Source organism: Pseudomonas baltica (assembly GCF_014235765.1).
Lineage (GTDB): Bacteria > Pseudomonadota > Gammaproteobacteria > Pseudomonadales > Pseudomonadaceae > Aquipseudomonas > Aquipseudomonas baltica.
Genome location: NZ_JACMYH010000003.1, coordinates 1 through 57671, shown reverse-complemented (window position 1 = coordinate 57671; position 57671 = coordinate 1). Strand labels below are relative to the sequence as shown.

Annotated in this window: 53 protein-coding genes (1 of these 53 running past the window's edge); 26 read left to right on the top strand and 27 right to left on the bottom strand. The window is 62.1% G+C overall.

Translation table 11 applies throughout. The features are described from left to right. The 3 genes in view from H7993_RS12635 to H7993_RS12625 are tightly spaced (at most 11 nt apart) and all read left to right on the top strand, a layout consistent with a single transcriptional unit that may run on beyond the window. On the top strand, positions 1-428 hold the 3' portion of the coding sequence (locus H7993_RS12635) for a gluconate 2-dehydrogenase subunit 3 family protein (protein WP_185794598.1). The gene continues 310 nt to the left of window position 1, outside the view; the window shows 428 of its 738 coding nt (coding positions 311-738); its start codon lies beyond the left edge, outside the window; its stop codon occupies positions 426-428. A 1-nt stretch (position 429) separates the two neighbouring features. After that, positions 430-2214 (top strand): GMC family oxidoreductase, encoded by a 1785-nt coding sequence (locus H7993_RS12630; RefSeq protein WP_185794597.1) that lies wholly within the window; start codon positions 430-432, stop codon positions 2212-2214. An 11-nt stretch (positions 2215-2225) separates the two neighbouring features. Then, positions 2226-3539, top strand: a complete 1314-nt coding sequence (locus H7993_RS12625) for a c-type cytochrome (RefSeq protein WP_185794596.1) — start codon at positions 2226-2228, stop codon at positions 3537-3539. 145 nt (positions 3540-3684) lie between these two features. Here the strand turns inward: H7993_RS12625 and H7993_RS12620 are convergent, their stop codons facing one another. Further along, a complete protein-coding gene (locus tag H7993_RS12620; protein WP_185794595.1) occupies positions 3685-4371 on the bottom strand; it encodes a FadR/GntR family transcriptional regulator in 687 nt (228 codons plus the stop codon). Positions 4372-4638: 267 nt separating this feature from the next. Between H7993_RS12620 and H7993_RS12615 the strand changes: the two genes are divergently transcribed. The 4 genes from H7993_RS12615 to H7993_RS12600 all read left to right on the top strand — a co-directional run bounded on the left by H7993_RS12615 (position 4639) and on the right by H7993_RS12600 (position 10244). Further along, entirely contained in the window at positions 4639-5985 is a 1347-nt protein-coding gene (locus tag H7993_RS12615) for an MFS transporter (RefSeq protein WP_425312016.1), read from the top strand. 93 nt (positions 5986-6078) lie between these two features. Further along, entirely contained in the window at positions 6079-7413 is a 1335-nt protein-coding gene (gudD, locus tag H7993_RS12610) for a glucarate dehydratase (RefSeq protein ID WP_244647050.1), read from the top strand. A 407-nt stretch (positions 7414-7820) separates the two neighbouring features. After that, complete coding sequence (locus tag H7993_RS12605; protein WP_043191935.1) at positions 7821-8528, top strand: carbonic anhydrase; 708 nt, start codon at positions 7821-7823, stop codon at positions 8526-8528. A gap of 186 nt (positions 8529-8714) precedes the next feature. After that, entirely contained in the window at positions 8715-10244 is a 1530-nt protein-coding gene (locus H7993_RS12600; RefSeq protein WP_122480085.1) for a SulP family inorganic anion transporter, read from the top strand. A gap of 65 nt (positions 10245-10309) precedes the next feature. Here the strand turns inward: H7993_RS12600 and H7993_RS12595 are convergent, their stop codons facing one another. Further along, positions 10310-10957, bottom strand: a complete 648-nt coding sequence (locus H7993_RS12595; RefSeq protein WP_185794592.1) for a hypothetical protein — start codon at positions 10955-10957, stop codon at positions 10310-10312. 174 nt (positions 10958-11131) lie between these two features. Here H7993_RS12595 and H7993_RS12590 point away from each other — a divergent pair, with 174 nt between their 5' ends. Beyond that, the gene (locus tag H7993_RS12590) at positions 11132-11764 is read left to right on the top strand and encodes an SCO family protein (protein ID WP_185794591.1); all 633 of its coding nucleotides are present in this window, start codon (positions 11132-11134) and stop codon (positions 11762-11764) included. 28 nt (positions 11765-11792) lie between these two features. On the opposite strand, the gene H7993_RS12585 is transcribed toward H7993_RS12590, so the two are convergent. The 3 genes from H7993_RS12585 to H7993_RS12575 form a co-directional block, all read right to left on the bottom strand. Further along, positions 11793-12566: a MetQ/NlpA family ABC transporter substrate-binding protein gene (locus H7993_RS12585; protein WP_122480088.1), complete on the bottom strand. Its 774-nt coding sequence runs from the start codon at positions 12564-12566 to the stop codon at positions 11793-11795. A gap of 76 nt (positions 12567-12642) precedes the next feature. Beyond that, positions 12643-13314, bottom strand: a complete 672-nt coding sequence (locus H7993_RS12580) for a methionine ABC transporter permease (RefSeq protein ID WP_122480089.1) — start codon at positions 13312-13314, stop codon at positions 12643-12645. Beyond that, entirely contained in the window at positions 13314-14321 is a 1008-nt protein-coding gene (locus tag H7993_RS12575) for an ATP-binding cassette domain-containing protein (protein WP_122480090.1), read from the bottom strand. The genes H7993_RS12580 and H7993_RS12575 overlap by 1 nt, the downstream gene beginning before the upstream one ends. Positions 14322-14604: 283 nt before the next feature. Here H7993_RS12575 and katE point away from each other — a divergent pair, with 283 nt between their 5' ends. Then, positions 14605-16743, top strand: a complete 2139-nt coding sequence (gene katE, locus H7993_RS12570; RefSeq protein WP_185794590.1) for a catalase HPII — start codon at positions 14605-14607, stop codon at positions 16741-16743. Here the strand turns inward: katE and H7993_RS12565 are convergent. Next, positions 16740-17447: a PA5502 family lipoprotein gene (locus tag H7993_RS12565; RefSeq protein ID WP_185794589.1), complete on the bottom strand. Its 708-nt coding sequence runs from the start codon at positions 17445-17447 to the stop codon at positions 16740-16742. The genes katE and H7993_RS12565 overlap by 4 nt on opposite strands. Before the next feature lie 182 nt (positions 17448-17629). Here H7993_RS12565 and relB point away from each other — a divergent pair, with 182 nt between their 5' ends. Both relB and H7993_RS12555 read left to right on the top strand, forming a co-directional pair. Beyond that, positions 17630-17857 (top strand): type II toxin-antitoxin system RelB family antitoxin, encoded by a 228-nt coding sequence (relB, locus tag H7993_RS12560; protein WP_185794588.1) that lies wholly within the window; start codon positions 17630-17632, stop codon positions 17855-17857. Beyond that, positions 17841-18107: a type II toxin-antitoxin system RelE family toxin gene (locus H7993_RS12555; protein ID WP_185794587.1), complete on the top strand. Its 267-nt coding sequence runs from the start codon at positions 17841-17843 to the stop codon at positions 18105-18107. The genes relB and H7993_RS12555 overlap by 17 nt, the downstream gene beginning before the upstream one ends. A gap of 24 nt (positions 18108-18131) precedes the next feature. Here the strand turns inward: H7993_RS12555 and znuB are convergent, their stop codons facing one another. Genes znuB through H7993_RS12540 form a run of 3 tightly spaced genes read right to left on the bottom strand, consistent with a single transcriptional unit; the run spans position 18132 to position 20159 of the window. Continuing rightward, entirely contained in the window at positions 18132-18914 is a 783-nt protein-coding gene (gene znuB / locus H7993_RS12550) for a zinc ABC transporter permease subunit ZnuB (protein ID WP_185794586.1), read from the bottom strand. Next, positions 18907-19677: a zinc ABC transporter ATP-binding protein ZnuC gene (gene znuC / locus H7993_RS12545; RefSeq protein WP_122480094.1), complete on the bottom strand. Its 771-nt coding sequence runs from the start codon at positions 19675-19677 to the stop codon at positions 18907-18909. Before znuC ends, znuB begins: the two co-directional genes overlap by 8 nt. After that, positions 19677-20159, bottom strand: a complete 483-nt coding sequence (locus tag H7993_RS12540) for a Fur family transcriptional regulator (RefSeq protein WP_122480095.1) — start codon at positions 20157-20159, stop codon at positions 19677-19679. The genes znuC and H7993_RS12540 overlap by 1 nt, the downstream gene beginning before the upstream one ends. A 57-nt stretch (positions 20160-20216) precedes the next feature. On the opposite strand from H7993_RS12540, the gene H7993_RS12535 reads away from it, so the two are divergent. Beyond that, positions 20217-21146, top strand: coding sequence for a zinc ABC transporter substrate-binding protein (locus tag H7993_RS12535; protein ID WP_425312012.1), 930 nt, complete (start codon positions 20217-20219; stop codon positions 21144-21146). 110 nt (positions 21147-21256) lie between these two features. On the opposite strand, the gene H7993_RS12530 is transcribed toward H7993_RS12535, so the two are convergent. Both H7993_RS12530 and H7993_RS12525 read right to left on the bottom strand, forming a co-directional pair. Then, positions 21257-22207, bottom strand: a complete 951-nt coding sequence (locus tag H7993_RS12530) for a homoserine kinase (protein ID WP_185794585.1) — start codon at positions 22205-22207, stop codon at positions 21257-21259. A gap of 64 nt (positions 22208-22271) precedes the next feature. Next, positions 22272-22559: a DUF2782 domain-containing protein gene (locus H7993_RS12525; protein ID WP_122480096.1), complete on the bottom strand. Its 288-nt coding sequence runs from the start codon at positions 22557-22559 to the stop codon at positions 22272-22274. Between the two features lie 89 nt (positions 22560-22648). On the opposite strand from H7993_RS12525, the gene polA reads away from it, so the two are divergent. Beyond that, on the top strand, positions 22649-25414 hold the full coding sequence (gene polA / locus H7993_RS12520) for a DNA polymerase I (RefSeq protein WP_185794584.1): 2766 nt from the start codon (positions 22649-22651) through the stop codon (positions 25412-25414). Between the two features lie 536 nt (positions 25415-25950). Here the strand turns inward: polA and yihA are convergent. Then, on the bottom strand, positions 25951-26589 hold the full coding sequence (gene yihA, locus H7993_RS12515; protein WP_122480098.1) for a ribosome biogenesis GTP-binding protein YihA/YsxC: 639 nt from the start codon (positions 26587-26589) through the stop codon (positions 25951-25953). Positions 26590-26767: 178 nt separating this feature from the next. Between yihA and H7993_RS12510 the strand changes: the two genes are divergently transcribed. The 5 genes from H7993_RS12510 (at position 26768) to H7993_RS12490 (ending at position 32867) form a co-directional block, all read left to right on the top strand. Continuing rightward, on the top strand, positions 26768-27373 hold the full coding sequence (locus H7993_RS12510) for a c-type cytochrome (protein WP_185794583.1): 606 nt from the start codon (positions 26768-26770) through the stop codon (positions 27371-27373). A 212-nt stretch (positions 27374-27585) separates the two neighbouring features. Beyond that, complete coding sequence (locus tag H7993_RS12505; protein ID WP_122480100.1) at positions 27586-28221, top strand: thiol:disulfide interchange protein DsbA/DsbL; 636 nt, start codon at positions 27586-27588, stop codon at positions 28219-28221. 83 nt (positions 28222-28304) lie between these two features. Beyond that, the gene (locus H7993_RS12500) at positions 28305-30254 is read left to right on the top strand and encodes a GGDEF domain-containing protein (protein ID WP_185794582.1); all 1950 of its coding nucleotides are present in this window, start codon (positions 28305-28307) and stop codon (positions 30252-30254) included. A gap of 131 nt (positions 30255-30385) precedes the next feature. Beyond that, positions 30386-31159 (top strand): N-acetylmuramoyl-L-alanine amidase, encoded by a 774-nt coding sequence (locus H7993_RS12495; RefSeq protein ID WP_122480102.1) that lies wholly within the window; start codon positions 30386-30388, stop codon positions 31157-31159. Between the two features lie 88 nt (positions 31160-31247). Beyond that, entirely contained in the window at positions 31248-32867 is a 1620-nt protein-coding gene (locus tag H7993_RS12490) for an EAL domain-containing protein (RefSeq protein WP_122480103.1), read from the top strand. Positions 32868-32893: 26 nt separating this feature from the next. Here H7993_RS12490 and H7993_RS12485 read toward each other — a convergent pair whose 3' ends face one another. Beyond that, positions 32894-34681 carry a KinB sensor domain-containing domain gene (locus H7993_RS12485; RefSeq protein WP_185794581.1) on the bottom strand — a complete coding sequence of 596 codons (1788 nt, stop codon included), beginning with the start codon at positions 34679-34681 and terminating at the stop codon, positions 32894-32896. Next, positions 34678-36024, bottom strand: coding sequence for a sigma-54-dependent response regulator transcription factor AlgB (gene algB, locus H7993_RS12480; RefSeq protein WP_049860524.1), 1347 nt, complete (start codon positions 36022-36024; stop codon positions 34678-34680). Before algB ends, H7993_RS12485 begins: the two co-directional genes overlap by 4 nt. 210 nt (positions 36025-36234) lie before the next feature. Here algB and H7993_RS12475 point away from each other — a divergent pair, with 210 nt between their 5' ends. From H7993_RS12475 to H7993_RS12450, 6 genes are all read left to right on the top strand, one after another. After that, positions 36235-37110: a BON domain-containing protein gene (locus tag H7993_RS12475; RefSeq protein ID WP_185794580.1), complete on the top strand. Its 876-nt coding sequence runs from the start codon at positions 36235-36237 to the stop codon at positions 37108-37110. 182 nt (positions 37111-37292) lie between these two features. Further along, on the top strand, positions 37293-37577 hold the full coding sequence (locus H7993_RS12470) for a hypothetical protein (RefSeq protein ID WP_185794579.1): 285 nt from the start codon (positions 37293-37295) through the stop codon (positions 37575-37577). Between the two features lie 60 nt (positions 37578-37637). Next, complete coding sequence (locus H7993_RS12465; protein ID WP_043191899.1) at positions 37638-37802, top strand: DUF1328 domain-containing protein; 165 nt, start codon at positions 37638-37640, stop codon at positions 37800-37802. A gap of 2 nt (positions 37803-37804) precedes the next feature. Next, complete coding sequence (locus H7993_RS12460; protein ID WP_185794578.1) at positions 37805-38275, top strand: inhibitor of vertebrate lysozyme family protein; 471 nt, start codon at positions 37805-37807, stop codon at positions 38273-38275. 620 nt (positions 38276-38895) lie between these two features. Next, positions 38896-40209 (top strand): glutamate/aspartate:proton symporter GltP, encoded by a 1314-nt coding sequence (gltP, locus tag H7993_RS12455; RefSeq protein WP_185794577.1) that lies wholly within the window; start codon positions 38896-38898, stop codon positions 40207-40209. A 215-nt stretch (positions 40210-40424) separates the two neighbouring features. Beyond that, entirely contained in the window at positions 40425-41666 is a 1242-nt protein-coding gene (locus tag H7993_RS12450; RefSeq protein ID WP_122480109.1) for a nucleoside recognition domain-containing protein, read from the top strand. Here the strand turns inward: H7993_RS12450 and H7993_RS12445 are convergent. The 13 genes from H7993_RS12445 to H7993_RS12385 all read right to left on the bottom strand — a co-directional run bounded on the left by H7993_RS12445 (position 41636) and on the right by H7993_RS12385 (position 54964). Further along, on the bottom strand, positions 41636-42676 hold the full coding sequence (locus tag H7993_RS12445; protein WP_185794576.1) for a DUF5924 family protein: 1041 nt from the start codon (positions 42674-42676) through the stop codon (positions 41636-41638). The genes H7993_RS12450 and H7993_RS12445 overlap by 31 nt on opposite strands. A 57-nt stretch (positions 42677-42733) precedes the next feature. After that, positions 42734-44167 carry a M16 family metallopeptidase gene (locus H7993_RS12440; protein ID WP_185794575.1) on the bottom strand — a complete coding sequence of 478 codons (1434 nt, stop codon included), beginning with the start codon at positions 44165-44167 and terminating at the stop codon, positions 42734-42736. Between the two features lie 119 nt (positions 44168-44286). Further along, positions 44287-45030: a TerC family protein gene (locus H7993_RS12435; RefSeq protein ID WP_122480112.1), complete on the bottom strand. Its 744-nt coding sequence runs from the start codon at positions 45028-45030 to the stop codon at positions 44287-44289. Between the two features lie 107 nt (positions 45031-45137). Continuing rightward, positions 45138-46445: a CitMHS family transporter gene (locus H7993_RS12430; protein WP_122480113.1), complete on the bottom strand. Its 1308-nt coding sequence runs from the start codon at positions 46443-46445 to the stop codon at positions 45138-45140. A 302-nt stretch (positions 46446-46747) separates the two neighbouring features. Then, the gene (locus H7993_RS12425) at positions 46748-48709 is read right to left on the bottom strand and encodes a DUF7844 domain-containing protein (RefSeq protein ID WP_342345045.1); all 1962 of its coding nucleotides are present in this window, start codon (positions 48707-48709) and stop codon (positions 46748-46750) included. After that, a complete protein-coding gene (locus tag H7993_RS12420) occupies positions 48706-49026 on the bottom strand; it encodes a DUF2388 domain-containing protein (RefSeq protein ID WP_122480114.1) in 321 nt (106 codons plus the stop codon). Before H7993_RS12420 ends, H7993_RS12425 begins: the two co-directional genes overlap by 4 nt. 25 nt (positions 49027-49051) lie before the next feature. Beyond that, on the bottom strand, positions 49052-49339 hold the full coding sequence (locus H7993_RS12415; RefSeq protein ID WP_185794574.1) for a DUF2388 domain-containing protein: 288 nt from the start codon (positions 49337-49339) through the stop codon (positions 49052-49054). A 127-nt stretch (positions 49340-49466) separates the two neighbouring features. After that, the gene (locus tag H7993_RS12410; RefSeq protein WP_185794573.1) at positions 49467-49784 is read right to left on the bottom strand and encodes a DUF2388 domain-containing protein; all 318 of its coding nucleotides are present in this window, start codon (positions 49782-49784) and stop codon (positions 49467-49469) included. Between the two features lie 253 nt (positions 49785-50037). Next, entirely contained in the window at positions 50038-50250 is a 213-nt protein-coding gene (locus tag H7993_RS12405) for a DUF1127 domain-containing protein (protein ID WP_122714881.1), read from the bottom strand. A 497-nt stretch (positions 50251-50747) separates the two neighbouring features. Then, positions 50748-52181 carry an NAD(P)(+) transhydrogenase (Re/Si-specific) subunit beta gene (locus H7993_RS12400; RefSeq protein ID WP_122714882.1) on the bottom strand — a complete coding sequence of 478 codons (1434 nt, stop codon included), beginning with the start codon at positions 52179-52181 and terminating at the stop codon, positions 50748-50750. After that, positions 52178-52504 (bottom strand): NAD(P) transhydrogenase subunit alpha part 2, encoded by a 327-nt coding sequence (locus H7993_RS12395; protein WP_043191874.1) that lies wholly within the window; start codon positions 52502-52504, stop codon positions 52178-52180. The genes H7993_RS12400 and H7993_RS12395 overlap by 4 nt, the downstream gene beginning before the upstream one ends. 11 nt (positions 52505-52515) lie before the next feature. Continuing rightward, entirely contained in the window at positions 52516-53637 is a 1122-nt protein-coding gene (locus H7993_RS12390; RefSeq protein WP_122480118.1) for a Re/Si-specific NAD(P)(+) transhydrogenase subunit alpha, read from the bottom strand. A 394-nt stretch (positions 53638-54031) separates the two neighbouring features. Next, positions 54032-54964 (bottom strand): LysR family transcriptional regulator, encoded by a 933-nt coding sequence (locus tag H7993_RS12385; protein ID WP_185794572.1) that lies wholly within the window; start codon positions 54962-54964, stop codon positions 54032-54034. A gap of 149 nt (positions 54965-55113) precedes the next feature. On the opposite strand from H7993_RS12385, the gene H7993_RS12380 reads away from it, so the two are divergent. Further along, positions 55114-56286 (top strand): acyl-CoA dehydrogenase, encoded by a 1173-nt coding sequence (locus tag H7993_RS12380; RefSeq protein WP_185794571.1) that lies wholly within the window; start codon positions 55114-55116, stop codon positions 56284-56286. A gap of 12 nt (positions 56287-56298) precedes the next feature. Next, entirely contained in the window at positions 56299-57519 is a 1221-nt protein-coding gene (locus H7993_RS12375; protein ID WP_185794570.1) for a CaiB/BaiF CoA transferase family protein, read from the top strand. Positions 57520-57671: the final 152 nt, after the last annotated feature.

Below are 57671 nucleotides of genomic sequence, written 5' to 3'. Positions count from 1 at the left end.
CCACCGGCGCGCTGTGGTACATGCAGGGTCCGTTTGTCACCGACGCCGCGCCGCAAATGGGCTATCAGCTGCAGTTGGTGCCGCAGCAGATCTATCGCTTGGGCATCGCTGCCACGGACACCTGGTGCAAGGCTCAATCAGGCAAAACCTTTGCTGAGCAAGACAGCGCTACCCAGGAACGTATTCTCAGCAAGATCGAAGCAGGCGAGCTGGTTTTCGAGGAATTGCCGGCTACGGCATTTTTCAGTCTGATGCTGCAGAACACCCGCGAAGGCTTCTTCTGCGACCCGGTGCATGGCGGCAACAAAGGCATGGTCGGCTGGACGCAGATCGGTTTTCCCGGCGCACGCGCCGATTTCATGGATTGGGTGGAACGCAACGAGCAATACCCTTTCCCGGCAGTATCGATTCGCGGCGAGAGGGCCTGACATGGCAACGGTAATGAAGAAGGTCGACGCGGTCATCGTCGGGTTCGGCTGGACCGGCGCGATCATGGCCAAGGAACTCACCGAGGCGGGCCTCAACGTGGTCGCGCTGGAGCGCGGCCCGATGCAGGACACTTACCCCGACGGCAGTTATCCACAGGTGATCGACGAGCTGACCTACAGCGTGCGCAAGAAGCTGTTCCAGGACATCTCCAAGGAAACCGTGACCATCCGTCACAGCGTCAACGACGTCGCCCTGCCCAACCGTCAGTTGGGTGCGTTTCTGCCAGGCAAAGGCGTCGGCGGTGCCGGCCTGCATTGGTCAGGCGTGCATTTCCGGGTCGATCCCATCGAGCTGCGCATGCGCAGCCACTACGAAGAGCGCTACGGCAAGCAGTTCATTCCCAAGGACATGACCATCCAGGATTTCGGCGTCAGCTATGAAGAGCTGGAACCGTTCTTCGATTTTGCCGAAAAAGTCTTCGGCACCTCGGGTCAGGCCTGGACGGTGAACGGCGTGCGCGTCGGCGAAGGCAAGGGTGGCAACCCGTATGCGCCGGACCGTTCCAACCCGTTCCCGCTGGCCTCGCAGAAGAACACCGTGTCGGCGCAGCTGTTCCAGAAGGCTGCCGCCGAGGCCGGTTACAAGCCGTACAACCTGCCCTCGGCCAATACCTCGGGGCCGTATACCAACCCCTATGGTGCGCAGATGGGCCCCTGCAACTTCTGCGGCTTCTGCAGCGGCTATGTCTGCTACATGTATTCCAAGGCGTCACCGAACGTGAACATTCTGCCGGCATTGCGTCAGGTCGACACCTTCGAGCTGCGCACCAATGCCCACGTGCTGCGGGTCAACCTGGACAGCAGCAAGCGCAAGGCAACCGGCGTGACCTACGTCGACGCCCAGGGCCGTGAGGTCGAGCAGCCCGCAGACCTGGTGATTCTTGCGGCATTCCAGTTCAACAACGTGCGCCTGATGCTGCTCTCCGGCATCGGCCAGCCGTACGACCCCAAGACTGGCGAAGGCGTGGTCGGCAAGAACTTCGCCTATCAGAACATGGCCACCATCAAGGCTTTCTTCGACAAGAACACCCACACCAACAACTTCATCGGTGCCGGTGGCAACGGCGTGGCGTTCGACGATTTCAACGCCGACAACTTCGACCATGGCCCCCATGGCTTCGTCGGCGGCTCGCCGATGTGGGTCAACCAGGCCGGCAGCCGGCCCATCGCCGGCACGGCCAATCCACCCGGCACACCTGCCTGGGGCAGCGCCTGGAAGAAGGCCACTGCCGACTATTACACCCATCAGGTGTCGATGGATGCCCACGGCGCCCATCAGTCCTATCGCGGCAACTACCTTGACCTGGACCCGGTGTATCGCGATGCCTATGGCCTGCCGTTGCTGCGCATGACCTTCGACTGGCAGGAAAACGACATCAAGATGAACCGCTTCATGGTCGAGAAAATGAGCAAGGTCGCCCAGGCCATGAACCCCAAGGCCATTGCCCTGCTCGGCAAGAAGGTCGGCGAGCATTTCAACACTGCCTCCTACCAGACCACCCACCTCAATGGCGGCGCGATCATGGGCACCGACCCCAAGACCAGCGCGATCAACCGTTATCTGCAGTGCTGGGATGTGCCTAACGTGTTCGTTCCAGGCGCCTCGGCCTTTCCTCAGGGCCTTGGCTACAACCCCACTGGCCTGGTGGCGGCATTGACCTACTGGTCGGCGCGGGCCATTCGCGAGCAGTACCTGAAGAACCCCGGCCCGCTGGTGCAGGCATAAGGAGCGCAGAGATGAACGTTATCCAGATCGCTGCGTTGACCTTGCTGGCCTGCCTGTCGACCAGTCTGCCGGCCTGGGCCGCCGAGCCCGACGACGCCCTGATCGAGCAGGGTCGCTACCTGGCCCGTGCCGGTGATTGCGTGGCTTGCCATACCGCCAAGGGCGGTGCGCCATTCGCGGGTGGGCTGGGCATGGAAACCCCGATCGGCACGGTCTACTCGACCAATATCACGCCGCACGGCGACGGCATCGGCAATTACAGTTTCGACGACTTCGACAAGGCCGTGCGCCACGGTATCGGCAAGAACGGCAGCAGCCTGTACCCGGCCATGCCCTACCCGTCGTATGCGCGGGTCAGCGATGCCGACATGCAGGCCCTGTATGCCTACTTCATGAAGGGCGTGGCGCCGGTGGCCGAGCCGAACAAGGCCACCGACATTCCCTGGCCGTTGAGCATGCGCTGGCCTTTGGCGATCTGGCGCGGTCTGTTCGCGCCCAAGGTCAGTGCCTATCAGCCACCGCCGGGCTCGGATCCGGTGATCAGCCGCGGCGCCTATCTGGTCGAAGGGCTCGGGCACTGCGGCGCCTGCCATACGCCGCGGGCGATCACCATGCAGGAGAAGGCCCTGAGCGCCGCCGACAGCGCCGACTTCCTTGCTGGCAGCGCACCGCTCGAAGGCTGGATCGCCAAGAGCCTGCGCGGCGATCACAAGGACGGCCTGGGCAGCTGGAGCGAAGAGCAACTGGTGCAGTTTCTCAAGACCGGCCGCAGCGACCGCAGCGCGGTGTTCGGCGGCATGAGCGACGTGGTCGAGCACAGCATGCAGTACATGAGCCATGAAGACCTGACCGCAATTGCCCGCTACCTGAAGACGCTTCCGGCAGTGGACCGGGCCGACAAGCCGCATGAATACGATGCGCGCGTGGCCGATGCGCTGTGGAAGGGCGACGACAGCAAGGTCGGCGCCGGGGTGTACATCGACAACTGCGCGGCCTGTCATCGGACCGATGGCCAGGGCTATACCCGGGTGTTCCCGGCCTTGGCCGGCAACCCGGTGCTGCAGACCGAGGATGCCAGTTCGTTGATCCATATCGTACTGGCCGGGGGCACGTTGCCAGCGACGCACACGGCGCCGTCGACGTTCACCATGCCTGCCTTCGCCTGGCGCCTGTCCGACCAGGAAGTGGCCGACGTGGTGAACTTCATCCGCACCAGCTGGGGCAACCAGGGCTCGGCGGTGTCGGCCAGCGACGTCAAGCAGATGCGCGGTGACGACATGAAACACACTTCCGGCGATGACCTGGGGCAGTCCACCAGCCATTGATCGAGGCAGCCGGCCTCTTCCTGGGCAGAGGGCTCGCCGCCCGCCCCGCTCCCACAGGTATGTGAATGGGTGACCATCCTTGTGGGAGCGGGTCTCTGCCCGCGAAGAGGCCCCCACTGAAACCCTTCAGTAAAAGGCCTCCCCCTCAATCGGCATTGAAACGATCACGGCTGTTGCTCAAATGCAGCCACATCGCCGCCCGCGCCGCGTCGGCATCCTGCTTGCGAATGGCCTGGTAGATCGCTTCATGCTCGAGGTTCGCCAACTGCCCCAGCTGGGACAGATCGGCGTCACCTTTCTCCAGCGCATTCAGACGAGTGCGCGGGATCATCGCATCACCCAGGTGCTGCATGATGTCGGTGAAATACGTATTGCCGGTCGCCTCGGCAATCAGCAGGTGAAAGCGTTTGTCTTCCTCCACGCAACTGTCGTTGTTGGCCAGCGAGCGTTGATAGTCATCCAGCGCCTTGCGCATGCGTTCCAGTTGAGCGTCGCTGCGACGCTTGGCCGCCAAAGCCGCCGCCTGGGTTTCCAAGCCAAGGCGCAGCTCCAGGATGCCGCGCACGCTGAGCGCCGTATCGACGTTCAAGCGCAGGCCATGGGCCGGCTCGCGCTGCAACACGAAGGTGCCGACGCCATGCCGGGCCTCCACCAGCCCGGACGCCTGCAAGCGTGACAAGGCTTCGCGCACCACGGTCCTGCTGACCCCGTGCTCGGCCACGATGGCGCCCTCCGACGGCAGTTTGGCCCCTGGCGCCAAGGTGCCCAGGCGGATCTGCTGGCTCAAGGCCTCGACCAGCACATGGGCCAGGCTGTTGGGTCGCTTGGACATCGATGAGCCCCCCTCGAGGAAAAATCCGATCATACCTTGGGTGTATCACTCAGGCATTGCACCGGGCCCGGTACGGGTTTCCCGGAATGACCATCGACATCGCCACCTGCCCGCCCAAGATGTATGACAACGACGGATGGCATGCTTAAATCCTGCATAAGCGTTGAGTTTTAATGATGCTGAGTTGTATGATGTCTGCCGACCGAGCACACAGCTGCCGCTCGATCCACACACTACCCGCATAAAAACAATCAGTGGGAGATTTGAATTGTGAGCAATTCAAACGTTGCAACCGGCGATGCTGTCCTGGCCCGCGCCGTCTCGAAAGTGAAGCGTCACGTACTCCCGCTGTTCGTCATCATGTTCATCGTCAACTACATCGATCGGGTCAACATCGGCTTCGTGCGCACGCACCTGGAGCATGACCTGGGCATCGGTGCGGCGGCCTATGGATTCGGCGCCGGATTGTTCTTCATCGGCTATGCCCTGTTCGAAGTGCCGTCCAACATGCTGTTGCAGAAAGTCGGCGCACGGGTCTGGCTGACGCGGATCATGTTCACCTGGGGCATCGTCGCGACGATGATGGCGTTCATTCAGAACGAAACCCATTTCTACATCCTGCGCTTTCTGCTGGGGATCGCCGAAGCCGGTTTCTTCCCGGGAGTGATCTACTACTTCACCCGCTGGTTGCCTGGGGTCGAGCGTGGCAAGGCGATTGCCATCTTCCTCAGCGGTTCGGCCCTGGCCTCGCTGATTTCCGGGCCACTGGCCGGTGCCCTGTTGCAGATCGAAGGGCTGGGCATGCACGGCTGGCAGTGGATGTTCCTGATCGAAGGCCTGGCCTCGGTGCTGTTGTGCTTCTTTGTCTGGTTCTGGCTGGATTCCAGGGTTCACGACGCCAAATGGCTGACCCAGGAAGAGAAAGATACGCTGGTGGGCGAGATTGACCGCGAACAGCGCGAACGTGATGCCATGCACACCGTCAAGCCTACCTTGGGCACCCTGCTCAGGGATCGCCAGATCCTGCTGTTCTGCCTGATCTACTTCTGCATCCAGCTGACCATCTATGCGGCGACCTTCTGGCTGCCCAGCATCATCAAGAAAATGGGCGGCCTGGACGACCTGCAGGTGGGCTTCCTCAACTCCATACCCTGGCTGATCTCGATCATTGCCATGTACGGCTTCGCGGCCCTGTCCGGCAAGTTCAAATTCCAGCAGGCGTGGGTGGCCACGGCCTTGCTGATCGCCGCCGCTGGGATGTTCATGTCGACCACCGGTGGGCCGGTGTTCGCCTTCGTCGCCGTGTGTTTCGCCGCGATCGGTTTCAAGTCGGCCTCGTCGCTGTTCTGGCCGATTCCCCAGGCGTACCTAGATGCACGCATCGCTGCGGCGGTGATCGCCCTGGTCAACTCGGTGGGCAACCTGGGTGGCTTCGTCGCACCGGCCACCTTCGGCTTTCTGGAGCAGAGCACGGGCTCCATTCAGGGCGGGCTGTACGGCCTGGCCGGTACCTCGGTGCTGGCCGCGATCGTGGTGTTCTTCGCGCGCACCCAGCCCAAGCCCGGCAAGCCTGCCAACGGCCTGGCCGAACCCGCGCAGGCCCGGTCGCTCTGACGGGCACGCCGGCCTGCACTGTTTTCGCCAGGCCCATGCGGCGCCTGGCGTGGATTCAATGACAAGGACAACAACATGGAGAAGGAAAACAACATGACCGCACACAACGCTCCTGTCGTCACCAGCCTGCAGGTCATCCCGGTTGCCGGGCACGACAGCATGCTGCTCAATCTCAGCGGTGCCCATGGCCCGTTCTTCACCCGCAACATCGTGATTCTCAAGGACAGCGCCGGCAACACCGGGGTTGGCGAGGTGCCTGGGGGCGAGCGCATTCGCGAAACCCTGGAAGACGCCCGCAGCCTGGTGGTGGGCCAGCCGATCGGCCAGTACCAGCAGATCCTCAATCGCATGCGCACCACCTTCGCCGCCCGTGACAGCGCCGGCCGCGGCCTGCAGACCTTCGACCTGCGCATCACCATCCATGCCGTGACGGCCATGGAAGCCGCCCTGCTCGACCTGCTTGGGCAGTTTCTCGAGGTGCCGGTGGCGGCGCTGCTGGGTGAAGGCCAGCAGCGCGACGCCGTGAAGATGCTGGGCTACCTGTTCTACGTCGGTGATCGTGGCCAGACCGACCTGGCCTACCGCAGCGAGCCGGACGCCGGCGACGACTGGAGCCGCCTGCGCCATGAAAAGGCAATGACCCCCGAGGCGGTAGTGCGATTGGCCGAAGCGGCCAAGGCCAAGTACGGCTTCAATGACTTCAAGCTCAAAGGTGGCGTGCTGCGCGGTGCCGAAGAAATCGAGGCGGTGACCGCACTGGCCGAGCGCTTCCCCGAGGCGCGCATCACCCTGGACCCCAACGGTGCCTGGTCATTGAAGGAGGCGATCGGCCTGTGCCGTGACCAGCACCATGTGCTGGCCTACGCCGAGGACCCATGCGGCGCGGAGAACGGCTACTCGGGGCGTGAAGTCATGGCCGAGTTCCGCCGTGCCACCGGCCTGCCCACCGCCACCAACATGATTGCCACCGATTGGCGCGAGATGGGCCATGCCATCCAGCTGCAGTCGGTAGACATCCCGCTGGCCGACCCACATTTCTGGACCATGCAGGGGTCGGTGCGGGTGGCGCAGATGTGCAACGACTGGGGGCTGACCTGGGGCTCGCACTCCAACAACCACTTCGACATTTCCCTGGCCATGTTCACCCAGGTAGCGGCGGCGGCGCCGGGTGAGATCACCGCGATCGACACGCACTGGATCTGGCAGGACGGCCAGCGTCTGACCAAGGAGCCGTTGCAGATCGTCGATGGCTTCGTCAAGGTGCCGGCCAAACCGGGCCTGGGCGTGGACATCGACATGGACGAAGTGGCCAAGGCCCACGAGCTGTACAAGGCCAAGGGCCTCGGCGCGCGCGATGACGGCATCGCCATGCAATACCTGATCTCGGGTTGGCAGTTCGACAACAAGCGTCCCTGCCTGGTGCGTTGAACCGCCAGCTGCACCGTATGCCCTCATGACGCGGCTTGCGCCGCTGCTACAGCCGACACCGGAGCGGCTTGCACCGTGGTTGCGGATCGCATGATCCCTGTAGCAGCGGCGCGAGCCGCGTCGGCGGTCCATGTGGTGCATCTGGGAGAGCGCGGTGACGCCTGCCCTGGCTCGCGCCGCTGCTACAGGGACCGCGTGCCCCTGTAACACCGTTCATCGTCTCGACAACCCTCATCCCCGCGCAATAGACGCCTCGATTCAGGTTCAGTTAAGTTTTCACCGGTAGGGTTAGTGACAAATGACTCACGAGTCATAATCCTGTGTGAATCGTCTCATCCAGCCATGAGCTGTGGGAATTTTTACCCGGTAAACTGGGAACCATCTCAAATCCAGCAAGAGGATGAATCATGAGCGACAAGGATCCTACACCGAGCCATGCCGATACGGCTGAAGCCTCCCTGAAGCAGATCGTCGACGGCTTCCTGCATTTCCATCATGACGTCTTCCCCCAGCAACAGGAATTGTTCAAGAAGCTTGCCACTGCGCAAGCGCCACGGGCCATGTTCATCACCTGTGCAGACTCGCGAATCGTCCCTGAACTGATCACCCAAAGCTCCCCCGGCGACCTGTTCGTCACCCGCAACGTCGGTAACGTCGTACCGCCCTACGGGCAAATGAACGGCGGCGTTTCCACAGCGCTGGAATACGCCATCCTGGCGCTGGGCGTGCAGCATGTCATCGTCTGCGGCCACTCCGACTGCGGCGCCATGCGTGCCGTGCTCAACCCGGCTTCGCTGGAAAAGATGCCAACGGTCAAGGCCTGGCTGCGCCATTCGGAAGTGGCCCGCACGGTCGTCGAAGACAACTGCAACTGCGCCAACGAAGCCGAAAGCATGAAAGTGCTGACCGAAGAAAACGTCATCTCCCAGCTGCAGCACCTGCGCACGCACCCATCGGTAGCCTCGCGCATGGCCAGCGGCCAGTTGTTCATCCACGGTTGGATCTACAACATCGAAACCAGCGAGATCAAGGCCTACGACGCCGAACAGGACTGCTTCCGTCCCCTCGACAGAATGACCACGACCCCGAGCGCGACGCCCAAGGGCCGGTTCTAGGTAGCCGCGTCATTCGTATGACAGGGCCCGCCTGGCCGTAATCTGTCGACAGCACACCTCATCGTTCGCTTGCCGAATCCACTTGTACCCAGCCGCGTTGGTTGGGCCGCAGGGGATTGGGCAGGCACGCTGCTGCCTGTCGAAAAGTGCGGCCCGGCTCGCCTGAATGCTTGCAGGAGATTGAACGTGAATATTGCACAGATGAAAGCAGTGTTGCCGCGCGAGTTGCTCGCCTCGGTCGTGGTGTTTCTGGTTGCGCTGCCGTTGTGCATGGGTATCGCCATCGCCTCGGGAATGCCGCCTTCCAAAGGCCTGATCACCGGCATCATCGGCGGTATCGTGGTCGGATTCCTGGCCGGGTCGCCGTTGCAGGTCAGTGGTCCCGCCGCCGGCCTGGCGGTGTTGGTCTTCGAGCTGGTTCGCCAGCATGGCATGGCCATGCTCGGGCCGATCCTGCTGCTGGCCGGCCTGCTGCAACTGTTGGCCGGGCGCTTCAAGCTCGGCTGCTGGTTCCGCGTCACCGCACCGGCAGTGGTCTACGGCATGCTCGCCGGCATCGGCGTACTGATCGTGCTGTCCCAGGTGCATGTAATGCTCGACCGGGCGCCGCAACCCTCGGGCTTGAGTAACCTGATCGAATTTCCCGCCGTGGTCGGCCAGGCCATCCCCAGCATCGGTGGCGGGCTGGGCTGGCAGGCTGGCTTGCTGGGCCTGCTGACCATTGCCGTGATGTATGCGTGGGAAAAGCTGCGCCCGCAAAAACTACGCTTCGTGCCCGGTGCCTTGCTCGGTGTGGGCCTGGCGACGGGCCTCAGCCTGTTCTTCGCGATGCCGGTCAAGCGTGTCGAAGTGCCGGCGAACCTGGCGGAAGCCATCGACTGGCTGCGCCCGGCAGACCTGCTCAACCTGGCCGATCCTGCCCTGCTCATCGCCGCGATCGCCGTGGCCTTCATCGCCAGTGCCGAAACCCTGCTCTCGGCAGCGGCGGTCGACCGGATGCATAACGGCCAGCGTTCGGATTTCGACCGCGAGCTGTCGGCACAAGGTGTAGGCAACATGCTCTGCGGCATTCTGGGCGCGCTGCCCATGACCGGCGTGATCGTGCGCAGCTCGGCCAATGTCCAGGCCGGCGCACAGACACGCATGTCGGCGATCCTGCACGGTGTCTGGTTGCTGGGGTTCGTGGTTCTGCTGTCCAGCCTGCTGCAAAGCATCCCGGTCGCAAGCCTGGCGGGCGTGCTGGTCTTCACCGGCGTCAAGCTGGTCGACTTCAAGGCCTTCAAGGGCCTGGGCCGCTACGGCCGGATGCCGATGTTCACCTACGCGGCCACGGCGCTGGCAATCGTCTTCACCGACCTGCTTACCGGTGTGCTGCTGGGTTTCGCCCTGACCTTGCTGAAGCTGGCATTCAAGGCGGCACGTCTGAAGATCACCCTGATCGACCAGGCACCGGGTGAAGTGGAACTGCGCATGGTAGGGTCGGCGACCTTTCTCAAGGTACCGGCCCTGACCAAGGCCCTGGCGAGCATTCCGGAGGGTACGACCGTGCATGTGCCACTGGCCGGGTTGAACTACATCGACCACTCGTGCCTGGAACTGCTGGAAGACTGGGGTCGGGCCAACCAGAGCAAGGGCTCGCGGATGGTCATCGAAAGCCGCGGGCTGAAGCGGCGTATCGAGGGTCGGCTACGCACCACGGCAGGCTTCGGCAGCTAGCACGACCGCGCAGACCGCTTGCACGGAGCCTGGCGACGACCGCTCGCCAGGCTCCGTGCAGGCCCTCAGGAACTGGCCGAGTTCAGGTCCAGGCCAATACCCAGGCGCCGTGACATGCATGGCCATTGCTGCCACGCCGCGCCGGTTTCAGGGCTGATCAGCTTGTCGCGATAGGCCAGCACCGACGGCAGCTCGAAGCGCTCGTCACAGAGCATCTGAGCCATCGAGTGATGCACGACTTCATCCAGCTGGTTGGCGAACGTTTCACCGATCAACTGGTGAGCGATCAGGTTGGCCACGGTCATGTCCAGCGGTATCAGTGGCTGGCCCAGGTGGCGGATGTACAGGTCGTTGACTTCCTCGACCAGGCGATGCGCCAGGTAGGCTTCGTCGAGCAGGCCATCCAGCCCCTCCTGGCCGGCCACAATTCCGGGCGGACGCAGAAAATACTCCTCGGCTATCTTCAATACCGGTTTGATCTGCGACTCGATTCCGGCCTTGCCGGCGACTTCGCTGGCCGCATCGAGCAACTGCGGGACTTCCTCGATGTAGGCGCTGACGAAGCGCCACAAAGCGACACCGCCGCCCTCGGCCAGGTCGATGGCCGAATGCAATTGCGGCAACTGTTTTTCCAGGCGTTGATGCAGGTGGCCGGTAGCGGCCTCGTGTTCGGTTGCACGTTGAATCTGCTCGCGCAATGCGGCGGTGTTCATGAAGGCTCCAGGCGAGTGTCACGCAAGTGAAGTGGGAACGATAGCTGGCCCATCGGGAAGGCTAAGACGCATTTGTCATAATCAGGACACATTTCATAACGGCGCTTGACCACTACCCTCGCTGCGGCTCGCCTGATAACGTCGCCTCTTCCAACGTCTCTCGATCCCAGGCTCATGACCCGAACGCAGAAAATCGTGTTTACCCTTGCCGGCGCCCTTGCCCTGCTGATCGGGCTGAGCGTTCATCACCTGCTCAATGGACAGCGTCAACCCGACCGCGCCGGGCTGGTCGATGCGGGCATCATCCTGTTGGCGCAAAGCCGGGCGATGCCTGCCCTGCACATGACCGACGAGAACGGATCGGTGGTCGACCTGACCCGGCTGCAGGGTAAATGGTCGCTGCTGTTCTTCGGCTACACGTTCTGCCCGGATATCTGCCCCACCACGCTGGCCAACCTGCGCGATGTGCAGAACCAGCTACCGAGCGCTACACGCGAGCGCCTGCAAGTGGTGCTGATCAGCGTCGACCCGCACCGCGACACGCCCGAGCGGCTCAAGCAATACCTGGGTTATTTCAAGGCGGGATTCCAGGGGTGGGTGGCGCCGGTCGACACTCTGCAGACACTGGCCAGGGCCATCAGCATTCCATTCATCGCGGCCGACACGCGCAAGCCCAATTACCTGGTGGAGCACAGCGCCAACCTGGCGTTGATCGGGCCGGATGGGCGCCAACGTGGGTTCATCCGCGGGCCGATCGACAATGCCAAGATGATCGCCCAGCTTCCAGGGCTGGTCGCGGGCGATTGAGGGACGCGCGAGTCAAGCCGTCACGGGCTTAGAAGGCCGGCAATACTGCACCCTTGTACTTCTCGGTGATGAACTGCTTGAGCTCGGGGCTGTGCAGCGCGGCTGCGAGCTTCTGCATGGCCGGCGCATCCTTGTTGTCGGGGCGTGCCACCAGGATGTTCACGTACGGCGAATCGCTGCCTTCGATGAACAGCGCGTCCTTGGACGGATCCAGCTTGGCTTCCAGGGCATAGTTGGTGTTGATCAGGGCCAGGTCGACCTGAGTCAGCACGCGCGGGATGGTCGCTGCCTCCAGCTCGCGGATCTTCAAGCCCTTGGGGTTCTCGACGATGTCCTTGGTGGTCGCCAGGATGTTGCTCTGGTCCTTGAGGCGGATCAGCCCGTACTTCTGCAACAGCAGCAGCGCGCGGCCGCCGTTGGTGGCGTCGTTGGGCACCACTACGTTGGCGCCGTTGCCCAGCTCGTCGAGGGTCTTGATCTTGCTGGAATAGGCGCCCAGCGGCTCCAGATGGACGCCGGTCACGGCGACCAGGTCGGTACCCTTGCCCTTGTTGAACTCATCCAGGTAAGGCTGGTGCTGGAAGAAATTCGCGTCCATGGCTTTCTGCGCCACCTGGACGTTGGGCTGGATGTAGTCGGTGAACACCTTGATGTTGAGGTCCACGCCCTGTTCGGCCAGCTGCGGCTTGACGAACTCGAGAATCTCCGCGTGAGGCACTGCAGTGGCTGCCACGCTCAGGGTTTCGTTGGCTTGGACGGACAGTGCAGCGACGGCGGCCATGGCGGCCAGTAGTCTTTTCATCTTCGGTTTCCTTGTCGGCCCCTGCGGGCCTGACTGTGAACTATTTACCAGGCATGAATGAGGTGCGAGGCATGAATCATTTGCGCGAGAAATGCACGACCAGACGGTCGCCGAGCATCTGCAGCAATTGGACCATCAGAATCAGAATGATCACCGTGACGTACATCACGTTGTCCTGAAAGCGCTGGTAGCCGTAGCGAATCGCCAGGTCGCCCAGGCCTCCGGCGCCCACCACACCGGCCATCGCGGTGTACGACACCAAAGTGATGGTCGTCACGGTGATGGCCGCGATGATCCCCGGCATGGCCTCGGGCACCAGCGCCCGGGTGATGATCTGCCGCGTCGTGGCGCCCATGGCCTGGGTCGCCTCGATGATGCCGCGGTCGACCTCGCGCAGGGCGGTTTCCACCAGGCGGGCAAAGAATGGCACGGTGCCGATGACCAGTGGCGGAATTGCACCGGCCACCCCCAGCGAGGTGCCTACCAACACCACCGTGGCCGGGATGAGCAGGATGATCAGAATGATGAACGGCAGCGAGCGGACCACGTTGACGATGAACGATAGCACCGCGTACAAGCGTGGCTTTTCGAACATCTGCCGTGGGCTGGTGAGGAACAGCACGACACCCAGCGGCAGCCCCAGCAGGATGGTGAACAGCAGCGAGGTGCCGAGCATCACCAGCGTATCCAGGGTGGCCTGCCAGATTTCGCTCCAGTCGACACTGGCGAAGAAGTTGATCAGGTCCATCAGCGCAGCACCTCCATGTGAACGTCGGCTGCGGTGAAGCGAGCGAAGGCCGCTTCCATGTCGCCGCCGGTGATAGCCAGGGTCAACTGGCCATAGGGGGTGTCCTTGATGCGGTCGATACGACCGGCCAGGATGCTGTAGTCGACACCGGTCTCGCGTGCCACCGTACCCAGCAGCGGCGCATAGGTGGCCTCGCCCTGGAACGTCAGGCGCACGATCCGCCCCGCCACATGGGCGAAGTCGCTGCGCTGCTCGTTCTCGTCGACCTGCTCGTCTTCCTGGACGAAGCGACGCGTGGTTGGATGTTGCGGGTGCAGGAACACGTCGGCCACAGAGCCTTGCTCGACGATGCGCCCGGCGTCCATCACCGCAACCTGGTCGCAGACCCGGCGAATCACGTCCATTTCATGGGTGATCAGCACGATGGTCAATTGCAGTTCGCGGTTGATCTCGGCCAGCAACTGCAATACCGAGGCCGTGGTCTGCGGGTCCAGCGCGCTGGTGGCCTCGTCGCAGAGCAGGATCTTCGGGTTGGTCGACAGTGCGCGGGCGATGCCGACGCGCTGCTTCTGTCCGCCCGACAGCTGCGCCGGGTATTTGCGTGCGTGGTCGGACAAGCCCACCCGCTCGAGCAACTGGGCCACGCGCTGGTCGATTTCCTTGCGCGACAGACGGCCGGCCAGGTTCAGCGGCATCGCCACGTTGTCGGCGACGGTCTTGGACGCCAGCAGATTGAAATGCTGGAAGATCATGCCGACCTGTTGCCGGAAACCGCGCAGGGCGTCGGCGTCGAAGGCAGTGACGTCTTCACCGTCGACGATGATGGTGCCGCCGCTGGGGTTCTCCAGGCGGTTGATCAGGCGCAGCAGCGTGCTTTTGCCCGCGCCCGAGTGGCCGATGAGGCCGAACACCTGGCCTGCCGGCACCGTGAGCCGGGTGGGGTGCAGCGCGGGAATTTCCCTACCGGCCACGCGGTAGGTCTTGTGGACATCTTGGAACTCGATCACGTAGCGAACCTTGTGGGGCGCATGAATGGGGGCAGCGGGTAGCCGGGCGCGCATTTTAGCCCAGGCATCCCGTGGCATTTAGCATTTATTTTCGCGGCGACCTGCGATTTGGCAATAACGCGACTAAAGGCTCGCCCACCCACCGTTCGCGAAAAAAAAGGAACGTCCACGCAATTCGTCCGGTCACTTGCTGAGTATCCCTGGCCCATGCCTGCCGTGATCAGGTGAGGGTACTTATCAGAGTCCGTCCACGGACTGCCGTGAACCAAGGAGTTAAGGCCCGATGAGCAACAAGACCCCCCCTACCGGCAAGAGCGAAGCCGCTGGCACCGATACCCTGGATCGCCAGAACACCAACGCCAAGCTCGAATCGCTCGAGCAGTTCCGTGCCGATGGCACCGGACAGGCGCTGCGCACCAACCATGGCGTGAAAATCAGCGACAACCAGAACACCCTCAAGGCTGGCCCGCGCGGCCCGTCGCTGCTCGAAGACTTCATCATGCGTGAGAAAATCACGCACTTCGACCACGAACGCATCCCGGAGCGTATCGTCCACGCCCGCGGCACCGCGGCCCACGGTTTTTTCGAAACCTACGAAGACCACTCGGCGCTGACCAAGGCCGGCTTCCTGCGCGACCCGTCGAAAAAGACCCCGGTCTTCGTGCGCTTTTCCACCGTGCAGGGCCCGCGTGGCTCGGGCGACACCGTGCGCGACGTGCGTGGTTTTGCGGTCAAACTCTATACCGACGAAGGCAACTTCGACCTGGTCGGCAACAACATGCCGATCTTCTTCATCCAGGACGCGATCAAGTTTCCCGACTTCGTCCACGCGGTGAAGCCTGAGCCGCACAACGAGATCCCGACCGGCGGCTCCGCCCACGACACCTTCTGGGACTTCGTCTCGTTGGTGCCGGAGTCGGCGCACATGGTGCTGTGGACCATGTCCGACCGCGCCATCCCGAAAAGCCTGCGCACCATGCAGGGTTTCGGTATCCATACCTTCCGCTTCGTCAATGGCGAGGGCAAAGGCACATTCGTCAAGTTCCACTGGAAGCCCAAGTTCGGTACCTGCTCGCTGGTCTGGGACGAGGCGCAGAAGCTGGCCGGCAAGGACACCGATTTCCACCGCCGTGACCTGTGGGAGTCCATCGAGATGGGCGACTACCCGGAATGGGAACTGGGCGTGCAGATCGTGCCGGAAGAAGACGAGCACAAGTTCGAATTCGACCTGCTCGACCCGACCAAGATCATTCCCGAAGAGTTGGTCCCGGTTACTCCACTGGGCCGCATGGTGCTGGATCGCAACCCGGACAACTACTTCGCCGAGACCGAACAGGTCGCGTTCTGCCCGGGCCACATCGTGCCTGGCATCGACTTCAGCAACGACCCACTGCTGCAGGGCCGTCTGTTCTCCTACACCGATACCCAGATCAGCCGCCTCGGTGGGCCGAACTTCCACGAGATCCCGATCAACCGTCCGATTGCGCCGAACCACAACGGTCAGCGTGATGCCCAGCATCGCACCCGTATCGACAAGGGCCGTGCTTCCTACGAGCCGAACTCGATCGACGGCGGCTGGCCGAAGGAAACCCCATCGGCACCCATCGACGGCGGCTTCGAGACCTACCCCGAGCGTGTCGATGCGCACAAGGTCCGCGAGCGCAGCGAATCGTTCTCCGACCACTTCTCCCAGGCCACGCTGTTCTTCAACAGCATGAGCCATGCCGAGAAAGAGCACATCATCGCGGCCTACAGCTTCGAGTTGGGCAAGGTCGAGCGCGAGTACATCCGTGCCCGTCAGGTCAACGAGATTCTGGCCAACATCGATCTGGAACTGGCTTCGCGCGTTGCGGCCAACCTGGGTCTGCCGGCGCCTACCAAGGGCACCGTATCGGTCAAGCCTTCCTCGCTGAAGGAATCGCCTGCGCTGAGCCAGATGAACCTGTTGTCCGGCGACATCAAGAGCCGCAAGGTCGCCATTCTGGTTGCCAACGGCGTGGACGGCAATGCAGTCGCTGCGCTGCAGAAGGCGCTCAAGGCCGAAGGCGCGCATGCCAAGGTGCTGGGCCCTACCAGCGCACCGGTCAAAACGGCCGATGGCAAGACCCTGGCCGTCGACGCGTCCCAGGAAGGCCTGCCTTCGGTGGCCTTCGACGCAGTGTGGGTGCCGGGCGGTGCCGATTCGATCAAGGCACTGAGCGCCGATGGCGTGGCACTGCATTACCTGCTCGAGGCCTACAAGCACCTCAAGGCAATCGGTATCAGCAAGGATGGCAAGGCGCTGCTCGAAGCGTTGCGCCTGAAGGAAGATGCCGGCCTGTTGGTGGGTGACGATGACAGCACCATCAAGGCGTTCATCGCCGCCATCGCCAAGCACCGCGTGTGGGATCGCGAGCCGGCCGCCAAAGCCATTCCGGCTTAACGGCGCGGTATAAGCACCACCTGGGTCGGTTGTCCGTGGACCACACGGCGACCGACCTTCAGTTGCATCTCTGGCAACTGTTCGCTGACGCGCTGCTTGAGCAGCGCTTCCAGCCGGCGATACTCGCCCGGTTGGGCCACCTGAATGATCACATCGCATTGGTAATGAACGACGTCGGTTGCGATGTCGTGCATCTGTGCGCGCAGCTGCGGCGCGCTGTACATCTTCAACGGCACCGCTGAAACGCTGGCGTTCGGATCCAGCACGAGGGCCTTGGGCCTGGCTTCGGCAGCTTTCAGGGCGGCTTCGGCTTTCTCCAGTTCAGACTTGCGCGCCTGGGCGATGGCGCCGTTGACGCCACCGGTGAGCGCCGGTGCCTGGGGCATCAGCACGCGGGCACGGCCCAGCGCAGTGGCGGCAGCGTTGACGTCACCTTTCTGCAGCATCACCTGGCTGCGCTGCAGGTAGGCTTCAGCCAGCTGCCGCTGCGCCTCGGTGAGGCGTGGATCCTGCGGGGCCTGCGCCTGCAGCTTGACCAGTTGATCCTCAGCCGTGGCCAGTTCGCTGCTGGCAATGTTTGTTTCCAACTGCTGCCAGGCATCCGGACCCGCATCAGCGGCGTAGTCGGCTGGTGAGGTCTGGCAAGCGGTCAACACCAGGGAAAGTGTGGCAAGTAGCAGGTAACGGGAGACGAACGGCTTCATTGCTACGACTCTCTATTTGCCCAAAAAACGGCCAAGTCTACACCGTGGGGGTGTCGGCGAAAATATGGACGCCGAAAATCGCTAGAGCCACGACTCTTTGGCAGAAGCAAGCGGGGTCTGTGCCGTGTGTAGACACCGCTTTGTGATACAGTGAATACAGGTATTACACTGGAGCCCTCGACATGCCAACTTCCATTCGCCTTGCCCCTGAAACCGAGCAGCGCCTCGATTTCCTGGCGAGCAGCACAGGGCGGACCAAAGCCTATTACTTGCGTCAAATCATCGACAATGGCCTGAGTGACCTTGAGGACTACTATCTTGCGGCGGAAGTCTTGGAGCGGGTTCGCAAAGGTCGGGAAACCGTGCATTCGTCAGCGGACGTAAGGAAAGACCTTGGCCTGGACGATTGATTACACCGATACGGCCAGAACCCAGTTACGCAAACTCGACAAACAGACAGCCAGGCGCATCCTCGACTTCATGGACGAGCGCATTGGCGGTCGGGATGACCCGCGCAGCACGGGCAAAGCGCTGACGGGTCCGCTGGGCGGTTTGTGGCGATATCGGATTGGGGATTTCCAAGTGGTTTGCGATATCCAGGACGGAGCCCTGCGAGTGCTGGTCGTACAGCTGGGCAATCGACGCGAGGTGTACAGATAACAGCGACTCGCGCCAGCCACTCCACTACCGCTTGGGCAACGCAAAACTCAGCAAAAACAACACCGCCGCACTGACCACGATCGAAGGCCCGGCCGGCGTGTCCTTGAACCACGACAAGGCCAACCCGGCACATACCGCGATCACCCCCAGCACACTGGCACCCAGCGCCATCTGCTCGGGCGAGCGCGCATGCCGCTGTGCGGCTGCCGCCGGGATGATCAGCAATGAGGTGATCAGCAACACCCCGACGATCTTCATCGCCACCGCGATCACCACCGCAATCAGCAGCATCAAGGCCATGCGCAGGCCCGCCACGGGCAGTCCTTCGATCCGTGCCAGCTCTTCGTGAACGGTGATTGCCAGCAACGGCCGCCACAGGGCGATCAACAGCGCGAGCACGGCCACACTGCCACCGATGATCCAATACAAATCGGCCGGACTGATCGCCAGCAGATCACCAAACAGATAACCCATCAGGTCGATGCGCACGTCGTGCATGAAGCTCAGCACCACCAGACCCAGCGACAGTGTGCTGGGCGCGAGTATCCCCAACAGCGTGTCCGAGGCCAGCGGCTGGCGTTGCTGCAGGGTCACCAGCAGTATCGCCAGCAGCAGGCAGCCTACCGTGACCGCCAGTGCCGGGCTGATGTCGAGCACGAAGCCCAGGGCCACGCCCAGCAAGGCCGCGTGGGACAAGGTGTCGCCGAAATAGGCCATGCGCCGCCACACCACGAACGAGCCCAGCGGTCCCGCCACCACTGCGAGGGAAAGCCCCGCCAGCAAGGCATACAGTAAAAAATCAGCCATGCTTGCAGCTGTCTCCGTGTACATGAGTGTCACTGACCACGCTGCCGTGCAGGTCATGGGCATGGTCGTGATGGTGGTGATAGATGGCCAGGCTGGGAGCGTGGCTGCCGAACAGCTCGACGAACGCCGGATCACCGCTGACCTGCGCAGGGTGCCCGGAGCAGCAGACATGCCGGTTCAGGCAGACCACCTGGTCGGTGGTGCTCATGACCAGGTGCAAGTCGTGGGAAACCATCAGCACACCGCAGCCGTGGCGTTCGCGCAGGCGCGTGATCAGGGCATACAGTTCGGCCTGGCCGGCCACGTCGACGCCTTGCACCGGCTCGTCGAGCACCAGCAGTTCCGGCTCGCGCAACAGTGCCCGGGCCAGCAGCACCCGCTGCATCTCACCGCCGGACACCGTCTGGATCGGGCTGTCGATGGTCTGCGCGGCGCCTACTTCTTCCAGCGCCGCCAGAGCGCGGGCACGGTCCACACCCGGCACCAGGCGCAAAAAGCGCAGGACCGACAGCGGCAGGGTCGGATCCACGTGCAGCTTCTGCGGCATGTAGCCGATGCGCAGTCGCGGCTTGCGCCACACGCTGCCCGAATCGGGCTTGAGCAACCCGAGCACGGCACGCACTAGGGTGGTCTTGCCGGCGCCATTGGGGCCGATCAGCGTCACGATTTCGCCGGGCTGCACGCACAAGTGGATGTCATCGAGCACCCGCTGGCCGGCGAATGCCACCGTGACCTGGTCCAGGCGGATCAAGGCTTCGCTCATCACGCCCCCTGACAGGCCGCGCACAGGCCGACCACTTCCACGGTTTGCCCCTCGACGACGAAGCCGACACCCAGGGCGCTTTCGACGATGGCGTCGCTGATGGTCTTGTGCTCCAGCTCCACGGCCACGTGGCAGGCGCGGCAGATCAGGAACTGGCCCTGATGCGCATGCTCGGGATGGTTGCAGCCAATGAAGGCGTTGAGCGAGGCAATGCGGTGCACCAGGTTGTTGTCGAGCAGAAAATCCAGGGCGCGGTAGACCGTGGGGGGCGCCGCGCGGCGGCCGTCCTGTTCGCTGAGCACGGCGAGGATGTCGTAGGCACCCAGTGGCTTGTGGCTTTGCCAGACCAGTTCCAACACGCGACGACGCAAGGCGGTCAGGCGCAAGCCCTGTTTCAGGCACAAGGCATCGGCTTCGCTCAGCGCGTGGTGCACGCAATGTGAGTGGTCGTGGGGACGGCTGGCCAGCGGTGTTTTGGACATGAGCGGCGACGAATTCTGATAGAGACGTTATTATGTTACCTGTTCTTGCCCCCGAGAGTGTTCATTGTGGTTCGTATTTTTGCTCTTTCCATCGGTTTGCTCGCCGCGTGCCTGACCGCCCTGCCGGCACAGGCGCAAGTGCGGGTATTGACCAGCATCAAGCCGGTGCAGCTGATTGCGGCCGCCGTGCAGGACGGTGTCGGCCAGCCCGAAGTGCTGCTGCCGCCCGGTGCCTCGCCGCACCATTACGCCCTGCGGCCATCGGACGTGCGGCGGGTGGCCGACGCCGATCTGCTGTACTGGATCGGCCCGGACATGGAAGGTTTTCTGCCGCGCGTGCTGCAGACTCGGCAGAAGCCGACGGTCTCGATCCAGACGCTGCCGGGCATGCACCTGCGGCATTTCGCCGAAGACAGCCACGGCCATGACGAGCAAGCATCGGACCACGATCACGACCACCGCCCGGGCACCCTGGACGCCCACCTGTGGCTCTCGACGGTCAATGCCCGGGTGATCGCCACGCGCATGGCCGCCGACCTGTCCGCTGCCGACCCTGCCAATGCGCCGCGCTACCAGGCCAACCTGACCGCCTTCACGCAACGCCTGCAGGCCCTGGACACACGTCTGGCCGCTCGGGTGGCTGGCATTCAGGGCAAGCCCTACTTCGTCTTCCACGAGGCGTTCGATTATTTCGAGGAGGCCTACGGCCTCAAGCATGCGGGTGTATTCGCCGTGGCCGCCGAAGTACAACCCGGCGCACAGCATGTTGCCGCGATGCGTCAGCGCCTGCAGGAAGTGGGCAAGACGTGCGTGTTCAGCGAGCCGCCGATGCGCCCCAAGCTGGCGCAGACCCTGACTGCCGGGCTGCCGGTGACCCTGGCCGAGCTGGACGCCCTGGGCGGCTTTGAAGACGCCACCGCAACCGGCTACGAAACCCTGCTGGGCAATCTGGCCGACAACCTCGCCGGCTGCCTGGAAAAGCTCTGAAGCTCCTCCCACATGCCTGAACCCCTGCCCTGTGAGAGAAGGTTCAGGCTAGACGCAGGTTCCTGTGGGAGCGGGCTCTGCCCGCGAAGGCCGCCCCACGGTCTCAAGCCCTAAAAAGCAAAAGGCAACGGCACCCCAACTTTCTGCCGCAGCGCCAACCGGTCCTGAAACTCCTTGGGATCATGGATCAACACATCCATCCCGGCAAACGACTGCGCCGCGATCAGGCGCGACAGCCAGAACCGCACGCAAGCCACACGCAACATCAGTGGCCACAGCTGTGCCTCTGCCGCAGTGAATGGCCGCAGGGCTGCATAGGCACCCAGCAATGCCCGCGCGCGTGGCGCATCGAGGGTACCGTGCTCATCCGAGCACCAGTCGTTCACGGTAATCGCCAGGTCATACAGCATCGGCCCGGAGCAGGCGTTGTAGAAGTCGATCACACCCGTCAGGTGGGTGCCCTCGAACATCACGTTGTCACGGAACAGGTCGCCGTGCAGGTTGGCCTGTGGCAGTGCCAGAATCTGTGCGTGATGCGCCTGGATCTCGGCCAGGGCCGGACGCAGCAACGCCGCGGCTGCAGTATCCAGGTCGGCGACCAGCTTCTCGCCCTCTTCCAGCATCCAGTCCAGGCCACGGTCGGTGCGGCGTACCAACGGTGCGTCGAGGGTGGCGGTGTGAATGTGCCCCAGCAACTCGCCCACCTGCACACAGTGCTGGTTGTTCGGCGCCTGCACATGGCGACCGTCCAGGCGCGGCTGCAGCAGGGCCGGCTTGCCTGCAAGCGTGCGCAGCGCCACGCCCTCGGTGGTGCGCAAGGCATAGGGCACCGACAGCCGAGCGTCGTGCAGTACATCGAGCAGTTCGATGAAGAACGGCAAATCCTGGGTCGGCCCGCGCTCGACCAGCGTCAGCACGTATTCACCCTGCTCCAGGCTGATGAAGAAGTTGCTGTTCTCGGTACCGGCGGCAATTCCCTGGAAGTCCCGCAGACGGCCAAGGCCATAGGGGGCCAGAAAGGTTTCGAGCTCGGCGCGGGTCAAGGGTGTAAACACAGACATGTCGTAGATTTGCCCATACTGGCGCCGCAAGGGGCGGCGCCCGGTTGAATTGAAGGTTACAGCCTCACCACTCGAAGATTTTCCAGGCCGGGATCAGCATGTCCGGCTGGTCGGAGCGGATGAAATTGTCATCGGTGCCATCGGCACGCACCAGGAAATACGGCTTGCCGTGCTTCGGAGTGATCTTGATCGCATACAGGAAGCCGTTCTGGCGATACTCCTGGATGGTCTTGTCGCCGTCCTGGCGAATGGTCACGTCCGGATCGGCCGAAGGCGCGTCGTCCGCAGCCAGGGTCATCAGCGGGCTGGTCAGCAGCAGAGCCGCGAGCAACAGGTGTTTTACGTTACGCATGATAACCTTGTCCTTTTGTTGTCACAGTTCTCGTTGTCACAGCTCCGGGCATTCTAACGCCGGGCTCGCCGAAAAGGTTGATTCTGCTCATGAGCAAAGCTCCTCTCGTCCTGGTGGACGGTTCTTCCTATCTGTACCGGGCGTTCCACGCACTGCCGCCGCTGGCCACCTCCAAGGGCATGCCCACGGGTGCGGTGAAGGGCGTGCTGAACATGCTCAAGAGCCTGCGTCGGCAGTATCCGGACAGCCCGTTCGCGGTGGTCTTCGACGCCAAGGGCGGGACGTTCCGCGATGCCCTCTACGGCGACTACAAGGCCAACCGTCCGAGCATGCCCGACGACCTGCGGGTACAGGTCGAGCCACTGCACGCCTGCGTCCGGGCCCTGGGCTATCCATTGCTGTGCGTGGATAACGTCGAGGCTGACGACGTCATCGGCACCCTGGCCCGCAGCAGCGCGGCAGCCGATCGCCCGGTGGTCATTTCCACGGGTGACAAGGACATGGCGCAACTGGTCGACGGCCACATCACCCTGGTCAACACCATGACCGGCAGCGTGCTGGACATCGCCGGCGTCAAGGAGAAGTTCGGCGTCGGTCCCGAGCACATCATCGACTTCCTGGCCCTGATGGGTGACAAGGTCGACAACATCCCCGGCGTGCCGGGCGTGGGGGAAAAAACCGCTCAGGGCCTGCTGACCGGCATCGGCGGCGGCCTCAAGGAACTCTACGAGAGCCTCGACAAGGTCCCGGCCCTGGCCATTCGCGGCGCCAAGGCGCTGCCCGCCAAGCTGGAAGAACACCGGGCAATGGCTTTCCTTTCGTATGAACTGGCCACCATCAAGATCGACGTACCGCTGGACGTGAAAGTCGACCAACTGATGTGCAGCGAGCCGGATCGCGATGCACTGCTTGCCATCTACAGCGAGCTGGAGTTCCGCAGCTGGATCGAAGACGTCGAGCGTGAAGCCCGGCGCGCCGGCGAAGAGCTGGCTCCGGCGCAGGAGCCGGTCGCGGCCATCGAAGTACGCTACGAAACGATTCTCGACCAGGCTCGCTTCGATGTCTGGCTGCAGAAGCTCGAACAGGCCAGCCTGTTCGCCTTCGACACCGAGACCACCGGCCTGGATGCCCAGCGCGCGCAGCTGGTAGGCATCTCCTTCGCGGTCGAACCCCACGAAGCCGCCTACATTCCGCTCACGCACTCCTACATGGGCGTGCCCGAACAGCTCGACCGCGATACCGTGCTGCTGGCGCTCAAGCCGCTGCTCGAGGATCCGCGCAAGCTCAAGGTCGGCCAGCACGCCAAGTACGACATCAATATCCTCGCCAACTGTGCCATCGGTGGCGTCCAGGACAACGGCATAGACGTGCAGGGCGTGGCCTTCGACACCATGCTCGAATCCTACGTGCTCGACTCCACCGCCACTCGGCACGACATGGACAGCCTCGCCTTCAAGTACCTGAACCACACCACCATCAAGTTCGCCGACATCGCCGGCAAGGGCGCCAAGCAGCTGACCTTCGACCAGATCGCGCTGGAACAGGCCGGCCCCTACGCCGCCGAAGACGCCGACATCACCCTGCGCCTGCATCAACTGTTCCAGGCCAAGCTGGATGCAGTGCCCAGCTTGCTGCCCGTGCTGCAGGACATCGAAATGCCGCTGGTGCCGGTGCTGGCACGGATCGAGCGCCAGGGCGCGCTGGTCGATGCCAAGCTGCTGGGTATCCAGAGCGTGGAACTGGGTGAAAAGATGGTTGCCCTGGAGCGCGAAGCGTTCGAGATCGCCGGCGAGGAGTTCAACCTGGGATCACCCAAGCAATTGGGGGTGATTCTCTACGAGAAACTCGGCTTGCCGATCATCTCCAAGACAGCCAAGGGCCAAGCCTCCACGGCAGAAGCGGTGCTCGCCGAACTGGCCGAGCAGGACTATCCGTTGCCCAAGGTGCTCATGCAGTACCGTTCCATGAGCAAGCTCAAGAGCACCTACACCGACCGCCTGCCCGAGCAGATCAACCCGCGCACCGGGCGCATCCACACGTCCTACCATCAAGCGGTCGCCGCCACTGGACGCCTGTCTTCCAGTGACCCGAACCTGCAGAACATCCCCATCCGCACCGCCGAGGGTCGGCGCATCCGTCAGGCTTTCATCGCGGCGCCCGGGTATCGCCTGCTGGCGGCCGACTACTCGCAGATCGAGCTGCGCATCATGGCCCACCTGGCCAAGGACGAAGGCTTGCTGCATGCCTTCCAGAACGATCTGGACGTGCACCGGGCCACGGCTGCGGAAGTGTTCGGGGTAGACCTGGCGCAGGTCACCACCGACCAGCGGCGCAGTGCCAAGGCGATCAACTTCGGCTTGATCTACGGCATGAGCGCGTTCGGCCTGGCCAAGCAGATCGGCGTCGACCGCAAGCAGTCGCAGGCCTATATCGACCGCTATTTCGCGCAGTATCCGGGCGTGCTCGAGTACATGGAGCGCACCCGCGCCCAGGCCGCCGAACAGGGCTTCGTCGAAACCCTGTTCGGGCGTCGCCTCTACGTGCCGGACATCAACGCCAAGAACCCCGCCCTGCGCCGCGGGGCCGAACGCACCGCGATCAACGCGCCGATGCAGGGTACGGCTGCCGATATCATCAAACGCGCCATGGTTGCGGTGGACAACTGGCTGGCCGAAAGCGGGCTGGACGCACGCGTCATCCTGCAAGTGCACGATGAATTGGTGCTGGAAGTGCGCGAGGACCTGGTCGAGCAGATCGGCACCCAGATCCGCCCGTACATGAGCGGCGCCGCGCAACTCGACGTGCCCTTGCTGGTGGAAGTCGGCGTGGGTTCCAACTGGGACGAGGCGCACTGATTCGAAGCCGGGTTGACGGCTTCGCGGCCGCTGACCGCTCCTACGGGCTTCCGCGCACTGCTTCGACGCGGTGTTGCTGCTTCGCGGTCGCTGACCGCTCCTACGGGCTTTTGCGCACTGGTTCGGCGCGGTGTTGCTGCTTCGCGGCCGCTGACCGCTCCTACGGGCTTTTGCGCGCTGATTCGGCGCGGTGTTGCTGCTTCGCGGTCGCCGACCATGCCTACGGATGCTCATGCTCTCTGTAGGAGCGGTCAGCGGCCGCGAAGGGGCACACGCCGAATCCAGGCCAGATGACAAACCTGAACCCCACATGAAACCAACGACTTAGTGCAAATAGTTTGCATCTGCCAAGGAACTCCCCCGGCCTCTCCCAGTCAGACATTGGGATTGGCTAGTGAAGCCTTTCGATGCTCCTATGTTGTGTTAAGTGTTGGCAGATATCCGGACCCTCAGCGGTTCGGACCTTGAGCCCCAGACTTCCCCCTCCCCATACGAAGTCCGGGGTTTTTTTTGCCCGAATTTTCTTCACGGCAGGCTCAGGCCTCTGCCGTGTTCTTGTCCGGCAGCTCCATCCAGCGTGCCAGCACCGTGTAGGCATCTTCCAGGCCAAGGCGCTTGGGCGCGGAGAACAGCTGGATGCTGACCGCGTCGCCCCACCCCTTGTGAATCTCGGCCTGGACCTTGAGCAAGGTGTTCTTGGCTGCGCCGTAGGTCAGTTTGTCGGCCTTGGTCAGCAGAATGTGCATGGGCATGTGGCTGGCCACCGACCAGTCGAGCATCAACAGGTCGAAGTCGGTCATCGGATGGCGGATGTCCATCATCAGAATCAGCCCCTTGAGGCTTTCACGACTGCCCAGATACGCTTCCAGGTGGCGCTGCCAGTGCAGCTTGAGCGGGATCGGAACCTTGGCGTAGCCGTAGCCGGGCAAGTCGACCAGGCGCCGCTCCTCGTCCAGATTGAAGAAGTTGAGCAGCTGCGTGCGCCCTGGGGTTTTCGAGGTCCGTGCCAGGCTGGCGTGGGTCAGGGTGTTCAAGGCGCTGGACTTGCCGGCATTGGAACGGCCAGCGAACGCGACCTCGAACCCTTCGTCATCGGGGCACTGCTCGACCTTGGCGGCGCTGAGCGAAAAGGTAGCCTGTTGGCACAGGCCCAGGATGGGGTTTTTGAGTTGCATGTGATTTCCGGTAGAGGCAGGGCCCGATGCAGCAGCCGCAAGAACGATGCAGCGAAGTATATAGGGCTGGACAATATGTGGGTGATTTTGCCGGCAATGGCCTGCGTGCGGGCATAATGCGCCCAGGCCGGCCGTACGGTGCGGCAGGTCGAGAACTTCACCTTGGTTGGATCAGTCGATGAGCGCAATGCGTGTGATGGGCCTGCTCTGCGCGCTGCTGGCCAGCAGCGCGGCAAGTGCTGCCGGCACGACGGGCGACAGCGCCCGAGGGCAGCCACTGACGACACTGTGCGCCGCGTGCCACGGCCCGAACGGCAACAGCCTGGTGCCGATCTTTCCGAAGCTGGCCGGCCAGGGCGAGCGCTACCTGAACGAGCAGTTGCTGGACATCCGCGAAAACCGTCGCGTGGTCCCGGAAATGGCCGGTACGCTGGCTGAGCTGAGCGACCAGGATCTGCTCGACATCGCCGCCTGGTACGCCGAGCAGACGCCCGCCCCCACGGAAGCCGCAGCCGTCTTGGCGCAGCGTGGGCAGGACCTCTACCGCAGTGGCGATCCGGCGCTGGGTGTACCTGCCTGCAGCGGCTGCCACGCTCCCGGGGGTGCCGGTACCGCACTGGCCGGCTTTCCACAGCTGCGGGGTCAGCATGCACCGTACCTGATCAAGCGGCTGACCGCTTTTCGCCAAGAGGGCGATGCCGCTGCGATCATGCACGACATTGCAGGCAGGCTCAGCGATGACGACATTGCAGCCCTGGCCACTCATATTCAGGCACTGCGCTGAAAACGATCGGGCATGGGCCAGGTGCAGGCCAGGCGCCAGACCTTCGCGGCCGTCTTACGCCTGGTTACATCTATTGGGCCATGAAAATAGCGCAAAGGCCCTCCTCGTCCACCCTTTTTTGACATCACTGCCGTTACACTAGCCACCTCGATCAGGCAGGTCCGGTGCTGGCACCGATCCGTCCCTTGTATGAAACTGCTCAGGAGTCACGCATGCGTAATCTGATTTTCGGCGCCTTCCTCGTTGTCGCCAGTGCCATGGGCGTGACCGCCCAGGCGGCGGATGTGCCGCTGGAAGCCGGCAAGACCTACGTTCAACTGAACAGCCCGGTAGCCGTCGCCGAGCCCGGCAAGATCGAAGTCGTCGAGATGTTCTGGTACGGCTGCCCGCATTGCTACGCGTTCGAGCCGACCATTAACCCTTGGGTCGAGAAGCTCCCGGCCGACGTCAATTTCGTCCGTATTCCAGCCATGTTCGGCGGCCCGTGGGATGCCCATGGCCAGCTGTTCCTGACCCTGGAAGCCATGGGTGTGGAGCACAAGGTCCACAACGCCGTGTTCAATGCCATCCAGAAGGAACACAAGCCGCTGATCAAACCCGAGGACATGGCCGAATTCGTCGCCACCCAGGGCGTGGACAAGGAAAAATTCCTGCAGACCTTCAACTCTTTCGCCATCAAGGGCCAGATCGCCAAGGCCAAGGAGCTGGCCAAGAAGTATGAAATCTCCGGCGTGCCGACCATGATCGTCAACGGCAAGTACCGCTTCGACCTGGGCACCGCCGGCGGGCCCGAGCAGACCCTGAACGTGGCCGACCAGCTGATTGCCAAGGAACGTGCCGCCAAGTAAGCGGCATCACCCGCGATACGACGTTTTCGCAGCGCACCCATCGCGGGTGGGTGTGAGCTGCAGGTCAACGAGCAATCCTTGTCATGAGTGACGACAGCCAGCGCTGGAAAGAGAAATACCTGCAAAGCATCGACCAGCAGGAAAAGCTCGAGCGGCGCTGGAACGCCCGTCTCGACCTGCTGCGTCGAGGCTTGGTGCGCAGCAGCCTTGCGGCCGAAGGCAGCGACCGGGCGGTGGATGTCTGCATGAAGGAGATGCGCGAGGTGCTGCGTGGCGACGACATGGACGCTCGGCTGGCGGCGCTGATTCCGCGTCTGGAAATTGCCGTGCTGGAGTCCGAGAAGCGCCGACAGTCCCGGGTGCAGCAGATAGGCACCGCGCTGGGGGCTCTGGTCACGCAACTGCAGTCGCTGCCGCTGCCGCGCGATGTCAGCAAACCTTTGAAAAAGCTCGCCCAGGGCCTTGAAGAGCGGGCTGGACAGGCGCGCGAGATGCCCTTGCTGCTCAGTGAGCTCAGTGGTTTGCAGGAGCAGGCGCTCAATACCCTCGACCGACCCTTGCGCGCGCAGCGGGCGGGCCTGCTGCAGCGCTTGTTCGGCAGCCCCGATCCGGCCGACGCCAGCCCTGTGCAGTCCATACCTGTGCCCGCAGCGCAGGGTGCACCGGCAGTGGCCGGCGCGACGCCTGATCCCGTCACTGCGGAATCCGACACTGCAGTGTCCGACGCTCACGTGGCCCCTGTGGCCATTGCAGACGAGCCGGCGCCGCAGCCTGCCCCGCTCGCTGTTGCGTTGGCAGTGGCCGACCTGCGCCTGCCAGCGAGCAACACTGCCAGTGAAGCGCCCGCGCTTGGCGCTGCAGACCCCGTGGCATCGCCCTTGGTCGAGCAGCCCACCGAGAAGCCCGCTGAACAGTTGCAGGTGCTCGACAGCGGCCTGACCGATGAACAGGCTTTCTATGCCTTGCCGGCCAGCCTTGAACCGCCGTACAGCAGCGTTGCCAGCCATATCGAAACCACCTTGCTCGAGCTGCTCAGCGAGTTGACCTTGCCCGAGCGCTACATGGCCCAGGCCCAGGCCATGCACGCGCGCATCCAGCGCGGGCTGAACTGGTACGAGCTGCTGCCGGTGCTCGATGAGCTCGCCGTATTGATGCTGGCCGTCAATGACGGCAGTCAGCAGGAGTTCGAACGCTACCTGCAACAGCTCAACCAGCGCCTGGAGAATTTCCAGCGCCAGTTGCAGCTGACCCATGGCGACCATGCCGACTCGCGCAGCGCCGCCCTGGCATTGGACGACGTGCTGCGTGAACACGTCGACGGGTTGCAGACGAGCATGCGTGGCGCTGTCGATATCGACGGCCTCAAGCAGGTGCTGGAAAGCCGGCTCGAGGGCTTGCTGGCCAGCATGGAGCAGCACCGCCTGCAGCGCGAGGCACGCGAACAGGAAATCACCGCGCGCCTGCAAGGCCTCGGCGAGCGTGTGACGAGCATGGAGCGCGAAGCCCTCGACTACCGCGACAAGCTCGAGCAGCAGCGCAACAAGGCCTTGCTCGATCCGCTCACTGGCCTGCCCAACCGAGCTGCCTGGAGCGAGCGCCTGGTTCTGGAGCATGTCCGCTCGCAGCAGACCGGCAATGGCCTGCTGCTGGCCATACTTGACCTGGATCACTTCAAGTCGATCAACGACACCTTTGGTCATCAGGCCGGCGACAAGGTCTTGAAGATCATCGCCAACGTGCTGCGCAAAGGCTTGCGCGGTGACGATTTCATCGCCCGCTTCGGTGGCGAAGAGTTCGCACTACTGATGCCGGGCAGCGATCTGGGCGGCGGCAGCCGTCTGCTCGAACGCCTGCGTGCGGCCGTCGAACAATGCCCTTTTCATTTCAAGGGCGAGCGTGTGAGCGTGACGATGTCGGCCGGCGTAGCGGTGTTCAAACCCGGTGAGAATGCCAGTCAGGTGCTCAAGCGCGCGGATCAGGCGCTCTACCGCGCCAAGGAAGCGGGACGCAACCAGATCGAGCCGGCTCCCTGAGGCTCCCGCGCCATCCCGCCACGGACGCGCGCGCAACATTCGGCAACGCGACGTAACGCATGCCCGCTGAATCCAGACAACCGGCTACGCTATGCTGATGCCCTGTTCCCGAACCTGCATGTGATCTCCCTATGAAGTTGCTCCTTGTCGCCCTCTCCCTGCTGGTACTGGCCGGTTGCTCCAACGGCTTGAGCATCGATCGCAGCCACCCGTCCGCGAACCACGACAATCGCGTGCAGTTCGTGGTGCTGCACTACACCTCGGCCGATCTGCCGCGTTCGCTGCAATTGCTCACTCATGGTGAAGTCAGCAGCCACTACCTGATCGGCGACCAGCCGGCCACCGTCTACCAGTTGGTGGACGAGAGCCGCCGTGCCTGGCATGCCGGCGAAAGCCAATGGGACGGCCGCACCTGGCTCAACTCCAGCTCCATCGGCATCGAAATCGTCAACCCCGGCTACAAGGACACCCCGAACGGCCGGGTCTGGTACCCCTACAGCGAAGCGCAGATCCAGGCCGTGATCGCCCTGCTCAAGGATATCGTCCAGCGCAACGGCATCGCACCGCGCAACATCATCGGCCACAGCGACATCGCGCCGCTGCGCAAGACCGATCCGGGGCCGATGTTTCCCTGGCAACGCCTGGCCGAACACGGCCTGGGCATGTGGCCCGACGCGAAGGCCGTGGCACGCTACCAGGCGCGCTTCCAGGCCAGCCCGCCGAGTATCGCCTGGTATCAGCAGCAGTTGGCCCGAGTGGGTTACGAGGTGGTCCAGAGCGGCGAGCTGGACGTCGCCACGCGACACGTAATTGCAGCCTTCCAGATGCACTTTCGTCCGCAACGCTTCGACGGCGAGCCCGATGCACAAAGCGCCGCGATCCTGCAGGCGCTCATCAGCAGGTAACAACCGATTTCACGTCGATATGCTCGAAAGCGCGGGCCAATCGCCATCTGGTTGCTATACATTGATGCCCCCGACTGGATGATCCTCGATGGCCGCCGTTTTCCCGCAGCTCCGCAGTCTTCTGTACCGCCCCTGGGCGCTGGCAACGCTTGCCGCCCTGGCCAGCGCGCTGCTGCTGTTCGCGGCCAGTTTCGCGCTGATCATGCACCAGGTTCAGCTCAACGAACGGCAGCAGATGAATGCCAGTGGCGAACGCTTCCTGATCCGCCTGGAGCAGGTGTTCGGTCAGCTGCGCGAGGGGGTCGATGCGTTGCAGGCTCAACCTGTGCGCCATTGCGGCCCGCAGATGATGGATGCCCTGGAAAAGATCGGCTTCGACAACCGCTTCGTCTTCGAAGCCGCGTTCATCGACGGCGCCCAGCGCTGCTCCAACCGTCGCGGCAAGGACGTCGCCAGCCTGGGTCGACCGCCGGACATCCAGGGTTCTACCTACAGTTACTGGCTCAACACCACCACTCAGCGCAATGACAACTGGGCCGCGCTGATGCTTGGCCGCGGGCCGTTCCGGGTTTCGACCTCGCGGGGGCATCTGAGCGACGTGGTCGACCTGCCCGCCGGTGGCAGCCTGTTGGTGGTGCTCGACCAGGGGCGCCGGGCGATCCCGGTGCTGGGTTCAGAGCAGCCATGGCCGCCGGTATCGGGTTGGCGTGCCGATGCGGTCGATGCCTTGCAGGTCACGTCGGACCGGTTGATCTACCGCATGTCGACCAAGTCCCCGGACTTCCAGTTGGTGCTGATCGCTCCGCGCAGCAAGGAACTGCCCATATTCGATACCCCGCTGTGGCTGCTGTTTCCTGTCAGCCTGGTGGTGGCCCTGTGCATCGGCTGGCTGGTTCTGCAACTGATCACCCAGCGTCGCTCGATGGGCGGCGAGCTGCACGGTGCGTTGCGTCGGGGCGAACTGCAGGTGCTCTACCAGCCGATCTTCGACCTGAGCAATCGTCGCTGCGTCGGTGCCGAGGCACTGGTGCGCTGGCGTCGCCCCGACGGTACGCTCACCAGCCCGGAACTGTTCATTCCGCTGGCGGAACACAGCGGCCAGATCCGCCAGATCACCGACTTCGTCCTGCAGCAGTCGCTCGAGCAGCTCAGCCACCTCTTGCGAGCCAACCCGCATTTGTACATTTCAGTGAATCTGGCTGCGTGCGATGTCACCGTGCCGCGCATCGGTGAGGTGGTGGCCCGGCTGCTCTCCATCTACCGCGTGGCGCCCGAGCAGATCGCCTTCGAGGTGACCGAACGTTCCCTGATCGACGTCGACGTGGCGCGGGAAAACCTTCAGGCCCTTCGCGACGTGGGCCATACGGTATTGATCGATGATTTCGGCACCGGTTACTGCAGCCTGGCGTACCTGCAAAGCCTGCCTGTGGACTGCCTCAAGATCGACAAGGCGTTCATCGACGCCCTGGGCGATGACGTCGAAAGCAGTGGCGTGGCGCCCCACATCATTCGCATGGCTCATGCCCTGGATCTGCGGGTGATCGCCGAAGGCATCGAGCACGAGGCGCAAGCGCTGCTGCTCGAAAGCGAAGGCGTCGACTACGGTCAGGGTTGGTTGTTCGCGCAGGCACTGAATGCGCGACAGTTCAAGGAACTGATCACCAAGGGCCGGCGCCGCGCTGGTCGGCGCGCCGGCGACGAGGCCTGAGGGCTCAAGGCACCCAGGCCATCGCGCTAGATCGACAGGGTCATGTAGAACTGGGTGCCCTGGCCGGGTCTTGAGTAGACCCCCATGCGGCCACCGTGCAACTGCACGATCTCCTTGCACAGCGCCAGGCCCAGTCCGGCACCGCCCTTCTTGCGCCCGACCTGTACGAAAGGCTCGAAAATACGCCCCTGCTGGCCGTAGGCAATGCCTTCGCCGTTGTCCTCGACGCTGATGATCACGCGCTCGGCATGGCGGCGTGCCTGCAAGCGGATATGGCCATTTTCCGCTGTGTGCCGCAGGGCGTTTTCCAGCAAGTTGTCCAGCACCCGATCCAGTTGCCCTGCGTCCACGTGCAGGCGTGGCAGCCCTTCGGCCAACTCGATGGTCAGCTGGATGCCCAGCTCATGGGCGCGGCTGGCGAAGCGCTCGTAGGCGCGCTGCAACAGGTCATCCAGCGCACACGGTGCCAGCACCAGCTTCTGCAGGCCGTTCTGGTAACGCGAAAAGTTGAGCAGGTCGTTGATCAGTTGCATCAAACGCTGCATTTCTTCGTTGACCGTCATGAGCAGATCGGCCTCGCGACTCTGCTCAGGGAAATGCACGCGCTCCTGCAGCAGCCCAAAGGCCATGTGCATGCCAGTTACCGGCGTGCGCAGCTCGTGGGAGGCGCGCAGGACGAATTCGCTGCGTACGCGTGCGAACGCCCGCTGCTCGGTTACATCGTGCAGCACCATGACCGCGCCGAGGATATTGCCTTGGGTATGGGTCACCGGCGTCAGGCTGTACGAAAGCAGACGCGCTTCACCATCGACTTCAAAGCTCAGGTCGTCCAGCGCACGCTCCAGGCTGCCACCGCGCAGGATCAAATTCAGTTGTTCGTCCAGATCGGGCCTGCCAAGCGCTTCGCCCAGCCCCAGGCCCAGGCGGTGGTCTTCCCAGCCCAGCTGACGCTGCGCAACCGGGTTCAAATGCTCCAGCTGGCCCTGTCGATCAATCATCAGCAGGCCGTCGTCGATGCTGTCCAGCACCGCTTGCAGGCGCTGTTGCCCGGCGCGGAGCTCATCGACATTGGTGGCCTGATGCTGACGCAGCGCGTGGGCCATGGTGGCGAAGCGGCTGGCCAGCCGATTCAATTCTGCTGCTGGTGAAACCGGCAGCTGCACATCGAAATTGCCTTGGCTGATGTCGTCCGCCGCCTTGGCCAAGGCCTCGATGGGCCCGCCGAAACGGCGCGCGATACCGTGTGCGGTAAAAAAGCCGACGATCAGCACCGCCAGGCCCACCAGGCCGAGCAAACCCGATACCCACATCGCCCGTTGGTGGGACTCGTGCTCCAGTGCGGCGATACTTTGCAGGGTGTTCTTGTACGAATCGATCAGGCCCGTGCGCAGGGTATTGAATGCCTGGCTCAGCGGCGGGTTGTGGCTCAACGGCAGGTGTTGCGTGGCCGTGGCCTGGTATTGCTCGACAAAGGCCTGGAAGTTTTCGGCGGACTGGAGAAATCCGTAGTGAGCATTGTGGCTTTGCTCATGGGCGATGCCTTCATCGAGCAGCGCCTTGAATTGCTCCTGTGACTGGCCGATGCCCGCAACGTCTGGATCAGGCTCCAGCATCATGACCAATTGATCGCCCAGGCTCTGGCGCATCTTGAGCCCCAGGTCCAGCGTGGTGAAGTGGCTGCGCAGCATGCTTTCCTGCGAAGCAGCCATCTGCATCACGCTGACCAGACCCAACACCAGCCCCAGCAACGCGACCGTAATCAGCGCCGAGATGCTGAGAAACAGCCGGGTGTGCAGCTTCATGGCCAGTTTCATAGGTTGTACTGTTTGCGTTTGCGATAAAGCGTCGAGGCATCGATACCCAGGGTTTTGGCGGCCTGATCCAAGGTATCACTGGTGGCCAGGACGGCACCGATGTGGGCCTTTTCCAGTTCGTCCAGGCTCAGCGCAGCGCCGATGCGCGGTGCATTGTTGGCGGGCTGCTCGGCCATGCCCAGATGGCTGACCTCGACGCGCTCCTGAGGGCAGATGATGCTCGCCCGTTCGATCACGTTGCGCAGCTCGCGGATATTTCCCGGCCAGCGATAGTTGAGCAGCGCCGCCCGTGCCTCCTCGCTGAAGCCTCTTGCTGGCCGCGCGTACTCCTTAACGAAGCGCGCCAGGAAACGATCGGCCAGGGTCAGGATATCCTCGCTGCGCTCGCGCAGCGGCGGCAGGTGCAGGGTGATCACGTTCAGGCGGTACAGCAGATCCTCGCGAAAACGGCCCTCGCGAACCATGTCCTCAAGGTTGAGGTTGGTCGCCGCCAGGATGCGCACATCGGCGCGCCGCGTCACGGGGTCACCTACCCGCTCGTATTCCTTGTCCTGAATGAAGCGCAGCAACTTGGGCTGCAAGGTCAAGGGAAAATCGCCGATCTCGTCGAGAAACAGAGTCCCGCCATCGGCCTGGTTGACGCGACCCAAAGTGCTTTCACTGGCACCGGTGAAAGCACCGCGACTGTGGCCGAAGAGTTCGCTTTCCATCAACTCGGCAGTCAGCGACGGGCAGTTGATGGTTACGCAGCTTTTCTTGGCGCGCTTGCTCCAGCCATGAATGGCGCGTGCCAGCTCGCCCTTGCCGGTACCCGATTCGCCAAGGATGAGGATGTTGGCATCGGTCACCGCCACCTGGCGCGCGGTTTCCAGCACGACCATCATGGCAGGGCTGTGTGAATCAAGGCCGTCCTTGGGCTTGCGCACTTCGCCTTCGAGCGCTTCGAGCCGAGCCGACAATTGACGTACTTCCAATTGCTTGGCGGTCGCCAGGCGCAACTGATCGGGGCTGCAGGGCTTGACCAGATAGTCGGCGGCGCCGGCCTGAATCGCATCGACGGCGGTATCCACCGCCGAGTGCGCGGTGACGATCACCACACGCATCCATGGTGCCTGCACACGCATCTGTGCCAATACATCCAGGCCGTTGTCCTCGCCCAGGCGCAGGTCGAGGAAGCACAGGTCGAACACCTGCCGTTGCATCAAGGTGTCTGCCTGATTCGCGCTGTTGGCCGTCGCCACGCTGTAGCCTTCGTCTTCCAGGCAATAGCGGAAGGTACGCAGGATGGCGGACTCATCGTCCACCAGCAGAATGCGGCCTTTATGCTCCGTGCCAGATTCCATGTTCCTACGCTCCTCAGAGAAAATTCTTGGTTAGTCCCGGACAAATCGGGCAGGTTGCATGGTCGATTCTGATTGATTCGGCAGGCTGCATGGTAGCGATTAGCTGATTACATTTCTAACTGTATGAAATATCTGAGCTTTCAGTAAGTAAAAAGTTTGGCATATGCCTTGCGATATCAACCGATCGTCTTCAATGGGAGGAGAGTACGAATGCGCGGTATCAAGCGACTCACGTTGGCAAGCGTCATCGCAGGTCTGGTAGGCCTGTCGACATTGGTCTCGGCGGCCACCCCTGCCAATCTCGAGAAACACGAAGGTGAATCATCCAGCCTCGAGAGCAGGCTGCAGGCAGCACGCCAGGAGGGCTCCATCTGGACAGCGCTGGCCTTGAATCGACAGCTCAACGGCTTCGAGTTCGGCGTGCAGGTCCGTGAGGGCACCGCTACGTTGACCGGCGCCGTGGAAGATCAGGTCGACCGCGAGCTTGCCGAGCAGGTAGCCCTCAATACCCAAGGCATCGACAAGGTCGATAACCGTCTGACCCTCAATCCGGAATTGGTTGAGCACGTCAATCAGCGTCAGCAATTCGCCCAGCATCTGGAAGACGCCACGCTCACGGCAATCGTCAAGTCCAAGTTGCTGTGGAACACCAGTACCCAAGCACTGGATATCGTCGTCACCACCAGCGACGGTGTCGTAACGCTCAAGGGCCAGGCGCAGACTGCCGATGCCAAGCAACTGGCTGGCAGCCTGGCGACCAATACCGATGGCGTCTATCAGGTGAACAACCTGATCAGCCTGGGTGCAGCGGATACGGCGACGACGCGGGCCGAGACCAAGGCCAAGAAGACCGAAGAAGCCTTGAGCGATACTTGGGTGACCAGCAAGATCAAGGCGAGCCTGTTGCTCAATCGCGATCTGGACGGGCTGAGCATCGATGTCGAGACGCGCACGGGCATGGTAGCGCTCAAAGGCGACGTCGCCAGTTCCGAGCAGAAAACCCTGGCGGTCGAGGTGGCACGCAACATCCGCGGTGTCCGTGGCGTGGATGCCGATCTGTTGAAAGTGTCCAAGCCAATACTGTGATCGTGCAAATCGCCCGAGCCCAGGCGCGTTATCGTGCAGGTTGCTATTGAGTATTGAACGTCTATTAATACAACCAACTGATTTTAAAGGGTTTAATCGGAGATAAGAGGTTGGCATGCAGGCTGCAATACTTGTTTCAAGAACACGTATTCAGTCGCCATCCAAGTGCAAGGAGTTTCCGGATGAACCGTCCTCAAGCAGCTCAAGCGTCCGCCCAGTCCCAATCAATGCGCCAAGCGTTGTTTCTGGTTCTGGCGACGCTGGTGACCCTGCTGGCGGTGCAGCTGTATGCAGGCTGGGCATCTGCCCAGCAGCAGGAACTTCTTCTGCCACCTCAGGAGCGTCTGGTCGACACCGCGCACCTCAATCCAGCCAGTGCGCATTGGGTCGGGCGTCAGCAATCTGGAAACATTGAACGCGTACAAGCGAACGAGCCGGTTGAACACATTCGCAGTTGGGTGTTCTGAGGTACTGGCAACGCATCTGATCAACCGATAAAACACGACAAATCGTAAAGGAGATACACCATGCTGAGTTGGGCAGTCACATTCCTGATCATCGCCATCATCGCCGCCGTCCTGGGCTTCGGTGGTATCGCCGGCACCGCAGCAGGCATCGCCAAGATCCTGTTCGTAGTATTCCTGGTGCTGTTCGTCGTCTCGTTCATCTTTGGCCGTCGCGGTCGAGGCTGACCATGACCAGCATGACCCTCAAGGGTATAGCCATGGCGCTGTCGCTGGTCGGCAGCAGCATGGCAATGGCCGCCAATGACGGTCAGGCTCGCGTCAGCGAGCTACTGGGTTCGAGCACCGAGTACCGCGATACCTGGCAGTCGGTGATCAAGTCCGAGGAACGTGTTCCGGACTGGATCATCAATCTGTCAGGCGTTTCGCCCCAGCAGATGTCTGCAGTCCCTGAGGACGGCGACAATTATCTGGTGGGGCCGCTGTGTGAAACCGCTGAGAGCTGCAAAAGCGGGCGACTGCTCGTAGCCTTCAGCATGGACAAGGAAGATGCGTACGCATTGTATGTCCAGGTACCTGCCGGCTTGCCTGCCGATAAGTCGCCGACGCGTCACGCGACCTATCGCTTTCTCGGCAAGCCCGACGAAGGCATGCAGCTGATGCTCATGGAACAGTTGAAGAAAGACCCTGACTGGTACTGACTTCCTGTGATGCCGTGATGGTTTGCGCCATCACGGCAGTGCATCAAAGATCTACAGATTGGGCCGGGTCATCCTGGTCCGAATGGCCGGCACTCAGAACGTGGCGGTCATGACCATGGGGTCGGGTTGTTCTGAATGCAGTCGGTTCGGAGTGACCTAGGGGTACAGGGAGGACCTCCGAACCGGGCCGGGTCAGGCAACAGCTGCTGCGCAAGCGGTGTACGATCATTACGTGCCCGGCTTGCGCAGAGCCTATCTTCGCAGCGTCGAGCTGCCTTCCATCTTGTTTCATCTTTTTCCAGCAGAAAATTCCCAGCGTTCGGTTTCGCGAACGTCGTTGGTTTTTTTGCACTCCCCTTTCGGCAAACCTGCCAATTGCTTCGGCATGACCAGTCGTCTATCCGAACGCACATATCAAAAGCAGAAAATCATTCAATTGCGTTATGCCGATCTTGCATAGGGTAGTCGCATCCGGCATTAGACGCTGCCGCAGTGCATCGGAATAGTTGCGCCTTTTTTCGTTCGCCAAAGCGTTTCGCCATGGCGTGAAGAAACCTCTACGGATGGCCGTTCGGCTTGCGAACAGGCATCACGAGTTGACTTGGAAAAAGGGTAACGACATGAAGAAGGCAAAACTGAGCCTCGCCTGGCAAATACTCATCGGCTTGGTACTGGGCATCGCACTGGGTGCAGTGCTCAACCACTTCAGTGCCGAGAAGGCCTGGTGGATCGGCAATATCCTGCAGCCCGCAGGCGACATCTTCATCCGCCTGATCAAGATGATCGTGATCCCCATCGTGATCTCTTCTCTGATCGTCGGCATTGCCGGCGTGGGCGATGCGAAAAAGCTCGGCCGCATTGGCGTAAAGACCATCCTCTATTTCGAAGTGGTGACCACCATTGCCATTCTGGTTGGCCTGGGCCTTGCCAACTTGTTCCAGCCGGGGCTGGGTATCGACATGAGTACCTTGGGCACCGTGGATATCTCGCAGTATCAGAAAACCACGGCTGAGGTGCAGCATGACCATGCGTTCGTTGCCACCCTGCTCAACCTGATTCCGTCCAACATCTTTGCGTCGATCGTTCGCGGCGACATGCTGCCGATCATCTTCTTCTCGGTACTGTTCGGCCTGGGCCTGTCGAGTCTGCCAGGTGAAACCCGCGAGCCTCTGGTCAAAGTCTTTCAGGGCGTATCGGAAAGCATGTTCAAGGTCACTCACATGATCATGAACTACGCCCCAATTGGGGTTTTCGCGCTGATTGCCGTCACGGTGGCCAACTTCGGCTTCGCTTCACTGCTGCCCTTGGCCAAACTGGTGGTGCTGGTGTATGCGGCGATCCTGTTCTTCGCCATCGTCGTGCTCGGTGTCATCGCGCGCCTGTTCGGCTTCTCGGTCTTCAAGCTGTTCCGCATCTTCAAGGACGAGCTGGTACTGGCGTATTCCACGGCCAGTTCGGAAACCGTCCTGCCACGCGTGATCGAGAAGATGGAAGCGTATGGCGCACCGAAGGCCATCAGCAGCTTCGTGGTGCCCACCGGCTACTCGTTCAACCTCGACGGCTCTACCCTCTATCAAAGCATCGCGGCGCTGTTCATTGCCCAGCTGTATGGCATCGACCTGTCGATCGGGCAACAACTGATGTTGGTACTGACCCTGATGGTCACTTCCAAAGGCATTGCAGGCGTGCCGGGCGTGTCGTTCGTGGTCTTGCTGGCCACCCTGGGCAGCGTCGGCATTCCACTTGAAGGCCTGGCCTTCATTGCCGGCGTCGACCGCATCATGGACATGGCCCGTACTGCGCTCAACGTCATCGGCAATGCCTTGGCCGTGCTGGTGATCTCGCGTTGGGAAGGCATGTACGACGATGCCAAGGGCGAGCGTTACTGGAACTCCCTGCCGCACTGGCGCAACAAGGACCGCGTCGCCCCCTGACGCGGCTCTGTGGGAGCGGGCTCTGCCCGCGAACGGTGCGCCGCGATGATACCTGCATCCGCAGCCTACCCGGCGACGCGGCTCGTACCCTATAGCAGCGGTGCAAGACGCGTCCGGCCTCACGCGAAAACCCTGACACACCACGCTGCCCTGCGGGGCAGAATCCAACCTCGCTTTGGGCTATCATCCGCGCATCTTCGAACGAGGGAATACCCATGCTGAACGGCCTGTGGCTCAGCTTCTTTCTGATCGCCGCGATTTCGGCCTTCGGCCAATGGCTCATCGGCGGCAATGCCGGCATCTTCGCCGCGATGGTCGAAAGCCTGTTCGCCATGGCCAAGCTGTCGGTAGAAGTAATGGTCCTGCTGTTCGGCACCCTCACCTTGTGGCTGGGCTTCCTGAAGATTGCCGAGAAGGCCGGTATCGTCGATTGGCTGGCCAAAGTCCTGGGGCCGCTGTTCAGCCGACTGATGCCCGAGGTGCCACGCGGCCATCCGGCACTGGGGCTGATCACCATGAACTTCGCCGCCAACGGCCTGGGCCTGGACAACGCCGCAACCCCGATCGGCCTCAAGGCCATGCGCTCGCTACAGGAACTCAACCCCAGTGCGACCACCGCCAGCAACGCGCAGATCCTGTTTCTGGTACTCAACGCCTCGTCGCTGACCCTGCTGCCGGTATCGATCTTCATGTACCGCGCCCAGCAAGGCGCCCTCGACCCGACCCTGGTGTTCCTGCCGATTCTCCTGGCCACCTCGGCCAGTACCCTCGCCGGGCTGCTGGCAGTGGCCGTGATGCAACGTCTGCGGCTGTGGGATCCAGTGGTGCTGGCCTATCTGATTCCCGGTGCGCTGCTGCTTGGCGTGTTCATGGCGTTCCTGGGCACCCTCTCGGCCACAGCCCTGGCGGGGCTGTCCTCGATCCTGGGCAACCTCACGCTGTTTGGCCTGATCATCCTGTTTCTGGTCATCGGCGCGCTGCGCAAGGTTCAGGTCTACGAGGCCTTCGTGGAAGGCGCCAAGGAAGGTTTCGACGTTGCCAAGAGCCTACTGCCGTATCTGGTCGCCATGCTCTGCGCGGTAGGTGTGCTGCGCGCTTCGGGCGCCCTGGAGCTGGGCCTGGACGGCATTCGTCACCTGGTCGAATGGCTGGGCATGGACACCCGGTTCGTCGACGCCCTGCCGACCGCGCTGGTCAAGCCGTTTTCCGGCAGTGCCGCGCGCGCGATGCTGATCGAGACCATGCAGTCCCATGGCGTGGACAGCTTTCCGGCGCTGGTTGCGGCGACCATTCAGGGCAGCACCGAGACCACGTTCTATGTGCTGGCCGTGTACTTCGGTGCCGTGGGCATCCAGCGTGCGCGTCATGCGGTCGGCTGTGCACTGCTGGCGGACCTGGCCGGAGTCATCGCCGCCATCGTGGTCTGCTACTGGTTCTTCGGTGCCACGGCGGCCTGAACCGCGTCGTCGGTCACCGTGAAGCGCAGCACGCCGACGATCTGACCATCCTCGGTCAACACCCGCACCTGCCATTTCCCCGCGACGTTGCCGGGGAAATTCTGCTTGTGGCTCCAGGCGCGATAGCCCTCCTTGCGCCCGCCGTGGATGTCCAGGGCGATGCGATCGACCTCGGTGCCGTTCTGCTGCCACACATGATAGATACGCTCGTCCAAGCCTCGTGGAGCATTGATGGCGGTGTAGGCGTACAGCCCGCTGCTGCGCAACTGTGCCGCGCTGACCGTATCCAGGCTGTCGCCATGGGTGCGGCTGCGGTTGTCCAGCTCGGTGGTCACCGCCACCTCGGTCAGCCATAGCGTGGCCGGCGGCACCCAGGAGCGCAGCAGCCAGCCAGCACCGCCGATCATCAAGGTCGCCAAGACCAGCGCCACGCCGCGACGCCAATGGTTGATCGGGAAACTGACGGCCAGGCTCGGAAAGGCCAGCAGCATGGCGGTGGCCAGCGCCAGCTTGAAACTTTCATCGGTGGTCAGGTGCAGGATGATCGGCAGCGCCGTGAGCAACGCCGCGAACAGTGTGAAAGTGTGCAGCGCCATGAACAGCCAGCGCCGGGGCGCGACCCACTTGTAGTACAGCGGGTCGATGATCGACACCAGCCCGGCCAGCGTCAGCAGGCCGGTAAACACCAGCTGGCCGCTGTTCCAGGTGGTGGTGATATAGAAGAAAGGCAGAACGAAGAACAGGCTTTCCTGGTGGATCATCTGGGTCGCGTAGCGCAGCACCGGCGTGGGTATCTCACGCTTGAACAAGCGGGTGAACAACTGGGTGAAGGTGTTCTCCAGCATCAACCAGATCCAGGTCAGCAGCATCACCACTGCGATCCAGCTGGCCAGGCCGGCCTGGCGATCGACCAGCACGAAGCTGCCGATGCCGGACAGGAAACCGCCCAGTGCGATCACACCCGGGTAGCGTTTGATAAGGTCGATGAGGCGCTGAACGAAGTACGGCATGGTCTTCCATAGAAAATAGGCAATGAAACGGTATTCAGGATACCGCCTCGGCAGCGATCAACGTCGTTTCGCGCGCCGCCAGACGATGAGCCCCACCAGCAATGCTGCCATGCCGATCAACACCGCCCAGGCGATCCGATAGAGCTCGTCATAGCTGAGCAGGGGTTTTTCGACACGGATATACCCCTGCGTCCCTACCATCTGACGCAAGGCAGTGTTGGCGTCCTCGACGGTAACCTGAGCCAACTGCCGCGCCGGGCTGGCGAAGCGGCCGTCGGTATAGTCGGCCAGTGCTCCCCAATAGTAGTCGGCCAGCGCCACGTTGCCTTGCGCCGCCCAGGCTTGCCGGGCGATCGCAAGATTCTTCAGGCGCTTGAAGGTCTCCGCGTCCACACCGTTGTCGCGCAGACGCGCGATCATCTGCCCCATGACCAGGCCGGTCTGACCGATATCGGCTCGATCCACATCGGCGTTCAGGCTCAGCAGGCCGCTGTCGCCGTACGACTCGCGGGCCACCCAGGGCCCGTACGACAGGCCGTGGGCAAGCCGCAGTTCGCGGTAAAGCTCCCATTCCAGATACATCTGCAGCAGGTCCAGGGTAGCGGGATGCGCGGTTTCAAGCACCGGTTCGACGAAGTACAGATGAAGCTTGGCGTCCTCGCCCAGCCAACCGCGGGTCAGTTCAGCCTGCGGCTCGGCCGCATGGGTGACCGAACGCAGGTCTTGATGGTCGCTGGGTTCCACCGCATCCAGCGCACCCCAGGTACGCTCCAGATAGGCCGGCAGCAGCTTATCCAAGCCTCCTACCACGATCAGGCTCATGTTGTTCGGTGCGTACCAGTTTTGCCGGACATCACGCACCTGCGTCAGCGTCAGGTCGGCGACTTCGGCAGGTTGCGGACACTTGAGGCCCAACTCGATAGCCAACTGACTGCTGGCATCGCTGTCCCGAGCGGGCTTGTCGAGCAAGCGCTGCAGGTGGGAATGATGGCCGCCGTCTTCGTGCTCGATGATGCGCTTGGCGCTGGCCAGGGCTTTTTCGTCGATGGTGGTCCGAGTGACGGCAGCCAGCAGCAGGTCTAGTACCTTGCGCTGGTTGTGCGCTGGCGCTTCGATGACGAAGGTGGTGTCGGCACTGCTGGTGAACGCATTCCATTCGCCGCCCAGCGCCTGCATGCGTTCTTCGAGACCGCCTTCGCCGTGCTCGTCGATACCGCTGAACAGCAGATGCTCGAGCAGGTGGGGCAGTTCTTGATCAGTGCAGGAGAAGTCGTCGAAACCAACGCCAACCACCAGGCGAATCGACACGTGGGCACGCTCGTCGCCAGGTTTGAGCAGCAGTTGCAGGCCGTTGGGCAACAGATACCCTTCGACCTGGAAGCGGTCCAGCGCCACGGCTTCACGGCCGGCGCACAACAGCGTCGCCGCCAGGAGCCACAGGCACAGCAGACGATGCTGTGTGCCGGGAGCGCTTTTCACCCGCTCGTGCATGAATCCCTTCCATTGAAATCGACCAAGTCAATGGAACAGACCCCCTGGCCGGTCAGTCGTTCATAGCACATTGCTGGCCAATACCGCACGCTGCCAGTGCAACGCGCGGCTTTCCAGGCTCAGGACTCTTCCTGGGACTCGCGACGCTTGCGGGCCATGGCAGTACGCATCTTGATGTTCACGGCTTCCACAGCCAACGAGAACGCCATGGCGAAATAGACGTAGCCCTTGGGTACATGCACGTCGAACGCTTCGGCGATCAGTACGGTACCGACCACCAACAGGAACGACAACGCCAGCATCTTCAGCGATGGATGCTGGTCGATGAAGCGACTGATGGTGCCCGAAGCGACCATCATCACCAATACCGCAACGACGATGGCAGCGACCATGACCGGTACATGGGACACCATGCCCACCGCGGTGATGACCGAGTCCAGCGAGAACACGATGTCGATGATGGCGATCTGGATAATGGTGTAGATGAAGTTGCCACCCTTGCCTGCAACCTCGTCACCGCCCTCTTCTTCGCCTTCCATGCCGTGGTAGATCTCTTGCGAGCTTTTCCACAACAGGAACAGACCACCGAAGAACAGAATCAGGTCACGTCCGGAGATACCCTGGCCGAACACTACGAACAGGTCGGCGGTCAGGCGCATGACCCAGGTGATCGAAAGCAGCAGCAGAATGCGCGTGACCATGGCCAGCGCCAGGCCGAAAATCCGTGTGCGTGCCTGCATGTGCTTGGGCATGCGGCTCACCAGGATCGAGATCATGATGATGTTGTCGATGCCCAGCACGATTTCAAGTGCCGTCAGGGTCAAGAAAGCAACCCAGATTTCCGGGTTGGTGAACCATTCCATGTGAAGTCCTTCGTGTTGAATGTCAGGGCGGCGCAAGGCCGGATGCTAAAGCGCCGCTACCATGGGGTAGCGGCGCGACGGCGTCCGGCCTGGCTCGCGAATAGAATTTATAGACTGCTGAACAGAGGAAAGATCCCCATTGCCAGCGCGGCGAACATTATGCACAGGCAAACCAGTACTGCCCACTTGAGGGTGAAGCGCTGGTGATCACCGAACTCGATACCGGCCAGGGCAACCAGCAGGTAGGTAGAGGGTACCAGCGGGCTGAGCAGGTGTACGGGTTGTCCGACGATCGAGGCACGGGCCATTTCCACCGGCGAGATGCCGTAGTGTGCTGCGGCTTCGGCCAATACCGGCAATACGCCGTAGTAGAAGGCATCGTTGGACATGAAGAAGGTGAACGGCATGCTGACCAGCGCCGTGATCACGGCCAGGTACGGGCCCATGGCATCCGGAATCACGGCCAGCAGGCTCTTGGACATGGCATCGACCATGCCGGTGCCGGTCAGGATGCCGGTGAAGATACCGGCGGCGAAGATCAATCCGACCACGGCCAGAACGCTGCCGGCGTGGGCTGCGACACGTTCCTTCTGTGCTTCCAGGCACGGGTAGTTGACGATCATGGCAATACTGAACGCGACCATGAACAGCACCGGCAGAGGCAGCAGGCCCATGATCAGGGTGATCATCAGCAGCAGGGTCAAGCCGCCGTTGAACCAGATCAGCTTGGGCCGGCGTGCGTCAGGGAACTGCGACACGCTGATTTCGCTGTGGTCGATCTCGTCACCAGGCAGGTGCAGCTCGCCCAGACGAACGCGCTCGCGCTTGCCGTACATGTAGGCAATCACCAGGATGGCGACGACACCGACCGCCATGGCTGGGATCATCGGCACGAAGATGTCCGAAGGGTCGACATGCAGGGCACTGGCAGCGCGCGCGGTCGGACCCCCCCACGGCGTCATGTTCATGACCCCGCCTGCCAGAATGATCAAACCGGCCATGATCCTTGGGCTCATGCCGATGCGCTGGTACAGCGGCAGCATGGCGGCAACGCAGATCATGTAGGTGGTCGCGCCGTCACCGTCCAGCGAAACGATCAACGCCAGTACGGCCGTGCCTACCGACACTTTCAGCGGATCGCCCTTGACCAGCTTGAGGATCTTGCGCACTGCCGGGTCGAACAACCCCGAATCGATCATCAGGGCGAAATACAGGATGGCGAACATCAGCATCACGCCGGTCGGCGCAAGCTTGGTGATGCCCGCAAGCATCATCGGGCCGATTTCCGGTGCGAAACCACCGAACAGAGCGAACAGGATAGGCACGATGATCAAGGCGATCAGCGCAGAAAGGCGCTTGGTCATGATCAGGAACATGAACGTGATGACCATGGCAAAGCCAAGGAATGTCAGCATGGGAATACTCCAGGCACAGCGCGGCTAAAGACGAAGAACGAGAGGTTCAGCGAGGAATGGCAAGAGCCGGGAGTATGGGAAGGGAGGTACTGCGGGTAGGGATCATCAAGGACATCGGTTTCACCATTGTTGTTGTTCAAGAGGCCGAAAGCGCACCTGAGTGCTGCCATCTGGCCGGCCGGTCTTACGCCGGGGGTGAGTCGATCCTATGTCGGCAAGCTTTCAACAACCTTTCGCCATTCAAAACGATACAATTGTCCTTGTGGGAGCGTGCTCTGCCCGCGAATGGCGCCCCCTCGATCTCAAGGCAATACCAACCCACCCGCCGCCTTGTGCAACTCGCGCAGGTGTTCCCCCACCTGCTTCAGATTCGCTTCACTGGCCGCAATCTCCGCAGCCCGCTCAGGGGTCAGCAGCGCCCTCACCTCCTTGTCCAAGTCGGTACTCAGGCGCTGCAACCGTTGCTGGCGCTGACTGCTTTCCGATTCCAGCCGCTGCCACTCCGCCGTCTGCGGCAACCCGTAGCCACCGTTGTCGAGCAGCTCCGCCGGGCGGCTGAGAAAGCCGCTATTGGCCAATATTTCCTGCAACATCTGGTTGGCATTGGCCACGCTGCCATCCCCCAACTCGCGGGCACCCAGATAGCGTTGCTTGACCTCATCCTGCGCCAACAGCAACTGGCGCCGGTAACTGGCCTGCTCCAGCAGCAACAGCGCAGCACTGGTGCGCAGGTCAGCCTGGGCAAACCAGGGCCGTCGCTGCTGAGCGGTCTGCGCCAACCAATCCTCGACGGTCTGCTGCGGGATGGGCAGATGCTTGCGCAGCACCTCGAACATGGCCTGGTAACGATCGCGATAGGAATCGAACCGATACCCCAGCCGCAATGCTTCACGCGGATCATCGAGCACACTGCCATCGGCCAGCCCGCGCCCTTCCAGCACCTCGAGCAAACCGTTGGGCAAGATACTGTCGATGCCCTGGAGCCTCGGATCATGGGTACCGCTACGCAGCAGCTTGAGGTTCTCCACTGCACAATTGTTGGACAGGAAGTAATAGCTGCCGTCGTAGCTCCAATGCATTTCCGCGGCATGCCGCACCAGCGACTCGATTTCGGCGCGGTCCAGCTTGAGCGGCACCGACGCCAGGCTGCGCAACTCCGTCTTGGTGTACTCGTCGATCACCTGGGACAGCGGCAACACGAACAGTCGCGACGGGTATTGCCCCATCAGACCGCCCCACGTGGACAGCTGCACGTCATTGACGAATGCCCGGTACGACAGCACCAGGTGCTGCTCCAGATCCAGTCGGCAGTCTGGTCCCCGCGGGCGTCCCGGGGCGCAGATGACCAGGCGCAGCATGCTGTGCCCCCAACGGCTGGCGAGGTTCTGATTGGCTTCGGCAAGCAGGTAGTCCACCGCATAGACACGTTGCGGATCGATCTTGCCCAAGGGCGTCTTGCCGAAGTCGCTGCCGGCATTCAGGTAAGGCAGGCCTTCGGCGCAGCTTTGCTGGCGCGCCGGCGCCCAGTTGAAACGCGCCTTGAAGTACTCGAACAATGCCGGCCGACGGCAGGCATAAGCCGGGTCGAGGAGAAAGTACTCCATGTTGACCGCGACGAATTCCTTCGGACTGCTGACTTCGTAGATGTCGGGACTACGTACGATCTGACGGTTCTGCTCTTCGCGCTCGCCCCGGCGTCCGACGTATTGCTGCCAACCGGCCAGGTCCAGCAGGCGCGGGTCGTCGCTCAGGGTAAAGCGCCGCATACCCTGGCCACGGCACTCATCGGGCAAGCCAATCTTGCCAAGGCTGGCATTCTGACGGTTGCAGCGGTTGATCAGTGCACGGTCCGCAGGTGTCCACAGGCGCGCCCGATCATAGATATGCGTGAGTTCGTGCAGCACGGTGGCCAACAGCTCTTCGCGCACTGTGCCATGAGGACGGTTGGTCTGCCGCTGAGCGGAAGAGCCGTCGGCCAGCCCCTGCAATTGATTGAGGTTCAATTCCAGGCTGGATACCAGAGACGCTTGGCCATAGGCATTGTCGGGCATGCGCGATGACCAGCTGACGTCGATACGCCGGTCAAGCTGCGCGACGAACTGTGGTGGCAATGCGGCCATCGCATCGTCGAGCAGCGCCTGGCTGGCATCGGCCTGCCGGGCATCCAGCCCGCTGCGGTCAAGCACCAGCTGCAGGCTGGCAGAAGCCTGCGCAGCCGTCAGCAGAAGGCCTGCTGTCAGCAGCCAGCGGGCCAATCGCCTCACAGTGCGAGAATGGCTTCGGCAAGGTCCTGGTCACTGGCGGTGCGCGCCTGTGGAACGCGCTCACGCAGCGCATTGAAGGCGGCCTCCAGCTGCGCGCCACGGATGTTGCCCTGGCTGGCCACATAGCTGGCCGCGTCGTCCCGCGCTTCCAGGACCACCTTGGCGTCGCGGATCGAGGTCGTGGTGTCGGAAGTGAAATCGATCGACCGGCCAAATGCACGGACGATGATATTACTGGTGGCCACGACAGTTTGGGCCTGGGCCACATCGGCCAGCAGGAACAGGCCGAGGGTAGCGGCAATCAGCGGGGTACGCATGGAGCTTCTCCGTAATACGAGGTGTTTATTGGACGAGTATCGCCTGCGCCAGTTCAAGGTCGCCGGCAGCCATTCGAGGGTGCGCCTGGCGAATGACGGCCATGGCCGCTTCGAGCCGTGCGCCGCGGCATTGGCCGCCGCTGGCGACGAAGCAGGCGGCATCGTCCCGGGCAGACAGAATCAACTTGCGATCGAACGGTGCCGTGGTGACTTGGCTGGTCACATACAAGGTGATTACCGATGACTGCAGGCTCACATCGAAGGCCGCAGCCGACGACGCCCAGAGGGCAAGCAAGAATGGTAAATAACGCATCGGGCTTCAGGTGTCGAGCAATTGGGACGGCAAGGCTAGCCCAACGCCTGCGCGAGAGCCACCTTCGATGTCCGGCAGCCGGTAGCCTGCCGGTTCTTTCATCTAGAGCAGCACGCGCTGCAACGTATCAGATGGCAAGGATTGCCTGGGCCAGTTGGGTGTCGCTGGCTTGCATCTGAGGTGCAACCTTGCGGATATGGGCAAAGGCACTTTCCAGCTTCACGCCGCGGATGTCGCCTTGGCTGGCCACGAAGCTTGCAGCGTCATCGCGCGCTTCACGGACGATCTTGTCGTCACGCAGCGAGGAAGACAGGTCGGACGTGGCGTTGGTCGACGCGTTGACCCCACGCACCAGCGCATCGGTGGTGACAACGAAGCTTGAAGCCTGTGCGCCACTGGCCAGAGCCAACAGTACGGCGGCACTGAGCAAATAATTACGGGTCATGATGAATCTCCAGGTCTGAACGAGGTTTGAGCGCAATAAAGCTTATTAGAGCGCCTGGAAGCCTCGGGCGCCAGCACTCCGACCACACCGGCAGCGCAATGACTCAACTGTTATGGTTATAAATTAATAACCAAAAACTGTACTTGTCCTGTTTCACGCAGGCGAAAAAAAACCCGTCAGCGTGGACCGCGACGGGTTTCTTAAATTCGGTGCTGGTTCGGCCTTCAGGCTCTGTTACCAGCGGGGCGTTGCATCAACGCCAGAACGGCTTGCTCAACTCTTCGCAGCGCTGGGCTTCGCTGATACCGGCATCGGCCAGCAGACGAGCATCCAGACGAGCCAGTTGATGACGGCTGGCGATACGGCGCTGCCAGAGCATCAGGTTGGCGAAGAAGCGCAGAGGAGCCGAAGTTTGCGCAGTTTGGGTGTTGGCCTGGAACAGGTCGGAACTGAGGGTACGTTCCATGATGTACATCCTTCCGCTTGTGGCGGGGCTGAGTAGTGGTTTATCTGGTACCCATTTTCCACGCTCGCCGTCCATTACAGTAGGCACAGTTCACCTGTATTGTGTGCAGTCAGTTAGCTGTGAAACCCAACTGTCTCGCTCTCGAATGAGGCAACTGTATGGGTCTGCACCAATTTAATGCATTTATCGCCAATCCAGTGCTCTGGGGTACCTCGATTCTCACTTCTTTACCAGTACAGTAGTACAGTTAAATTTATTCGCTGCGATCTCTGATCACGTTGCACAAAAGCTCAGTCGCTGCAGCCTGCAACTGTATGCGTGGGTGTGCAACCCGGTGCTGATTTAACCTAGATCGGTGCGCCATTGCAGTGCCGAGCGCCTACGGGTCCGCAGCGCTCGTTCAGCTCTGCCAGCTGTTCTCCCTCCCTAATGAAAAACCCCGCCATGGGGCGGGGTTTTTCAGTACGGCAGCCCATCAGGTGCGTGGGCTCGGAATGCTATTCCACGGCCTTTACCATGTCTTCGATGACCTTCTTCGCATCACCGAACACCATCATGGTCTTGTCCAGGTAGAACAACTCATTGTCCAGTCCCGCGTAGCCACTGGCCATCGAGCGCTTGTTGACGATGATGGTCTTGGCCTTGAACGCCTCCAGGATCGGCATGCCGGCGATGGGCGACTTCGGATCGTTCTTGGCGGCAGGATTGACCACGTCATTGGCACCCAGCACCAGTACGACGTCGGCCTGACCGAATTCGGAGTTGATGTCGTCCATCTCGAAAACCTGGTCGTAAGGCACCTCGGCCTCGGCCAGCAGCACGTTCATGTGCCCCGGCATGCGCCCAGCCACCGGGTGGATCGCATATTTGACGGTCACTCCCGCGTGGGTCAGTTTTTCCGTCAGCTCTTTCAGCGCATGTTGCGCGCGGGCCACTGCCAGGCCGTAACCCGGCACGATGATCACGGTGTCGGCGTTGGTCAGCAGGAACGTGGCGTCATCCGCCGAGCCCGATCTCACCGGCCGCGCTTCCTTGGCGCCAGCCGGGCCTGCGTCTGCAACGGCACCGAAGCCTCCGCCGATGACATTGAAGAACGAACGGTTCATGGCCTTGCACATGATGTAGGAGAGAATTGCGCCGCTGGAGCCCACCAGCGAGCCGGCGATGATCAGCATCGAGTTGTTCAGCGAAAAGCCGATGCCGGCTGCCGCCCAGCCCGAATAGCTGTTGAGCATCGACACCACCACCGGCATGTCCGCGCCGCCGATCGGGATGATCAACAGCACGCCCAGCACGAACGCCAGTGCCAGCATCAGGCCGAAAGCGGCATAGCTGCCTGTGAACATGAAGATCAAGCCACACAGCAAGGTGCCCAGACCCATCAGCAGGTTCAGCTTGTGCTGCCCGGAGAACTGCACGGGTGCACCCTGGAACAGGCGGAACTTGTATTTTCCGGACAGCTTGCCGAAGGCGATCACCGAACCGGAAAAAGTGATGGCGCCGATTGCCGCGCCGAGGAACAGCTCCAGGCGATTGCCGGTCGGGATCGGATCGCCCAGCTGCGCGACGATGCCCAGGGATTGCGGCTCGACCACGGCGGCAATGGCAATGAACACCGCTGCCAGCCCGATCATGCTGTGCATGAACGCCACCAGTTCCGGCATCTTGGTCATTTCCACGCGCTTGGCCATGATCGACCCGGCAGTACCGCCAACCAGCAGGCCGACCAGCACGTAGCCGATCCCGGCGGTGGCCAGTTCTGCGCCCAGCTTGTAGATCAGGCCAACGGTGGTGAGCACCGCCAGTGTCATGCCGAGCATGCCGAACAGATTGCCGCGCCGAGATGTGGTCGGATGGGACAAGCCTTTGAGCGCCTGGATGAAGCAGACCGATGCCACCAGATAAAGAAGCGTAACCAGGTTCATGCTCATTGTTTGGATGCCTCATCCTTCACTTTCGGTGCTTTCTTCTTGAACATCTCCAGCATCCGCCGGGTTACCAGGAACCCCCCGAATACGTTCACCGCGGCCAGCGCAACGGCCAGCGTACCCATGGTCTTGCCCAGTGGCGTCACGGTGAGCGCTGCGGCGAGCATGGCGCCGACGATGACGATGGCCGAAATGGCATTGGTCACGGCCATCAGCGGAGTATGCAGCGCGGGTGTCACGTTCCAGACCACGTGGTAGCCAACATAGATGGCCAGCACGAAAATGATCAGGTTGTAGATACCGTGGGAAATCAGCATGTCTTCCATTGTTATTGTCCTCAGCCGTTCTTGCGCACGATCTGGCCATCGCGGCACATCAAGCATGCGGCGACGATGTCGTCTTCCAGGTTGATGGTGAACTGCCCGTCCTTGTCGAACAGCAGCTTCATGAAGTCCAGCAGGTTGCGTGCATACAAGGCCGACGCATCGGCACCCACCTGCGCCGGAAGGTTGGTCGGGCCCACGATGGTCACGCCGTTGTGCACCACGATCTGATCGGCCACGGTCAGCGGGCAGTTGCCGCCCTGCAGCGCCGCCAGGTCGATGACCACCGAGCCTGGCTTCATCTGCGCCACCGTCTCGGCGCCAAGCAGCGTGGGCGCTTTGCGCCCGGGAATCAGCGCGGTAGTGATGACGATGTCAGCCTGCTTGGCGCGCTCGTGAACCGCTTGCGCCTGACGCTGCATCCAGCTGGCGGGCATGGGGCGGGCATAGCCGCCGGTACCGACGGCACATTCACGTTCTTCGTCGGTTTCGTACGGCACATCGAGAAACTTCGCGCCCAGCGATTCGATCTGCTCCTTGACTGCCGGGCGCACGTCGGAGGCCTCGATCACCGCGCCCAGGCGCTTGGCGGTGGCGATGGCCTGCAAGCCCGCCACGCCAGCGCCCAGAATCAGCACGCGAGCAGCTTTGACGGTACCGGCGGCAGTCATCAGCATCGGCATGAAGCGCGGATAGTGGTGCGCGGCCAGCAACACCGACTTGTACCCGGCAATGTTGGCTTGCGAAGACAGTACGTCCAGGCTCTGTGCGCGTGAAGTGCGCGGGGCCGCCTCGAGAGCAAAGGCGCTGATGCCTCGCGCGGCCATCTTGGCGATCACTTCGTTGTTGAACGGGTTGAGCATGCCCAGCAGCACCGTACCGGCAGCCATCTGCTGCAGCTCTGCGTCACTGGGCGCATTGACCTTGAGCACCAGTTGCGTGGCAAATGCCTGGGCAGCACTGCCAATGGTCGCGCCAGCGGCCTGGTAGGCATCGTCGGTCACGCTGGCGAGAACCCCCGCACCACGTTCGACCGTCACCGCATGGCCTTGAGCGACCAGCTTCTTGATGGTCTCCGGGGTAGCGGCTACACGTGTTTCGCCCTGCTGCGTTTCGAGAGGAACACCAATGTGCACGTTATATCTCCTGCTGGATCTTTTTCCTGGTCGTACCCAAGCCCTGGCCATGGTCATCGTGCCAGAGCGCCATCAGCGCGATACCGCCTGAGAGCGGCGGGCCGCGGCATTTTGCAGGCCCCGACGAGCGGCTTCAACAGGTTATGGAGCGATACACTCTGGGCACTACAAGTCACGCTGTGACCGAATGTCACAGCATTCCTGCTTCCGCCCTTCTAGTACGGGCGTTGCAGGCGAGGCTGGGCTTCTCGAAATATTTTGCGAAATATTTATCGATTGCAGGCGATAGCGTGTCAAAAACCTGCCATATGCAGGCAGTTCAACGGCTGTAGCGGAAATACGGCGGTTTATCAAAGCTTTCAATAACGCGCCAGAAACGTACATCTGTAGGTTGCTACCGTTTGCCACTACCGATTTCCAGTCCATGTGGCAGGGGTTGGCGATAATCCTCTGCCTGCTGCATCAACCAGTCGCGAAAGGTCCGCAGCGCCGCCAGCTCGCGATGCCTTTCTGGCACGGCAAGGTAGTAGGCCTTGCTACTGCGCAATTCGTAGGCGTTGGCAATGACCAGGCTGCCCTCGCGCAACTCGCGCTGGATCAGGAACGGAGGAATGAGCGCCAGCCCCATCTCATGTACCGCCGCCTGGGCCAGCATGGAGAATAGTTCATAGCGCGGCCCACTGAGGTCGCGGGACACGTTCAGCTCAAGGCTGGCAAACCATTGCCGCCATGCATAGGGGCGTGTGCTTTGCTGCAACAGCGCAAGCTCGGCAATGCGTGTTGGCGCCAGCGCTGGTTGCCCCTGCAGCAGCGCCGGGCCGCATACCGGGACAGGATGCTCTTCCATCAGCCTGCTGGTCTGCGTCCCCGACCAATCACCATCACCGAAGTAGATCGCCGCATCGAAGTCGGTATCGGCGAACAGAAAGGGTCGAGTTCGGTTGGTCAGGTTGACCGTGATCTGCGGATGATGCCGCTGGAAGTCCTTCAGTCGTGGCAACAGCCACTGCGTACCGAAGGTCGGCACCACCGCCAACTCCAAGGTGCTGGCACCTTGCTGCCCCATCACCGCCAGTGTCTCGCGCTCGACAGCATCGAGCTGCGCGGCCACCCGGCGGCTGTAGGACAGCCCAGCCTCGGTTAGCTTCACGCCACGCTTCGAACGCCGGAACAGGCGCACGTCGAGAAATTCCTCGAGGTTGGCAATCTGTCGACACACCGCGCCCTGAGTCAGGAACAGTTCCAGGGACGCCTTGGTAAAGCTCTCATGGCGTGCCGCCGCTTCGAAACAGATCAGAGCCGCCGTACTGGGAATTCGTCTACGCATGTAACTGTTCCTCACATCACTGCCGGCCATGTTGCCTGTCGCAGGTTCCTGAAGTGAGAAATTATCACAAGCTCATGCGTAATCCTCCTTTGCTCACCAACGCATCAGCACCTACCCTCGGGCTATACAGCTTTTCCGAGGACGCGCACATGGCAAGCTTCAACTGGATCGACCCACTGCTGCTGGACCAACAACTCACGCAGGAAGAGCGCATGGTGCGCGACTCTGCCGAGCAATACGCTCAAGGCAAGCTGATGCCGCGAGTGCTGGAGGCCTTTCGCCACGAAACCACCGACCCTGCCATCTTTCGCGAGATGGGCGAGATGGGTCTGCTCGGTGCGACCATCCCCGAAGAGTTCGGCGGCAGTGGCCTGAACTATGTGTGCTACGGCCTTATTGCCCGTGAGGTCGAGCGGGTGGACTCTGGCTATCGCTCGATGATGAGCGTGCAGTCGTCGTTGGTCATGGTGCCGATCAATGAATTCGGTACCCAGGCGCAAAAGCAGAAATACCTTCCCAAATTGGCCAGCGGTGAGTGGATCGGCTGCTTCGGCCTGACCGAGCCCGACCATGGCTCGGATCCAGGGGCGATGGTCACGCGAGCGCGCAAGGTCGAAGGCGGCTACCGCATGAGCGGTAGCAAGATGTGGATCACCAACAGTCCGATTGCCGACGTATTCGTGGTGTGGGCCAAGGACGATGCGGGAGACATCCGCGGCTTCATTCTGGAAAAAGCCTGGGCCGGGCTCAGTGCACCTGCGATCCACGGCAAGGTCGGCCTGCGCGCGTCCATCACCGGCGAGATCGTCATGGACAACGTATTCGTGCCGGAAGAAAACATGTTTCCCGATGTACGTGGTCTCAAGGGGCCCTTCACGTGCCTCAATTCGGCACGCTATGGCATCTCGTGGGGGGCGCTCGGTGCTGCAGAGTTCTGCTGGCACACCGCCAGGCAGTACACCCTGGATCGCCAGCAATTCGGTCGGCCACTGGCAGCCAACCAACTCATCCAGAAAAAGCTGGCTGACATGCAGACCGAAATCACTCTGGCCCTGCAAGGCTGCCTGCGTTTGGGCCGCATGAAGGACGAAGGCACGGCGGCGGTGGAGATCACCTCGATCATGAAGCGCAACTCCTGTGGCAAATCCCTGGATATCGCGCGCATGGCCAGGGATATGCTGGGCGGCAACGGTATATCCGATGAATTCGGCGTCGCCCGTCATCTGGTCAATCTGGAAGTGGTCAATACCTACGAGGGTACTCACGACGTACATGCCCTGATCCTGGGGCGGGCGCAAACCGGCCTGCAAGCCTTCTATTGATAGGAGGTCGTCATGGGCGCCCTTTCGCATCTTCGTGTGCTCGACCTGTCGCGGGTACTCGCCGGGCCATGGGCCGGGCAAATCCTGGCCGACCTCGGCGCCGAGGTCATCAAGGTCGAGCGCCCAGGCCGGGGTGATGACACCCGAGCCTGGGGGCCACCGTTCCTCGCTGACCACGCTGGCAACAGCACGGGTGAAGCCGCCTATTACCTGGCGGCCAACCGCAACAAGCGCTCGGTCACCATCGACTTCACCCGACCCGAAGGTCAGAAATTGGTACGTGACCTTGCTGCAGGTTCCGACATTCTGATCGAAAACTTCAAAGTAGGCGGACTCGCCGCCTACGGCCTGGACTACGCATCACTCAGCGCTGTGAACCCGCAACTGATCTACTGCTCCATCACCGGTTTTGGCCAGACCGGCCCCTATGCCGCGCGCCCCGGTTATGACTTCATGGTTCAAGGCATGGGTGGCTTGATGAGCCTCACCGGCAAGGCGGACGGTGAACCTGGGGCCGGGCCCGCCAAGGTGGGCGTGGCCCTGACCGATATTCTTACCGGCCTGTACTCAACTGTTGCCATGCTGGCCGCGCTGGCGCATCGCGACAAGGGCGGCGGTGGACAACAGATCGACATGGCGCTGCTGGATGTGCAGGTGGCCTGCCTGGCCAACCAGGCCATGAACTACCTTACGACAGGCGTGGCGCCTGAGCGTCTGGGCAATGCCCATCCGAACATCGTGCCTTACCAGGATTTCCCCACGGCCGATGGCGACTTCATCCTGACCGTAGGCAACGATAGCCAATTCGCCAAGTTCGCGGGGGTGGCGGGTCATCCGGAATGGGCAAGCGATCCCCGATTCGCGTCCAATCAGCAGAGAGTTGCCAACCGCAAGCAGCTGATCCCCCTCATCCGGCAGGCAACGGTGTTCAAGACCACCGAGCAGTGGGTGGCCGAGCTCGAAGTGGCCGGTGTGCCCTGTGGGCCTATAAACGACCTGTCCCAGGTATTCGCCGACCCTCAGGTAGTGGCCAGGGAGCTTGCGATCCATATGCAGCATCCGCTGGCTGGCACCGTGCCTACGGTTGCCAGTCCCCTGCGGCTCAGTGCCAGCCCTGTAGAGTACCGACATGCGCCGCCTCTGCTGGGCGAACACACCAAGGAAGTACTGCAACAGCTGCTGGACATGGACGCCCTTACCTATGACCAGCTTCACGCTGCAGGTGTGGTGTAGTCGTTCTTCCTATAGAGAAGAACGCTTGAAAGCAGGGTTATGACGGTTTTTCGAATTGGGGGTTGACGGCAGCTCTGTAGTGTCTATAATTCGCCCCACTTCCGGCGCTGCCGAAACGATAAACTCCTTGTTAATCAATGAGTTGGCCGTTC

Coding starts and splice junctions, on each gene's coding strand:
- H7993_RS12630 (WP_185794597.1), top strand. CDS start 430: ATGGCAACGGTAATGAAGAAGGTCGACGCGGTCATCGTCGGGTTCGGC.
- H7993_RS12625 (WP_185794596.1), top strand. CDS start 2,226: ATGAACGTTATCCAGATCGCTGCGTTGACCTTGCTGGCCTGCCTGTCG.
- H7993_RS12620 (WP_185794595.1), bottom strand. CDS start 4,371: ATGTCCAAGCGACCCAACAGCCTGGCCCATGTGCTGGTCGAGGCCTTG.
- gudD (WP_244647050.1), top strand. CDS start 6,079: ATGACCGCACACAACGCTCCTGTCGTCACCAGCCTGCAGGTCATCCCG.
- H7993_RS12605 (WP_043191935.1), top strand. CDS start 7,821: ATGAGCGACAAGGATCCTACACCGAGCCATGCCGATACGGCTGAAGCC.
- H7993_RS12595 (WP_185794592.1), bottom strand. CDS start 10,957: ATGAACACCGCCGCATTGCGCGAGCAGATTCAACGTGCAACCGAACAC.
- H7993_RS12590 (WP_185794591.1), top strand. CDS start 11,132: ATGACCCGAACGCAGAAAATCGTGTTTACCCTTGCCGGCGCCCTTGCC.
- H7993_RS12585 (WP_122480088.1), bottom strand. CDS start 12,566: ATGAAAAGACTACTGGCCGCCATGGCCGCCGTCGCTGCACTGTCCGTC.
- H7993_RS12580 (WP_122480089.1), bottom strand. CDS start 13,314: ATGGACCTGATCAACTTCTTCGCCAGTGTCGACTGGAGCGAAATCTGG.
- katE (WP_185794590.1), top strand. CDS start 14,605: ATGAGCAACAAGACCCCCCCTACCGGCAAGAGCGAAGCCGCTGGCACC.
- H7993_RS12565 (WP_185794589.1), bottom strand. CDS start 17,447: ATGAAGCCGTTCGTCTCCCGTTACCTGCTACTTGCCACACTTTCCCTG.
- relB (WP_185794588.1), top strand. CDS start 17,630: ATGCCAACTTCCATTCGCCTTGCCCCTGAAACCGAGCAGCGCCTCGAT.
- znuB (WP_185794586.1), bottom strand. CDS start 18,914: ATGGCTGATTTTTTACTGTATGCCTTGCTGGCGGGGCTTTCCCTCGCA.
- znuC (WP_122480094.1), bottom strand. CDS start 19,677: ATGAGCGAAGCCTTGATCCGCCTGGACCAGGTCACGGTGGCATTCGCC.
- H7993_RS12540 (WP_122480095.1), bottom strand. CDS start 20,159: ATGTCCAAAACACCGCTGGCCAGCCGTCCCCACGACCACTCACATTGC.
- H7993_RS12530 (WP_185794585.1), bottom strand. CDS start 22,207: ATGTCTGTGTTTACACCCTTGACCCGCGCCGAGCTCGAAACCTTTCTG.
- H7993_RS12525 (WP_122480096.1), bottom strand. CDS start 22,559: ATGCGTAACGTAAAACACCTGTTGCTCGCGGCTCTGCTGCTGACCAGC.
- polA (WP_185794584.1), top strand. CDS start 22,649: ATGAGCAAAGCTCCTCTCGTCCTGGTGGACGGTTCTTCCTATCTGTAC.
- yihA (WP_122480098.1), bottom strand. CDS start 26,589: ATGCAACTCAAAAACCCCATCCTGGGCCTGTGCCAACAGGCTACCTTT.
- H7993_RS12510 (WP_185794583.1), top strand. CDS start 26,768: ATGAGCGCAATGCGTGTGATGGGCCTGCTCTGCGCGCTGCTGGCCAGC.
- H7993_RS12505 (WP_122480100.1), top strand. CDS start 27,586: ATGCGTAATCTGATTTTCGGCGCCTTCCTCGTTGTCGCCAGTGCCATG.
- H7993_RS12500 (WP_185794582.1), top strand. CDS start 28,305: ATGAGTGACGACAGCCAGCGCTGGAAAGAGAAATACCTGCAAAGCATC.
- H7993_RS12495 (WP_122480102.1), top strand. CDS start 30,386: ATGAAGTTGCTCCTTGTCGCCCTCTCCCTGCTGGTACTGGCCGGTTGC.
- H7993_RS12490 (WP_122480103.1), top strand. CDS start 31,248: ATGGCCGCCGTTTTCCCGCAGCTCCGCAGTCTTCTGTACCGCCCCTGG.
- H7993_RS12485 (WP_185794581.1), bottom strand. CDS start 34,681: ATGAAACTGGCCATGAAGCTGCACACCCGGCTGTTTCTCAGCATCTCG.
- algB (WP_049860524.1), bottom strand. CDS start 36,024: ATGGAATCTGGCACGGAGCATAAAGGCCGCATTCTGCTGGTGGACGAT.
- H7993_RS12475 (WP_185794580.1), top strand. CDS start 36,235: ATGCGCGGTATCAAGCGACTCACGTTGGCAAGCGTCATCGCAGGTCTG.
- H7993_RS12470 (WP_185794579.1), top strand. CDS start 37,293: ATGAACCGTCCTCAAGCAGCTCAAGCGTCCGCCCAGTCCCAATCAATG.
- H7993_RS12465 (WP_043191899.1), top strand. CDS start 37,638: ATGCTGAGTTGGGCAGTCACATTCCTGATCATCGCCATCATCGCCGCC.
- H7993_RS12460 (WP_185794578.1), top strand. CDS start 37,805: ATGACCAGCATGACCCTCAAGGGTATAGCCATGGCGCTGTCGCTGGTC.
- gltP (WP_185794577.1), top strand. CDS start 38,896: ATGAAGAAGGCAAAACTGAGCCTCGCCTGGCAAATACTCATCGGCTTG.
- H7993_RS12450 (WP_122480109.1), top strand. CDS start 40,425: ATGCTGAACGGCCTGTGGCTCAGCTTCTTTCTGATCGCCGCGATTTCG.
- H7993_RS12445 (WP_185794576.1), bottom strand. CDS start 42,676: ATGCCGTACTTCGTTCAGCGCCTCATCGACCTTATCAAACGCTACCCG.
- H7993_RS12440 (WP_185794575.1), bottom strand. CDS start 44,167: ATGCACGAGCGGGTGAAAAGCGCTCCCGGCACACAGCATCGTCTGCTG.
- H7993_RS12435 (WP_122480112.1), bottom strand. CDS start 45,030: ATGGAATGGTTCACCAACCCGGAAATCTGGGTTGCTTTCTTGACCCTG.
- H7993_RS12430 (WP_122480113.1), bottom strand. CDS start 46,445: ATGCTGACATTCCTTGGCTTTGCCATGGTCATCACGTTCATGTTCCTG.
- H7993_RS12420 (WP_122480114.1), bottom strand. CDS start 49,026: ATGCGTACCCCGCTGATTGCCGCTACCCTCGGCCTGTTCCTGCTGGCC.
- H7993_RS12415 (WP_185794574.1), bottom strand. CDS start 49,339: ATGCGTTATTTACCATTCTTGCTTGCCCTCTGGGCGTCGTCGGCTGCG.
- H7993_RS12410 (WP_185794573.1), bottom strand. CDS start 49,784: ATGACCCGTAATTATTTGCTCAGTGCCGCCGTACTGTTGGCTCTGGCC.
- H7993_RS12405 (WP_122714881.1), bottom strand. CDS start 50,250: ATGGAACGTACCCTCAGTTCCGACCTGTTCCAGGCCAACACCCAAACT.
- H7993_RS12400 (WP_122714882.1), bottom strand. CDS start 52,181: ATGAGCATGAACCTGGTTACGCTTCTTTATCTGGTGGCATCGGTCTGC.
- H7993_RS12395 (WP_043191874.1), bottom strand. CDS start 52,504: ATGGAAGACATGCTGATTTCCCACGGTATCTACAACCTGATCATTTTC.
- H7993_RS12385 (WP_185794572.1), bottom strand. CDS start 54,964: ATGCGTAGACGAATTCCCAGTACGGCGGCTCTGATCTGTTTCGAAGCG.
- H7993_RS12380 (WP_185794571.1), top strand. CDS start 55,114: ATGGCAAGCTTCAACTGGATCGACCCACTGCTGCTGGACCAACAACTC.
- H7993_RS12375 (WP_185794570.1), top strand. CDS start 56,299: ATGGGCGCCCTTTCGCATCTTCGTGTGCTCGACCTGTCGCGGGTACTC.